We start from the raw sequence: 50,322 nt of genomic DNA on the forward strand, positions 1-50,322 counted from the left end.
GCTATGCCCGCATCACCGATCGCACGGGCGCGACGCTCACCACCGCCAAGGCCGCCAAGGCAGCCGGCGCGCTGACGCTCCGCTTTGCCGACGGCGCGGCGTACGCCGGGTGCTGACCTCCTGCGGCGGGGCGACGCAGCTTGCCAGCAGGACGAGGGCGGCCGGCGCAAGACGCCTCATTGCGGCGCCATCGCCTCCGTGGCGAGCGCGGCGCTGGCAAAGGCGCGCTGCGAGGCGACGTCCCAATAGCGCAGATCCTCGATCGCAATCCGCGCGCCGCTGACGCCGCAGACGACGTGATCGCCCGGCGTCAGCACGCGAAAGCCATTGGCCATATAGTGGATGCGCGCGGCGCGATCGGACTTGGACATCAACATTCTCTAACCTTCCTAGAGCAGCGTCGGCTGGTCTGGCTTTGCGGCCTTTGCCGGCTTTGCGGATTTGGCGGGGGGATAAGAGGCGGCGGCGCTGCCCTCAACCCCGGCGTCCACCGCGCCGTCGGCAAAGCGGAGCGTCAGCGCGCCGGCTGCCTTGGCGGCCTTGGCGGTGGTGAGCGTCGCGCCCGTGCGATCGGTGATGCGGGCATAGCCGCGCGCGAGCGGCGCATCGGGATCGACCGAGGCGAGCAGGCGGCCAAGATCGGCGAGCCGCTGACGTGCGCCATCCAGCCGGCGATCGAGCAAGGCGGGGCGCAGCACCGCGCCGGTGCGGTCGAGCTCGCCGCGCGCGCGCACCACGCGGCGTTCGAGGCCGCGATCGAGCCGGGCGCCGAGATCGTCGATGCGCTGGCGCTGCGGGCCGAGCAGCCGGTCGCGGGTGGGGAGCAGCCGCGCCATCGCGTCGAGTCGCTCGCGCCCGCGCTCGACATAGCGGCGCGCGCAGCGTTCGGTGCGCTGGCCGTGCGCGGCGACCGTCAGGCGCAGGTCGGCGAGGACCGGCACCGCCAGTTCCGCCGCAGCAGTCGGGGTCGGCGCGCGCAGGTCTGCGGCATGGTCGCAGAGCGTGGTATCGGTTTCGTGGCCGACCGCGGAGATGATCGGGATGGTGCAGGCGGCGACGGCGCGCACCACGGCTTCTTCGTTGAAGGCCCACAGATCCTCGATCGAGCCGCCGCCGCGCGCGACGATGACGAGATCGGGGCGCAGGTCCGCTGGCAGCGCGTCGAAGCCGCGCACCGCGGCGGCGACTTCGTTGGCAGCGCCATCGCCCTGCACCTTCACCGGCCAGACGAGGACGTGGCTGGGGCAGCGATCTTCCAGTCGGTGGAGGATGTCGCGGATCACCGCGCCGGTGGGCGAGGTGACAACACCGATGCGGCGCGGCAGGAAGGGGAGCGGCGCGCGCGCCTTGGACTTGGCGAACAGCCCTTCGGCGTCGAAGCGCGCCTTGTTGCGCTCGAGCAGCGCCATCAGCGCGCCCGCGCCGGCAAGCTCCATCCGCTCGATGATGACCTGGTATTTCGAGCGGCCGGGGTAAGTGGTGAGGCGGCCCGTCGCGATCACCTCAATGCCGTCCTCCGGGCGGAAGGCGAGCGCGGACGCCTGCCCCTTCCAGATGACGCCGTCGATCACCGCCGCGTCGTCCTTGAGGCAGAGATAGCAATGGCCCGAGGCGACGCGCTTGTAGCCCGAAATCTCGCCGCGCAGGCGGACGTGGCCGAACTCGCCCTCCACCACGCGCTTCAGCCGGGAGGAGAGTTCGCCCACCGACATGGCGGCGGCGTTGTCCCCGGGGGTCGGGTCCGCTACCAGCCGCGCGGGAACGTCGAAAAAGGGGTCGGGCATGAACGTCCTGCTGATCGGATCGGGCGGGCGCGAGCACGCTCTGGCATGGAAACTCGCGCAATCTCAGCGCATAGATACGCTCTATGCCGCGCCCGGCAACCCCGGCATCGCGCAGCATGCGACGATCCCTGATCTGAACGTGTCGGATCACCGTGCGGTGATCGACTTCATCCGCCGCAACCAGATCGGTCTGGTGGTGGTCGGGCCGGAGCAGCCGCTGGTCGAGGGGCTGGCCGACAATATTCGCGCGATCGGCGTGCCGGTGTTCGGGCCGGGGCGCGAGGCGGCGAAGCTGGAAGGCTCCAAGGGCTTCACCAAGGATCTGTGCGCGCGCGTCGGCATTCCGACAGCCCGCTATTTCCGCGTGACGTCAAAGGATGGCGCGCTGGCGTGCCTCGAAGATTTCGCGGATGGCGATCAACTGCGTTGCGTCATCAAGGCGGATGGGCTGGCGGCCGGCAAGGGTGTCGTCGTGGCGATGACGCGGGCGGAGGCGGAGGGTGCCGTAGCGGCATTGTTCACCGGCGGGCCGGCGGAAGCGGTGATCGAGGAGTTTCTGGAAGGCGAGGAGGCGAGCCTGTTCGTCCTGTCCGACGGGACCAGCATCGCGAGCTTCGGCAGCGCGCAGGATCACAAGCGCGTCGGCGATGGCGACACCGGGCCAAACACCGGCGGGATGGGTGCCTATTCGCCCGCGCATGTGCTGACGGCAGAGCTGGAGGAGCGCGCGCTGGGCGAGATCGTGCGCCCGACGATCGATGCGCTGGCGGCGGCGGGGACGCCCTATGTCGGCGTGCTCTATGCCGGGCTGATGCTGACCGCCGATGGCCCCAAGCTGATCGAATATAACGTCCGCTTCGGCGATCCCGAATGCCAGGTGCTGATGGCACGGTTCGACGGCGATCTGGTCGACACGCTGCTGGCGGTGGCGCAGGGGCGGCTGGCGGACCTGCCGGCGCCGGCGTTCTCCGACGATGTGGCGCTGACGGTGGTGATGGCGGCGAAGGGCTATCCGGGCACGCCGGAGACCGGCGGGCCGATCGGCGGGATCGACGCGGCGGAAGCGGACGGGGCGCTGGTGTTTCAGGCGGGTACGCGCATGGCGGGCGAGCAGCTCGTCGCATCGGGTGGCCGCGTGCTGGCGGTGACGGCGACCGGCGGCGATGTCGCGGCGGCGCAGCGCGCGGCCTATGCGGCGGTGGATGCAATCGATTTCCCGAGCGGGTTCTGCCGGCGCGATATCGGCTGGCGGGCGATCTAGGCGCTGACCTCGCCCGTTTGATCCGCTTCTTATATCGTCGCGCTGTCGGTCGGCCGGTGCGCTTTCTACGTCATGCCGGGCTCGTCCCGGCATCCACGGTTCGGCGTGCGCCACGGCCGTTGGGTTTCGCGGAAGACTGGATGCCGGCACAAGGCCGGCATGACGGCTTTGACGGGTTTGCAGCTGGTGCCCGTTATGCTGGCCTTGAGCTATGTTCCGACGGCGTTTCGGCCTCGATTGTCGCAGATCGCATAAGAAACGGCATCGTTGCGCGCCCGTTGCGGGAACCATGCAGGCCGCCTAAGGCTTGGCGCCTGGCGTAGCGGAGTGTTTCATGCAGCCCACCACGGTGGACAACACAATGACCGGCATCGTGCTGGCGATCATCGCGATCCTGGCGGTGGTGACGATCATCGGCATCATTGCGGGGGCGCGCCGGCGGAATGCACGGCGTGCGGCCGAGCGTGCGGAAGATGCGCGGCTGGCGGAGCGTTCGTCGACCAACCGTCCGTTGCGCGACAGCGACGCGACCGATGTGCCCTCACCGGTGGCCACGGCAGCGCCGACCCCAACACTGACGCCGGCACCGACGCCCGCGCGTGCGCCGGCCGGATCGGCGCCGGCTGCTCAGCCGGCGGTGCCGGTGACTCCCGTGCCCGTCGCGCCGCCACCGCCGCCGCTGACCGAGATGCCGGAGGTGGCGGAGCCAGCGCCGGCCGACGAGGCCGCCCCCCCGCTCGCCGACGAACCGATCGCTGCCGCCGCGCCGCAGGACGCCTCGCCAGCGGCCGAGGCGCAGCCGGCATCGGCGCCGGCGGAGGTCACGGCCGAGCCTGCGCCTGCGCCGGCGCCCGCCGTGGCGCCGGCGCCGAGCGCGCCGGCCGGTCCGCCGCCGGGCGAGGCGCCGGTGACGCAGATCAAGGGGCTTGGGCCCAAGGTGGCGGCGATGCTGGCCGAGCAGGGCATCATCACCGTTGGCGACCTGGCGGCGCTGGACCAGCGCGCGGCCGAGGATCTCGACGCGCGGCTCGGCGCCTTCACCGGCCGCATGGGGCGCGATCGCTGGCTGGAGCAGGCGCAATTGCTCGCCGCCGGCGACATCAAGGGTTTCGAGGCGAAGTTCGGCAAGCTGTGATCGCCGGCATTTAGCGCCGTCGTATCGCGCACGGTTTGTTCCGCGCGCCGCGATCCGCTAAGCGGCGGATCATGCCGCATCTCTACCTTGTCGATGGCTCGAGCTTCATCTTTCGCGCCTATCACGTGCTGCCCAAGCTCACCAACAAACACGGCGAGCCGGCGGGCGCGGTGTACGGCTACACCACCATGCTGTGGAAGCTCGCCAACGACCTGCACAAGGCGGATGGGCCGACGCATCTGGCGGTGATCCTCGACAAGTCCGAGCACACGTTCCGCAACGAATTGTACGACCAGTACAAGGCGCAGCGGCCGCCCGCGCCCGAGGACCTGAAGCCGCAGTTCCCCATGATCCGGGACGCGACGCGCGCTTTTTCGCTGCCGTGCATCGAGGAGCTGGGCTGGGAGGCGGACGACCTGATCGCGTCGTACAGCAAGGCGGCGCTGGCGCAGGGCTGGCAGGTGACGATCGTCTCCTCCGACAAGGACCTGATGCAGCTCTTGACCGAGCCGGGCATCGACATGCTCGACACGATGAAGGACAAGCGCTTCGGCCCGGCCGAGGTGGAGGAGAAGTTCGGCGTGCTGCCCGACAAGCTGGGCGAGGTGCTGGCGCTGATGGGCGACAGCGTCGACAATGTGCCGGGCGTGCCGGGGGTGGGGCCGAAGACCGCGGCGAAGCTGATCCTGGAACATGGCAGCGTGGAGGGCGTGCTGGCCGCCGCGCCCGACATGAAGAAGGGCAAGCTGCGCGAGAATCTGATCGAGCATGCCGAGCAGGCGCGTTTGAGTCGTAAGCTGGTGGAGCTGGCGTGCGACGTGCCCTTGCCGCAGCCGCTCGATGAAATGGCGCTCGACGGGATCCCCGAGGCGCCGCTGCGGGCGTTTCTGGAGCATCACGGGTTCAAGTCGCTGCTCGCCAAGCTGACCGCGGACCAGAACGAAGGCGTCGAGCCGACCCCGGCGGAGCCCACTGGCGTCCCGCAGGAGGAAGATCCGCCGTGCGACTACGACGGCTATGAGACGGTGGTGGACGAGGGCGCGCTCGACCGCTGGATCACGGTGGCGCGGCACCAGGGCTGGGTCGCGATCGATACCGAGACGACCGCCAAGGACCCGATGCTCGCCGAGCTGGTCGGCGTGTCGATGGCGCTGGCGCCCAACCTCGCGGCGTACGTGCCGCTGGGACATGAGGGCGAGGCGGGCGGGGGCGACATGTTCGCCGACCGGCCGGCGCAGCTCGACCGCGACGTGGCGCTCGCCAAGCTGAAGCCGCTGCTGGAGGACCCGGCGGTGCTGAAGATCGGGCACAATCTGAAATACGACATGATCGTGCTGGGGCGGCTGGGCGTGGGTGTCGCGCCGTATGACGACACGATCGTGATGAGTTTCGACCTTGATGCCGGCTTGCACGGGCATGGCATGGACGAGCTGGCGGCGACGCATCTGTCGCACAGCTGTATTGCGTACAAGGACGTGACGGGGACGGGCAAGAAGGCGATCGGCTTCCACCAGGTCGATCTGAAGGCCGCCACCCGCTACGCCGCCGAGGATGCCGACGTGACGCTCAGGCTGTGGCGGCGGTTTCGCGCGCGGCTGCCGGTGGAGCGCGCGACGCGGGTGTACGAGATGGTCGACCGGCCGCTCGTCGCCGTGATCGCGCGGATGGAACGCCACGGGATCAAGGTGGATCGCGCGCGGCTCGCCGGCCTGTCGAGCGAGTTCGCGACTCAAATGGCCGAGCTGGAGGGTGTGATTCACGGGATCGCCGGCGCGCCATTCACGATCGGCAGCCCCAAGCAGCTGGGCGACGTGCTGTTCGAGAAGATGGGGATCAAGGGCGGGCGCAAGGGCAAGAGCGGCGTCTATTCCACCGACGTCAACGAGCTGGAGCGAATTGCCGCCGACAAGGACTCGCCGGGCAAGGAGATTGCCGCGCGCGTGCTCGACTGGCGCCAGCTGTCGAAGCTGAAGTCGACTTACACCGACAGCTTGCAGGAGCAGATCAACCCGGCGACCGGTCGCGTCCACACCAGCTATTCGCTGACCGGCGCGCAGACCGGGCGTTTGTCCTCGACCGACCCGAACTTGCAGAACATCCCGATCCGCACTGAGACGGGGCGGCAGATCCGCGACGCCTTCGTGGCAGAGCCGGGCAATGTCATCCTGGCGGCAGACTATTCGCAGATCGAGCTGCGGCTGGCGGCGCACATGGCCGATGTGCCGGCGCTGAAGGAAGCGTTCGCGCGCGGCGACGACATCCACTCGCTGACGGCGCAGGAGCTGTTCGGCGCGGTCGATCGCGACACGCGCGGGCGGGCCAAGACGATCAACTTCGCGATCCTTTACGGCATCAGCCGCTGGGGACTGGCCGGGCGGCTCGACGTGACGGCGGACGAGGCGCAGGCGATGATCGATCGCTATTTCGAGCGGTTTCCGGGCATCAACCGCTATATCGCCGAGACATTGCAGGCGGTGCGCGAACAGGGCTTCACCGAGACGCTGTTCGGCCGCAAGACGCATTTCTCGCGGATAAAGAGCAAGGTGCAGCACGAGCGGCAGGGCGCCGAGCGCGCGGCGATCAACGCGCCGATCCAGGGGACCAGCGCGGACATCATCAAGCGCGCGATGGTGCGCATGGAGCCGGCGCTGGCCGAAGCCGGGCTGACCGGCACGCGCATGCTGCTGCAGGTGCACGACGAACTGGTGTTCGAGGTGCCCGAGGGCGAGGTCGAGGCGGCGAAGCCCGTGATCGAGCGCGTGATGGCGACCGCCGCGGAGCCGGCGGTGGTGCTGGACGTACCGCTCGCGGTGGAGATCGGCACGGGTGCGAGCTGGGGGGCGGCGCACTAGTGGGTGAGGTTTCGCCTTTCTTGGTACGTCCCCCCGGCCGTGCGCCGGGGGCCAAGGCTCCGCAGGCGCTGCGCTCTGATCCTGTACGCCGGCGTTCGCTGCACGTTGGACCCCGGTGCAAGGCCGGGGTGACGGTAGGTTTTGGGACGAACCGTCCTCGTCATGCCGGGCTTGTCCCGGCATCCACGGTGCCGCGTATTCAACGATTGTGGGGTTCGCGGAGGGCTGGATGCCGGCACAGGGCCGGCATGACGGTGGTGGCTTGGTGACGCTGCGTGGCTGAAACCTCCAAGGACATTGCGCAGCTGGCCAAGGGTGGGCGCACCAACGTCGCGGGATTCATCCTGCGGCTGGCGGCGCGCATCCCGTTCCTGTTCATCGCGGGGCGATTGTACGGGCCGGACCTCGTCGGGCGCTTTGCCATTGCGGTAGTGGTGGTGGAGCTGGCGGCGCTGGTCGCGACGCTGGGGCTGAAGCGCGGGCTGGCGCAGGCGCTGAGCCGTACCGATCGGCCGCATGTGCATGTGGTCGCCGATGCGCTGGTCGTCGCGGCGATCATGTCGCTCGCCGCGAGCGCGGTGCTGTGGTCGCTGCCCGAGATCATGTACCCCAATACGCCGATCGTCGGGCTGGATCGGTGGCTGGGGCTGATCGTGCTCGCCATCGCCTGGTCGGACGTGAGCCTCGCCGCGCTCGCCTATCGGCTGAACGTGAAGGCGGCGGTGACAGCGCGCGCGGTGGTGGAGCCGTGGACGATCTCGATCGCGGCGTGGGTGTTCTCCTTCTTCACCACCCGCGACGGGCTGGTGCTGAGCTATGTCGCATCGATGACGGCGGCGCTGATCGCCTCGATCGTGCCGCTGGTCCGCAGCTATGGCCTGCCGCGCGGCTGGACGCCGCATTTTGCCGACCTCTTCGCGATGATCCGCGACAACATTCCGCTGGCGGGCGCCGACGCGTTCGAATGGGGATCGCGCAACGTCGACCGGTTCATCCTGGGGGTGATGTTCGAACCCAAGATCGTCGGCATCTATTACATGGCGCAGCAGGTCGCGAGCCTGCCGCAGAAGCTGAAGACCTCGTTCGACCCGATCCTGGGGCCGGTGATCACGCAAAGCCTGGCGGCGAACGACCTGCCCGCGATTGCCAACCAGGTGCGGCAGGTGGCGTTCTGGATCATCGCGGCGCAGGGTTGCCTGACGCTGATGGGGTCGATCCCCGGCGAAGCGGTGATGGGAATCGTGGGGCCGCAATTCGTCGCCGGCACCGCGGCGCTCGTGTTCCTGCTGACCGCCGAGGTGCTCGCCTCGCCCGGCGCGGTGTGCGAGACGGCGCTGGTCTATACCGCGCGGCACCGCAACCTGCTGATCTCCGCGATCATGCTGACGTTCCAGATCGGGCTGAGCTTTGCGCTGATCTTCTGGATGCGCGGCCTTGGCCTGCCGGTCGCCTATCAGGCGGCGGGGCCGGCGATCGCGCTGATGGTGAGCCTAGCGCTGACTTCGGTGATCAAGGGCTGGCTGCTGTCGCGCATCCTGTCGGCGCCGGTATCGCCGCTGCGCTGGCCGCTCGTCTGGGCGACGCTCGCCGCGCTGATCGTGGGGGCGGCGTTCACGTCGCTCCCGCCACGATTCGAGTGGGTGGAGATCGTGATCGGCATCCCGGCGATTGCGGGCGTTTACCTGTTCATCCTGTGGCGCTGGGCGTTCGGGCCGGCGGACCGCGCGCTGTTCGGCAAGATGCCATCGGCGGAGGACGCGACGCTGCCCAACGTCGGCGCGCCCGCGCGCTGAGCGTGATGGCGCAAGCGGCAGGGTTGACCGCGCGCGCCGCTTCGCTCTTCTGCCGCCAATCATCAGGCCGGATCGAACCGGCGGCGGCAAGAGGAGGATCATCTGGACACCACCACAACGCCTGGCGTGGCATTGGCGCCGGTGACGGAAGGCGATTGGGAGGGCTGGCTGCGCTGGCCCGGCACCGATCCGTTCGAGGACCATACGGGGCCGTTCTACGCGCGCTATGATGCGAACGGCGCGATCGAGTGCGGCTTTCGCCCCGAGGCGAAGAACCGCAACGGCGGCGGCAACGTGCATGGCGGCGCGCTGCTGACCTTTGCCGATTTCTCGCTGTTCATGATCGCCTCGGCCGCGCTGCCGGAATTTCACGGCGTCACGGCGACGCTGAACGCCGAGTTCGTCGGCGCAGCGCGGCCGGGTCAGCTGCTCACCGCGCGTGGCGAGGTGGTGAAGGCGGGCCGCAGCCTGATCTTCGTGCGCGGCACCATCGACGATGCGGGAGAGGCGGTGATGAGCTTTTCGGGCGTGATCAAGAAGATCACGCGGCGCCCCGCGGGCGATCAGCCTGGCTGACGGCGGGGGAAAATGGTGCTGCCGGTGAGGATTGAACTCACGACCTCAGCCTTACCAAGGATGCGCTCTACCACTGAGCTACGGCAGCACTCGGCCCGCTTGTGGCGGGCGAGGGGGCGCTAGAGACGAGGCGCGGCGGATTGTCAAGCGCTATCGGGCCGGCGATAGGTGGTTTGATGGAGACCAAGGACGAACGCGACGCGCGGCTGGCGGCGGCGCTCAGGGAAAATCTGCGGCGGCGCAAGGCGCAGGCGCGCGAGGTGAAGGATGCGGCGGCAGAAGAGGGGGACGCCACCGACGTGACGTAGCCCGCCGGGCGGTCCGCCGATCCGAGATGTTCAATTCGGCGGCGCCGTGGACCCCGGCACCAGGCCGGGGTGACGAAGCAAGAGTCAGGCGATCGGGGCGCAGCGCTCGATCAGCCAGGCGCGATCCTCGCCCTCCATTTCGGCTGCCAGTGTGCCGGCGACCTGCGCGTGGTAGTTATTGAGCCAGTCGAGCTCGGCCGGGGTCAGCAGCGCGGGTTCGATCAGGTCGCGGTCGATCGGTACCAGCGTCAGCGTTTCAAAGGTGAGCATCACGTCCTCCCCGCCCTCGAAGCTGTGCTCGACGACGAGCAGCAGGTTCTCGATGCGGATGCCGTATTCGCCGGCCTTGTAATAGCCGGGCTCGTTGGAGAGGATCATGCCCGGCAGCAGCGGCTCGGACGGGCCGCTGCCGGGATAGCTCGGCTTGGCGATGCGCGCCGGGCCTTCATGGACCGACAGGTAGCTGCCGACGCCGTGACCGGTGCCGTGGGCGAAATCGAGGCCGGCCTGCCACAGCGGAAGCCGGGCGAGCGCATCGAGCTGCGCGCCGGTCGTGCCACGCGGGAAGGCGGCGGTGGCGAGCGCGATATGCCCCTTCAGCACGCGGGTGAAGCGATCGCGCATTTCGGCGGTGGGCTGGCCGATCGGCACGACGCGGGTCACGTCGGTGGTGCCGTCGTCATACTGGCCGCCCGAATCGATCAGGTAGAGCTGACCGGGCTCGATCGGCAGGCTCGATTCTTCGGTGACGTGGTAGTGCGGGATCGCGCCATGCGGGCCGGTGGCGCTGATCGCGTCGAAGGAGAGGTCCTTGAGGACGCCAGTCGCGCGGCGGAACTCCTCCAGCTTGGCTGCGGCGGACAGCTCGGTCTGGCCGCCTTTGGGCGCCTCGATCGATATCCAGCGCAGGAAGCGGGTGAGCGCGGCGCCGTCACGGATGCTGGCGGCGCGGTGACCGGCCTGCTCGACCGGGTTCTTGGTGGCGCGCGGGATTACGGTGGGATCGCGCAGCGACACCACCGCGCCGCCGCCGGCCTCGATCGCGAGTGGAATGGCGGCGACCGAGAGCGTCGGGTCGACCGCGACGCGCTTGCCGGCGAAGCGGCCGAGCGCCGGGGCGAAATCGCGGCGGTCGTGGATGCGCACGGCATTGCCGAGATGCTGCGCGACGGCGTCGGTCATCTTGTCGGGGGCGACATAGAGGTCGGCGGTGCCGTCTGCGTTCACCACCGCGTAGGAGAGTGCGACGGGGGTGCGCGAGACGTCGCCGCCGCGCACGTTGAGCAGCCAGGCGATCGATTCGAGCGCGGCGAGGACGACGGCATCGGCCTTCTGCTCGGTCAGCCAGTCGGCGACGGCGGCGCGCTTGTCGGCGCTGGAGCGACCGGCGTGCGCATCGTCATGGACGGCGAGCTTCGCATCGGAAGGTTGCGGCTGATCGGGCCAGACGGCGTCGACGGGGTTGGTATCGACCGGGATCAGCGTCGCGTCGATCGCGGCGAGCGCCTTGGCCGCCTCGTCCACCCAGGCGCGGGTGTGCAGCCAGGGATCGTAGCCGATCCGCGCGCCCTGCTTGGCATGGCCGGCGAGCCAGCCCGACACGCTCGTCTCGGGCACGCCGACGAATTGCCAGTCGTCGCCCGACACCTGCTCGCGCACCTGGAGCGTGTAGCGCCCGTCGGTGAAGATCGCGGCCTCCGCCGGCAGCACCGCCGCGGTGCCGGCCGAGCCCTGAAAGCCGGTGAGCCAGGCGAGCCGCTGCGCATAGGCGCCGACGTACTCGCTCATATGCTCGTCGGTGAGCGGCACGACGAAGCCATCGAGCTGTTGCGACGCGAGCTGATCGCGAAGCGCGGCGAGGCGGGCGGTGTGGGTGGACATGGGACTCCTATCGAAACCTGCATTCGTTCGTGCCGAGCCTGTCGCAGCGCGTGTGTCGCACAGCAGCGCGTGTGACACGCCCTTCGACAGGCTCAGGGTGAACGGGTCGCGGTGGGATATGGCAGATGCGCGCGCTTCGTGCCATGCAGCCGCGATGGTCCTTTTTCCCCAGAGCCGCGCATGACGAGCGCGGACGTTCTTATTGTCGGGTCCGGCGCCGCCGGGCTGACCGCGGCGCTGAACCTTGCTGATCGCTTCAAGGTGACGGTGCTCGCCAAGGGGGCGCTGAACGAGGGGTCGACCGCCTGGGCGCAGGGCGGGATCGCCGCGGTGCTGGAGCCGGGCGATACGTTCGACAACCATGTCGAGGACACGATGGTCGCGGGCGCGGGGCTCAACGATCGCGAGATCGTGGAGTTCGTGGTGGAGAATGCGCCCGCCGCAATCGAGCGATTGCAGAAGCTGGGCGTGCCGTTTGCGCAGGAAGGAAATGCGCTGCACCTGACGCGCGAGGGCGGGCATTCGCACCGGCGGATCGTGCATGTCGACGACGCGACCGGCTGGGCGGTGCAGGAGGCGCTGCAGCGCGCGGCGGAGGCGCACCCCAACATCACCTTGGTGCCCGATCAGGTCGCGATCGACCTTGCCACCAGCCGGCACGAGGAACGCTATTCGGGCGCGGGCAACGTGTGGGGCGTCTATGCCGTCGATCGCAAGAGCGAGAAGGTGCATCTCTACACCGCGCGCGCGACGATCCTCGCCACGGGGGGCGCGGGGCGAACGTACCTGTTCTCCACTGCGCCGCGCGGGGCGACGGGCGACGGCATCGCCATGGCGTGGCGCGCGGGGGCGCGCGTCTCCAACATGGAGATGATGCAGTTCCACCCGACCTGCCTCTACAATCTCGAGGTCAAGAATTTCCTGATCACCGAGGCGGTGCGCGGCGAGGGCGGGCGGCTGGTCAACCCGCAGACCGGCAAGCGTTTCATGACCTATTACGATTCGGAGCGGCTGGAGCTGGCGCCGCGCGACGTGGTGGCGCGCGCGATCGACGCGGAGATCAAGCGCTACGGCCTCGATTACGTGCATCTCGACATCAGCCACCAGCCGGCCGATTTCGTGCGCGGGCATTTTCCCAACATCTACGACAAGCTGATCGGGCTGGGCATCGACATGACGACCCAGCCGATCCCGGTGGTGCCGGCGCAGCATTACACCTGCGGCGGGATCATCGTCGATCGCGACGGGCGCACCGACCTGCCGGGGCTGTATGCGGCGGGTGAGTGCACCGAAAGCGGGCTGCACGGCGCCAATCGCCTCGCGTCGAACTCGCTGCTGGAATGTTTCGTGTTCGGCGAGGCGGCGGCGCAGCATATCGCGGCGCATTGGGAGGCACTGCCGCCAGTGCCGCCGATCCGGCCATGGGACGAAAGCCGAGTCACCGACTCCGACGAGGAGGTGGTGATCAAGCAGAACTGGACCGAGATCCGCCGCTTCATGTGGAATTACGTCGGCATCGTGCGCACGACCAAGCGGCTGGAGCGCGCGCAGCACCGCATCAAGATGCTGACCGCGGAGGTGGAGGATTATTACGGCCATTTTCGCGTGACGCCGGACCTGATCGAGCTGCGAAACCTGCTGCAGACCGCGGACCTGATCGTGCGATCGGCGCTGCATCGGCATGAAAGCCGCGGGCTGCATTATACGCTCGACTGGCCCGAGACGCTTGAAACACCGCTGGATACCGTACTGGTTCCTTGAGGCTGCTCCACTAGTCGCGCTTCAGGCGCAGTTCATCGCAGCGCTGGTAAGTCCCCGTTTTCAATGAGGGATTTTGGGATAGCCTGTTTCGCGACGAACGCTCGGGGGCACAGCGTAACGATGATCGGACGGTTCATTGCTGGCGCGGCGCTGCTTTCGCTGAGCGGATGCGGGATCGACGAGCGCCCCTCGCACGTGGCGACCCGGACGCCGCAGGCCGCCCCCGCCTATGTGGTGGCGATCCCGGTGCCCAAGCCCAAGCCGCTGCCGGTTAATCGCGCGCCGCGCGCGATGACGGCCTCGATCACCCAGTTGGTGCGCGAATTCCCGGGCATTGCCGGCGTGGCGGTGCGCGCGGTGGACGAGGGATGGACGGTGGAGGCCGGCGGGCGCCGCCCGTTGCCGCAGCAGAGCGTCAGTAAGCTTTGGGTCGCGATGACCGTGCTCGACCAGCGCGATTCGGGACGGTTGCGGCTGGACGATGCGGTGAGCCTGACGCCTGCGGACCTGACGCTGTTCCACCAGCCGAGCGCGGTGCTGGTGAAGAATGGCGTGTGGAACACGACGGTCAGCGATCTGCTGTTCCGCGCGCTGACGCAAAGCGACAATACCGCCAACGACCGGCTGCTGACCTTGGTGGGCGGGCCGCAGGCGGTGCGATCGTTCATCGAGCGCAAGCAGCTGGGCGACATCCGCTTCGGCCCAGGCGAGCGATTGTTGCAGGCCGGGACGGCCGGGCTGACGTGGGATCAGTCAATGAGCGTCGGCAACACCTTTGCGGTGATGCGCGCGCGGCTCGATCCGGGCGTGCGCGCGGCGGCGCTGCAGCGCTATATCGACAATCCGCCCGATGGCGCCGCACCGCTGGCGATTGCGGACGCGCTGTCGCGTCTGGCGCGCGGCGAGCTATTGTCCGAAACTTCGACGCGGCTGTTGATCTCCACGATGGAATCGAGCCGCACCGGGCGCGCGCGACTGAAGGCGGGGATCTCGCCGGGCTGGACGCTGGCGCACAAGACCGGGACGGGGCAGGAGCTGGGCCGGCGCAATGCGGGGTTCAACGACGTCGGCCTGCTGACCTCGCCCGACGGGCGCCGCTATGCCGTGGCGGTGATGATCGGCGATACCGAGCGGCCGATGCGCGAGCGCCAGCAGCTTATCCAAGCGGTGGCGGCGACCGTTACCGGCTATCGCGGGCCGACGATCGCCGCGGTCGAGGACGAGGCGCCCGAAAGCTGATCCCGATCGGTTGACGCGATGGCGCGCGGCTCGCAAGGCGCTGGCCATGCGCTTCTTTTCCGATAACGCCGCCCCCGTACACCCCGCCGTGCTGGCCGCGATGGCGGAGGCCGACGTGCTCGACACCGCTTACGATGGCGATCGCTGGTCGGGGATGCTCGACGCGCGGCTGTCGGCGCTGTTTGAGACGGAGGTGGAGGTGCTGTGGGTGCCCACCGGCACCGCCGCGAACTGCCTGGCGCTTGCCGCGCTGTGCCCGCCGCATGGCGCGGTGCTGTGCCACCACGATGCGCACATCCAGAATGACGAAGGCGGCGCGCCCGAATTCTATACCCATGGCGCGAAGCTGCTGCTGGCGGACGGCGAGGGCGCGAAGCTGACGCCCGACACGCTGCGCGCGTTGCTGTCGACCATCCGGGTCGCGGTGCATCAGGTGCAGCCGCACGCCATCTCGATCACCAATGCGACCGAATATGGGCTGACCTATCGGCCCGACGAAGTGGCGGCGATCGGGGCGCTGGCGGCCGAGCGCGGGCTGGCGCTGCACATGGATGGCGCGCGCTTCGCCAATGCGCTGGTCCATGCCGATTGTTCGCCCGCCGACATGACGTGGCGCGCGGGCGTGACGGCGCTGAGCTTCGGATTCGTCAAGAACGGCGGGATGGGCGCGGAGGCCCTGGTGTTCTTCAAGCGCGGGCTGGTGGAGGCGAGCCGTTATCGCAGGAAGCGCGCCGGGCTGCTGTTTTCCAAGGGGCGGTATCTGGCGGCGCAGATTTTGGCGCTGCTGGAGGAGGACCGCTGGCTGGCGAATGCGCGCAATGCCAATGCGGGTGCGGCGCTGATCGCGGCGGCGGCGGGCGAGCGGCTGGTGCATCCGGTCGAGGCGAACGAGGTGTTCCTGCGCGTGTCCGCGGAGGAAGCGGCGGCGCTCAGGGACAAGGGTTTCGATTTCTACGATTGGGGGCCGGGCGAGGCGCGGCTGGTAGTGTCGTGGAACCAGCGGGCCGAGGATATCGAGCCGCTGGCGGCGGCGATTGCGGCGTTAAGGTGATGCTTGCCTATCACCTGACGTCATGCGGAGCTCGTTCCGGCATTGAGGGTTGGGCTTGATCCGCAGCCAATGCGTATGCGGACGAGTGGATGCCGGGACGAGCCCGGCATGACGGCGCGTTTGTGGAAGGCGTTGGCGGCGCTGAACGAGCCGATCGGTTTGTCCTGAGCTTGTCGGAGGGCGTGTGCTTGGCGCCCGTGCGTTGACAGGCTCGGCCCGAACGGCGGAACGTTGAAGGTGTTGCAGTAGCAACCGCTCGAAATCCGCACTAGGCGCGCAGCATGACCGATGCGCCGCCGCCGCAATCCACCCGCGCCCATGTGCTGATCCCGTTCGCGATCGTCACGCTGATTTGGGGATCGACGTGGCTGGTGATCCGCGATCAGTTGGGCGTGGTGCCGCCATCGTGGTCGGTCAGCTATCGCTTCCTCGTCGCCGGGGTCGCGCTGTTTCTCTGGGCGGCGGTGCGGCGCGAGCCGGGGCGGATCGACGCGCGCGGGTTCGGCTTTGCAGCGGCGCTGGGGCTGGCGCAGTTCGTGATGAACTTCAACTTCGTTTATCGCGCGGAGCAATTCATCACATCGGGACTGGTGGCGGTGACCTTTGCGCTGCTGCTGATCCCCAATTCGCTGTTCGCGCGCATCTTTCTGGGGCAGCGGCTGGGGCGGCAGTTGGTGCTTGGCTCGGCAGTAGCGATGGCCGGCGTGGCGCTCTTGTTCCTGCATGAGGTGCGCAGCGACCCGCACGGGCCGGCAACCGCGCTGACCGGCATCGGCCTGACGCTCTGCGCGATCCTGTCGGCGTCGAGCGCGAACGTGATGCAGGGGACGCAGACGGCGCGGCGCTATCCGATGCTGCGCACCACCGCGATCGCCATGCTGATGGGGGCGGCCTTCGATGCCGCCTGGGCGTGGTTCACCGTGGGACCGCCGGTGATGGAGTGGCGGATCGGCTATGTCGCGGGGATCCTGTACCTCGGGCTGGCAGCGTCGGCGCTCGCCTTTCCGCTGTATTTCGGCGTCATCCGCATCATTGGGCCTGCGAAGTCGGCCTATTCCAGCGTCATCGTGCCGGTGATCGCGATGGCGCTGTCGACCGCGTTCGAGGGCTACCGCTGGTCGCCGCTCGCGGCGGGGGGCGCGGCGCTGGCGGCGGTGGGGCTGGTCATCGCGCTCACCGCGCGCAGGCCCAACCGATAGTCGGGATAATGCGGCTGCCAGCCGAGCACCCGCTTCGCCTTGCCGTTCGCGACGCGGCGGTTCTCGGCATAAAAGGCGCGCGCGGCGGGGGAGAGAGTATCGAGCGGCACGATCGGCGGTAGCGGCAGGCCGAGCATGGCGGCGGCGCGCTCGATCACCCGGTCCTGGCTGCACGGCAGGTCGTCGGACAGGTTGTACGCACCCGCCGGCGCGGTGAAGCCGGCGACGACGCCGCTGGCGATGTCGGCGACATGGACGCGGCTGAACACCTGATCGGCGAGCCCGGTGCGGTGCGCCTTGCCCGACGCGACGCGATCGAGCGGCGAGCGGCCGGGGCCGTAGATGCCCGGCAGGCGGAACACGCGCGCGCCCAGCGCCAGCCAGGCGGCGTCGGCGGCGTTGCGGTTCGCGCGGCGGCCGCGGATCGGCGCGCTCTCGTCGACCCAGGCGCCGCCAGCATCGCCATAGACGCCGGTGGAGGAGAGGTAGCCGAGCCACCGGCCGTCCAGCGCGTCGGCGTAGCGGGCAAGCACCGGATCGTCGTCGCCGTCGGGCGGGACGGAGGACAGGACGTGGGTCGACGCGGCAAGGCCGGCGCGCACCGCCGCATCGTCGTCGAAGCGGATCGTGCCGGCGCGGCCGTCACGCGTGGTGGCGAGAAGCGGCCAGCCGCTTTCGTCGGCGATTGCGCTGGCGGCATAGCCCAGGCCGAAGATGAACAGGCGGCTCATCGCGCGAGCGTCGGCCTGACCATCGTGGCGCCGGGCACGTTGTCTTTCTTCCACTGCATGGCCATCCGAACGCGCGTTCTGCCCGAAGGGTGATCGAAGAACAGCAATTCCTCGACGGGGCCGGGCTCTAGCTTGCGATATTCGGACAGGCGGATCGCGACGGAGGCGAAGCCGTCGGGCGCGCGGGCGGCGTCCAGGCCGAAGCGATCGGCCTGGCTTTCCTCCCAGCGCGTCACGCTGCTGATATAGGGGGTGGCGAGCGCCCCCAGCACGCTGGCGATCGCGAGCAGCAGCGGCGCGCCGGCGGGGTCGGCCACGTCCCGCACGCCCCAGCGCGGGTGGCGCGCGATCAAGCGCGGCGCGAGAGCGGCGATCACGGCAAAGACGATCAGCACGCCGAGGCCGAACCAGAACAGCAGCCACCAGATGTGGTTCAGGACGTAATGCCCCATTTCGTGCCCCATCACCGCGGCGACCTCGTCGGGCGAGGTGCGGTTCAGGAGATTGTCGTTGAGCGCGATGCGGATCGTCGGGCCGAGCCCGGCGACATTGGCGGAGATCCGCTTCGTCTGGCGCGAGGCGTCACTGACGTAGATGTGCTCGGCCGGGATGTCGTGCGCCGCGGCCATCGCCACGATCCGGTCGCGCAGCGGGCCGGCGGGCATTTCGGTGTAGCGGTTGAACATCGGCTCGATGAACACCGGGCCGAGCAGGAGCCCGAGTGTGAGAAAGCCGATCACCACCGCTGTTCCCACTGCCCACCAGCGGCAGGGAAAGCGGCGGATGACGGCGTAGATCGCGGTGAACAACAGCGCGTTCACCACCAGCGAGACGCCCAGCAGCTTGAGCTGGTCGACGAGCCAGGCGCCAAACGTCTGGCTCATCAGGTCGTATTGCGCTTCGCGCACAAAGCCGGTGTAGATGCTCCACGGCAGGAACAGCAGAAAGGTGACGAGGCTGAACAGCACGCCGTAGAGGCCGGGGACGAGCCAGGTACGCTTCACGCGTCGCGCGGCCAGATCGCGCAGCCGCGCCGACACGCCGCTGGCGAGCAGCGCGCCATAGACCAGCACGGCGACCACCGCATTCCACAGGATCAGCCAATAGCCGCCCTCGAAATAGGCGTCCGATTTGGCGCGCGCCGGCCCTTGCAGCAGATCGAGGTAGGCGCGGGTCGCAGCATTGATATCGAAGCCGGGGTTCAGCCCCTGCGCCGCCGCCATCGTCGGCACCAGCGCTGCCGCCAGCAGCGCTGCGCCCAAGACCTTCCTCATCCCTGTTCCCCCGGTTACGGGGCAGTCGGCCCCTTGAACAACGTGCCGAAATAATCGCCCTTGTTCCAGACCGGACGTGAGGGCGCATCGCCGATCTCGCGCGCGATGCGATAGTTCACGTCGACGAAGCGCACGCCCTGTTCCCACAGGATCGGCTGCGACAGATCGTCGGAGGGCTTGTGATAGTTGGTGGAGAGGAAATGCTCGACCGCGGCCTTGCCCGGCCCTTTCTGACCCGGCCACAGGAAGACCGAGGGCACGCCCTTTTGCACGAAGCGGAAATGGTCTGAGCGCACGAAAATGCCCTCGTCGGGGATCGGATCGGGCGACAGCGCGACGCCGGCGCCCTCCACCGCGCTGCGGATGATCGGGCCGAGGGTGGAGCGGTCGCCGCCGAATGCGACCATGTCCTCGAACGGATAGGTGAGGATCGGCATGTCGAGATTGACGTCGGCGACGATCGACTCCGCTGTTACCGTCGGGTGGTTGGCGAAATAATCGCTGCCGACGAGGCCCTTTTCCTCCGCCGTGACGGCGAGGAACATGATGGTGCGCTTGGCCGGCCCTTCCTTCCCGAACCGCTTCGCCTCCTCGATCAGGCTGGCGATGCCGATGGCGTTGTCGAGCGCGCCATTGTTGATCTTGTCCTCGCCCTTGCCGCTGATGCCGATGTGATCGAGGTGGGCCGAGAGGACGACCACCTCGCGTGCGAGCGCCGGATCGCTGCCCGGAAGCAGGCCGACGACGTTGGACGAGCGCGCCTTGTCGAATTTGGTCTTGGTGGCGACGGCCAGCGTGACGGGCAGCGCCTCCGGCTTGAAGGCCGCGTCTGCCTTGTCCGCCTCGCGCGAGACCTTGGCCCAGGGCGTGCGCGCGCCGGCGAACAGCTTTGCCGCGCCGGTGAGGCTGAGCGTTGCAAGCGTGGGGGCGCCGCCTTCGTCGACGTGGCCGGTGCCGTCCGCCTCGGCCCAGGCCATGCGGACATGGTCGTTGGCGTCGACCAGCCGCGCGAACGGGCGCAGCTTGTCCGATCGCGAAGTGACGAGCGCGATCGCGCCTACCGCGCCGTGGTCGGCCGCGACCTGCGCCTTGGTGGAGGCCGAGCCGAGCCAGGCGCGCTCCTCGCCGGTCATCTTCGATGGCGAGCCGCTGACAAAGGCGACGATCTTACCCTTCACGTCGACCCCGGCGTAATCGTCGCGGCCATATTGCGGGGCGACGATGCCGTAGCCGACGAAGACGACGGGTGCGGCGACACTGGTTTCCTTCGCGCGCGAATTGGCCGAGGGGATGTAATCGGTGCCAAAGGCGAGCGCGGTCTGGCCGGCGGCGGCGGTGAGGGTGAGCGTGCCCTCGCCATCGGGCTTGTACGCGACGAGCGGCACGTTCTGCAGATAGCCGACGTCCTCGCCCTGCTTGTCGCCGCCCGGCTTCAGCCCGGCGGCGTAGAATTGCGCGGCGACATATTGCGCGGCGATGTCATATTCCGGGCTGCCCGCCTCGCGCCCGCGCATCGCATCCGACGCGAGGAACATGACGTGCGATTTGATCGCGGTTGCTTCGCGCGAGAGCGGTGCGGCGTTTGCCGGCGCGGCTGCGGCGGTACCTTGTGGGGCAGCGGTTTGTGCAACGACGGGGAGGGCGGCGGACGACAGGCAGAGGGCGAGAAACAAACGACGCATAGACGCTTCCAGAAAGCCATGCGTTCGCTGGCCATGCGCAGGTGAATTGCGGCCGGAAAATGCGGCGCGGATCACCCAAAGAAGCGGCGCTTGCCAAGGGCTTGCACCGCCCCTCCACCGCACGCCACAGGAACGAAGGGGAGTGGACCTGCCGCCAGACCTAGCAGCCGTGGGCGTCTCCGCAAGCATTAGCGATGGAACCGTAAGCCGCCCTGTTTATATCTTCTTTTATGCTCGACGTTCTCACCGCCCCCGCCGCCCCTGCGATCAAGCACCGCCAGGATTACCGCCCGCCTGCGTGGCTGGTGCCCAACGTGGCGCTCGATTTCGCGCTGGACCCGGCGGCGACGCGGGTGCGCGCCCGGCTGGAGGTGACGCGCAACGGCGAAGGAGACGCGCCGCTGCGGCTTGATGGCGACGGGCTGACGCCGTTGTCGGTGAGCGTGGACGGCCTGGCGGTGAACGACTGGCGGATCGAGGACGGTCAGCTCGTCGTGCCGCTGACGGGCGACGCGCATGTGATCGAAACCGAGGTGGCAATCGCGCCTGACCAGAATACGCAGCTGATGGGGCTGTATTCCTCGGGCGGGAACCTGTGCACGCAATGCGAGGCGGAAGGCTTTCGCCGCATCACCTTCTTCCCCGACCGGCCCGATGTGCTGGCGACCTATCGCGTCCGCATGACGGCGGACAAGGCGCGCTATCCGGTGCTGCTGGCGAATGGCGATCCTGTGGCGCGCGGCGACAATGACGATGGCACGCACTGGGCCGAGTGGCATGACCCGTTTCCCAAGCCCTCCTATCTGTTCGCGCTGGTGGCGGGGGATCTGGCCTGCAACGCCGGCACGTTCACGACGCGATCGGGGCGCGAGGTGCAGCTTGGCATCTGGGTGCGCGAAGGCGATCTGCCCAAGACCGATCACGCGCTCCACGCGCTGAAAACATCGATGGCGTGGGACGAGCGCGTCTATGGCCGCGAGTACGATCTCGACGTATTCAACATCGTTGCGGTGGACGATTTCAACTTCGGCGCGATGGAGAACAAGGGGCTGAACATCTTCAACAGCCGCTACATCCTGGCCGATCCCGACACCGCGACCGATTACGATTACGATGCGATCGCTGCGGTGGTCGCGCACGAATATTTCCACAACTGGTCGGGCAATCGCATCACCTGCCGCGACTGGTTTCAACTGTCGCTGAAGGAGGGGTTCACCGTCTTTCGCGATCAGGGCTTCTCGGCCGATCAGGGTTCGGCGGCGGTGAAGCGGATCGAGGACGTGCGCGGGCTTCGCGCCAGTCAGTTTCCAGAGGATGCCGGGCCGCTGGCGCATCCGGTGCGCCCGGAAAGCTATCTCGAGATCTCGAATTTCTACACCTCGACGATCTACAACAAGGGCGCCGAGCTGATCCGCATGATGGCGACCATCCTGGGGCCGGAGCGGTTCCGTACCGCGTGCGACCTTTATTTCGATCGCTTCGACGGGACGGCGGCGACGTGCGAGAATTTCGTCGCCTGCATGGAAGAAGGCGGCGGCGTCGACCTTGCGCAATTCCGCCTGTGGTACAGCCAGGCGGGGACGCCGCGCGTGTCGGCGAGCCTCGACCATGACGGCGGGCGTGCGACACTGCGGCTGGCGCAGCAGGTGCCGCCGACGCCGGGGCAATCCGCCAAGGAGCCGATGGTGCTGCCGCTGCGCATCCGCCTGTTTGGGGCGGAAACCGGCCAGCCGCTGGGGCCGGAGCAGCTAGTGCTGCTGAACGAAACGATCGAGACGATCGTGTTCGACGGGATCGCCGAGCGCCCGGTGCTGTCGATCAACCGCGGTTTTTCCGCGCCGGTGACGATCGAGAGCGACCGGACGGCGGCGGACCTCGCGTTTCTCGCGCGGCACGACGACGATCCCTTCGCGCGCTACGAGGCGATGCAGCAGTTGATGCTCGACACGCTGATCGCCGGCGCGGTCGAGGGCGAGGCCGATCACCGCGCGGTAATCGATGCGGTGGCCGACACGCTTGACGATCCGGCGCTTGATCCGGCGTTCGTCGCGGAGGCGGTGCTGCTGCCGTCGGAGAGCTTCGTCGGCGATCAGCTAAGCATTGTCGATCCCGAGGCGATCTATCGCGCGCGCGAAGCACTGCGCGGCGATCTGGGGCGCACGCTCGCCGATCGCTGGCGCACGATCTACGAGGCGAACAGCAGCGATGCGCCATACGCCTATACGCCGGCGGCGAAGGGCGCGCGGCGGATCCGCAACGTGGCACTTGGCTATATCGCCGCATCGGGCGCGAGCGACGCGGCAGAGATGGCGTTCCGCCAGTTCGAGCGGGCCGATAACATGACCGACCGGCAGGGCGCGCTCAGCACGCTGGTGAACGGCGACAGCGATCTGCGCGAGGCGGCACTCGACATTTTCTACAACCGCTATTCGGGCAATGCGCTGGTGCTCGACAAATGGTTTCAGACGCAGGCGCTGTCGACACGCGACGATACGCTGGAAGCCGTAGCGGCGCTGGCCGAGCATCCGAGCTTCACGCTGGCCAACCCGAACCGCGCGCGCAGCCTGATCGGCGCCTTTGCGGTGAACCAGCGCGCGTTCAACCGGGCGGATGGCGCGGGCTATCGCTTCCTGGCGGACCAGCTGATCGCGCTCGACCGGCTCAATCCGCAGACCGCGGCGAAATTGCTGCCGCCGCTCGGCCGCTTCCGCCGTTTCGACCCCGCGCGCGCAGCGCTCATGCGCGCCGAGCTGGAGCGGATCGTGGCGACACCGGGGCTGTCCAAGGACCTGTTCGAACAGGCGTCAAAGAGCCTGGCGGGTTAGAACGCGCCGGGCGTCTCGCGCTGGAAGGTGGCGGGGCGCTCGGGCGTCAGCAAGGTGCGCTGCACGCCGACGTCGCGCACCCGCGCCGCGCTGGCGCTGGGGGCGGCGCCGCCGATCGGGGTGCAGCTGCGCCCGGCGAGGAAGCCCAGCGCCTGACGCACCGATGCCTCGCGCGGGTCGCCGAGCGGGTAGGTGAGGTCGTCGCTCGCCTGGCAGGTCACGGGCATGAAGCGCGCCAGCCCGTTGTAGTAATCGCCCTGGCGATCGGCATTCTGGCTGGCGAAGGCGACGACGCGCAGGCGATCGTCGCAGGCGGCGCGATCGCGCGCGATCTGGCCGACGGGCTTGCCATAAGTGTCCGTGCCGATCAGCGCGACATTGGCGCGGAGATAGGGGATCATCGCGTTGATCACCTTTTCGCTGGCAGACGCCGTGGCGCCGGTGCCGATAAAGGCGATCCGGGTGGGGGAGACCGATTGTGGCTGCGGGGTGAAATATTCGGTGCTGTTCTCTGACGATTTCTCGCGCCGGAAGGTGGTGTAGCTGAACACCTCGCTGCGCTGGCGATTGCCGCCGAGAAGGTCGCCGAGCACCTGCGCGGTGGAGACCAGCCCGCCGCCATTGTAGCGGAAGTCGACGATGAAATCGGTAATGCCAGCGGCGCGCAGCCGGGCGAAACCGTCGCGCAGCGGCTGTTCGGCGGTGGAGATAAAGGTGCGCAGGTTGACGTAGCCGACGCGGCGGCCCTCATCCTCGATGATCGTGACACCATAGCGCGGGGAGACGGCATCGAGCGTGTAGTCGCGCGGTGTGACGGTGACTTGCCGGCCGGCGCCATTGGGTGCGCGAAGGTCGAGCACGCGGGTGTCGCCGGCTCGCGAGCCGCCCAATGCATCGCTGACCGCCCGCGCGCCGCCGCTGGCATAAAGTGCGCTGACGGTGCGCAGCGGGCTGCCGGGCTGGCCGATGGCGACGATTTCGGTGCCGCGATCGATACCCGCCTCCAGCGCCGCCGTGCCCTCGAACGCTTCGGTGACGAACAGGCGCGCGGAGGCAGGGTCGATCGCGATGCGGAACCCGAAGCCGGCGCTCGACCCGGAGGCGAAATAGGCGTTCTCCTCCGCGATCGAGGTGACATAGGTGAAATAGCGATCCTTGTTCTGCTCGCGCGCGGTGGCGGTGAGCGCATCGACATAGCTTTGCACGTCGCCATAGCGGCTTGCGTCGAGGCTGGCGGGCAGCGTGTCGGGGAACAGATACCATTCGCGCAGCTCGGCGTCGGCCCATTGCTGGCGGCTTTGCAGCGAACAGGCGCTGGCGGTGGGTGACGGCGTGGGCGCGGGGGCGGTCGCAACCGGCGTCCCGCTGCTGCTGCCGCCGCCATCGCCGCCGCAGCCCGCCAACACACTCGCCATGCTGATCGCAGCGGCCAATCGACGCATGATACGCTCCCCACAACCTTTTCAGGACAGGTACTTAGCAGCTTGCGGCCATCTTGCCAGCGCCTGCCGCACGGAAGACTCAGCCGAGCAGCGCCAGCGTCGCGGCGTCGGGTTGCCCACCGTAGAAGCGTGCGAGCACCGCATCGAAGCGGTCACGCTCTTTCGTGGCGGCGGCGAACAGCGTCATGGACGAGCGCAGCTTCATGGCGTCGACCGGGCCGAGGATCGTTTCGGCCGATCCAGTGGCGGCGAGCAGGGCGTCGCACGCGTCGGCCAGCCGTGCGGCGAGCAGGGGGTGGCGCAGATAGGCCTCGGCCTCGGCCAGCGAGGCGATGCCGTAATGCTGGGCGGTGGCGCTGCGGCCGAGCGCGCGCAGTTGCGGAAAGACGAACCACATCCAGTGGCTGGTCTTTCGACCGCGGCGCAGCTCCGCCACCGCATCTGCGTGGCTGTTCTCCTGTGCGCTGACGAAGCGGGCGAGATCGAACGGGTCGGAGGCGGGGCTGGTCATGGCGCACAAAACGCGCGGGACGCATCGCGGATGCCGCTGGTGCGTTACGCCGGGGAGAGGAGTTGCGATGCTTGAACATATTCCTGCCTGGCTAGGGCGTACGCTGGGCAATGTGCGCGCCGGCGCCAGCAAATTGGCGATCGTTCAGCCGGAGCTTGGCGGGCGGTTCGATGCGATCGACCTGAGCAGCCCGGCATTCGCGCAGGACGCGCGATTGCCGCCGCGTTTCACCGCGGACGGCGAGGGCGTGTCGCCGCCGCTGGTGTGGGGGCCGCTGCCCGACGGCACGGCGTCGCTCGCGCTGCTGGTCGAGGATGCCGATGCGCCCGCGCCACAGCCGCTGGTCCATGCCATCGTGTGGGGCATGGCGGCAGACGCGGGCCGGCTGGCCGAAGGTGCGATCGTGGCGGACGGTGCCGGCGATGCCGAAACCGGCGATGTCGGCCGCAATTCGTATCTGAGCGAAGGGTGGCTGCCGCCCGATCCGCCGACCGGGCATGGCGAGCATCGCTATGTGTTTCAGCTGTTCGCGCTGGATGCGGGGGTCGAGGACCCTGGCGAGTCGCCCGGCCGAAGCGCGCTGATCCGGGCGATGGCGGGGCATGTGCTGGCAGCGGGGCTGCTGATCGGCACCTATTCGCGTGGCGAAGACGCGGCGGTGGGCGGCACTCAGACGACGCTTGCCGCGACATCCATATAGGCGAGCACGGCGCAGGTGCTCAGCATGGACACGAGCGCGATCGAGAATGAGCGGATCATGAGACGGTCCCTCCTTTGCTAAGCTGGCGTTCCGGTCAGGCGACCGGAACGACCGGAACAGCAGCGCTGATCATCAGGGCGGCGAAAACAAAGGCGCTGGCGAGGCTGGCGACCTGAAGGCGAAGCTGGTGACGATAGGTCATGATGGTAACTCCCTGATGGCGGCACCGAACCATTCGGTACCGATGCCAATGATATTGCAGGGGGCGTGCCAATTTGTTCAGCAGCGATAAATCAACCACTTAGCGACAGGAGATCCTGGCGTTGGCGCCTTTCGCCAGATCGGATTGGCGGATTACGCCATCAAGCGGCGGCTAGTGCGCGATTGCGACCTGACGCCTTGGCCCGATACATTGCAGCGTCCGCACGGGCGAAAACGGCCTCGCGCGGCTCGTCGCTGGTGCCGGCGGAGACGCCGGCGGAAATGGTGATGGCCCCGATCGGCGCATCAGTGGCCCGCGAGCGAAAGCGGCGCGCGGCCACGGCGCTGCGCGCGCGATCGACCATGGCCACGGCCGCGTCCAGGTCGACGCCGACGAACATCAGCGCGAACTCTTCGCCGCCGTAGCGTGCCACCATCGCATTGCCGCACTCGCCGGCGATCGACGAGCCAACGGCGCGCAGCACGCGATCGCCCACCGCATGGCCGAAATCGTCGTTCACGCGCTTGAAGTGATCGATATCGCACACCGCGAGGGCGACGGGGGTGCCAGGGGATAAGGCGGCATAGGCTTCGTCAAAAGCGCGGCGGTTTGCCAATTCGGTGAGCGGGTCAAGGCGGGCGGTGCCGTTCGCCTTGTCCAAGGCGCTGCGCAGCGCCTCCGCCTCCTGCTCCGCTGCCGCCATGCGGTGCTCGGCGACGTTGGCGCGATCGATCATCGCCGCGGTGAGGCGGAACACTTCGTCGAAATCGGTCGTGGCGCGCGAATCGCGCATGGCAGCGGCGCTGGCGGCAAGCTCTCGCCCGAAGCCGCTGGTTTCGGCATGGATCGAGCGAACCGCGCGCGAGAAATCGGCCACCTGCATCTCGGCACGGGCGACGATTGCTTCCGCCTCGTTTTTACCGTTTGACTGGGATGGCCGCGGCGCGGCGGTGGGCATGCCGTCGTGCAGCGACACCAGCGCGGCCGTGCCGGCTGTCGGGGTGCCGCCGAGCGCAGCGATATCCTGCGACGTGAGCCGCACCCCGCCGTCGGTGAGCGCCGCCACCGAGCGCGCCAGCGCGCCTGCAGGATCGCTTACGACCCGGAACGCGAAGGCGTAATTGGCCGGGTCGACGCTCAGCTTCTGCTCGCACAGAAAACGGCCGATCGCGCGATACAGCTCAGCCTCTTGTTGCGTGAGGAACTCCGCCATGTGCCCGCCCCATCTCGCCCTGGCCGCCGTGTGGGCATCGCGCCCCGTGATTCTCCTTATGCACCCGATAAACTAAAATAAAGTTGCAGAGGTTACGGCTCCGGTCAGGAGCGGGGAAGTCGCTTCACTGCTTCCAGCGTCAGCGCGACGTGGCGATCGGCCGAGAGATCGTCGTGCACATATGCGATACGGCCGGTGCGATCGATGACGTAGCTGGTGCGGCGGGTGGCATCGCGGCCCTTGATCTGGCGGCCAAGCGCCACGTCATAGCCGGCGACGACGCGCGGGCCGGCGCTTGCCACGGGGAACTTGCCGGCGCATTCAGCAGCGGAAAACTTGGTGAGATCCTCCACCGTGTCCGCCGACATGCCGATGACGGTGGCGCCGGCGGCGCGAAAGGCGGCGATGTTCTCGGCAAAGGCGCGTGCCTCGGCATTGCAGCCCGACGTGAAGGCGGCGGGGAAGAAGTACAGCACCACCGGGCCCTTCTTGAGCTGGCGCGCGAGATTGATGTTCACCACCTTGCCGGCGACCGCGCCGCGGGTGGTGAAATCGGGCGCCTTGGCACCGACCGGCAGAACGGCAGCAGCAGGTGCGGCGATGGCAAGCGAGATCGTGGCGGCAGCGGCGGCAAGATAGTGGCGCATGGGAGTCTCCCGAAAACTGCCGCTGTTCTAGCGCTGCGCGGCGCGGCGCGATAGGGCATGTCGCATGCCGATCCGCCAAGCCGACCTCGACCTCGCCCACCGCCTCGCCGATGCTGCGGGCGACGCGATCCGCCCCTATTTTCGCGGCGAGCTCGGCACCGAGATCAAGGCGGATCATTCGCCGGTCACGCTGGCCGATCGCGCGGCGGAGGCGGCGATGCGGCGGATCCTCGACGCCGAGGCACCCGGCGACGCGATCCATGGCGAGGAATATGGCATCAAGGAGGGTGTGACTGGGCGCACCTGGGTGCTCGATCCGATCGACGGCACGCGCAGCTTCACCGTTGGGCGCGCGATCTTCGGGACTTTGGTGGCGCTGGTCGAGGATGGCTGGCCGGTGATGGGGGTGATCGACCAGCCGGTGCAGCGCGAACGCTGGATCGGCGCGGCGGGGCGGCCGACCCTGTTCAACGGCGCGCCGGCGAAAACGCGCACCTGCCGCGAAGTGGAGGGGGCGATCCTGGCGACGACCAGCCCGCATGCCTTCAACGACGACGAGGTGCCGCATTTCCTGGCGCTGGTCGCGGCGGTGTCAGGCGGGCATGCGCGGCAGGGGCCGGTCTATGGCGGCGACTGCTACAATTACGGGCTGCTGGCGAGCGGGCACCTCGACATCGTGTGCGAGGGCGGGCTGGCGCTGTACGATTTCGCCGCGCTTGCACCGATCGTCGAAGGCGCGGGCGGGCGGATGTGCGACTGGAACGGCGACCCGCTGACCGCGGCGAGCACGGGGCAGGTGCTGGCGATCGGCGATCCGGCGCGGATGGACGAGGTGCTGGAGGCGCTGCACGCGGCCTCGGGTGGGCATGACCATGGGCACGGGCACCACGATCATTGAGCCGGATACGGAGAGGACGCGGGCGCGCCCTCCCCGTCGCTGGATGAGGGTCAGGCGACTGTCAGCGCCAGCTTCCCGTCGCCCTCGTCGACGTTGATCGTGCTGCCGTCCTTCACGTCGCCGCGCAGGATGAGATCGGCGAGCGGATCCTGAAGGTAGCGCTGCACGGCGCGTTTCAGCGGGCGGGCGCCGTACACGGGATCGTAGCCGACACGGCCGAGCCACGCGCGCGCCGCATCGGTGAGGTCGAGCGTGACCTTGCGATCGGCGAGCAGCTTGCCGACGCGCGCCACCTGGATGTCGACGATCGGCCCCATGTGCGCCTGACCCAGACGGTGGAAGAGGATGATCTCGTCGAGCCGGTTGAGGAATTCCGGGCGGAAGTGCGCGCGGACGATCTCCATCACCTGCGGCTCGACCGTCTCGACATCCTCGCCCTCGCCGAGATTGGCGAGATACTGGCTGCCGAGGTTCGACGTCAGGATGATCAGCGTGTTCGAGAAGTCGACCGTGCGGCCCTGGCCATCGGTGAGGCGGCCATCGTCGAGCACCTGGAGGAGGACGTTGAACACGTCGCCATGCGCCTTCTCCACCTCGTCGAACAGCACGACCTGGTACGGCCGGCGCCGCACCGCTTCGGTCAGCACGCCGCCTTCCTCATAGCCGACGTAGCCCGGCGGTGCGCCGATCAGCCGCGCGACGGCGTGCTTCTCCATGAACTCGCTCATGTCGATGCGGACCATCGCGTTGGGATCGTCGAACAGGAATTCGGCGAGCGCCTTGGTCAGCTCGGTCTTGCCGACGCCCGTCGGGCCGAGGAACAGGAACGAGCCCAAAGGCCGGTTCGGATCCTGCAGCCCGGCGCGCGCGCGGCGAACGGCGGTGGAGACGGCGCGCACCGCATCGGCCTGGCCGATCACGCGCTTGCCGATCACTTCCTCCATCTTGAGGAGCTTGTCGCGCTCGCCCTCCATCATCCGCTCGACCGGGATGCCGGTCCAGCGGGCGACCACGCCGGCGATGTCCTCGGCGGTCACTTCCTCGCGCAGCATGGCGTTGGCCGCGGCGCCTTCCGCCTCGGCAAGCTGCTTTTCGAGCGCGGGGATGCGGCCGTAGGAAAGCTCGCCCGCCTTGGCGAGGTCGCCCTGGCGCTGCGCCTGCTCAAGCTCCAACCGCGCGGCGTCGAGCTGTTCCTTGAGCTTCGCCTCACCCGCCAGCTTGTCCTTCTCGGACTGCCAGCGCTGCGTCAGCTCGGCGGACTGCTGCTCGAGGTTGGCGAGCTCGTCCTCGATCTTCTCCAGCCGGTCCTGCGAGGCCTCGTCAGTCTCGCGGCGCAGGCCCTCGCGCTCGATCTTCAAGCGCAGGATGCGGCGGTCGAGCGTCTCGATCTCCTCGGGCTTGGATTCCACCTCCATGCGGATGCGGCTCGCGGCCTCGTCCATCAGATCGATCGCCTTGTCGGGCAGAAATCGATCGGTGATGTAGCGGTTCGACAGCGTCGCGGCGGAGACGAGCGCGCCGTCGGTGATGCGCACGCCGTGGTGAAGCTCGTACTTCTCCTTCAGCCCGCGCAGGATCGAGATCGTGTCCTCCACCGTCGGCTCGCCGACGAAGACGGGCTGGAAGCGCCGCTGGAGCGCGGGATCCTTCTCGACGTACTTGCGATATTCGTCGAGCGTGGTCGCGCCGACGCAGTGCAGCTCACCGCGCGCGAGCGCCGGCTTCAGCAGATTGCCGGCGTCCATCGCGCCTTCGGATTTGCCGGCGCCGATCAGCTGGTGCATCTCGTCGATGAAAAGGATGATGTCGCCCTCGGCGGCCTTCACCTCGTCGATCACGCCCTTCAGCCGCTCCTCGAACTCGCCGCGATATTTCGCGCCCGCGATCAGCGCGCCCATGTCGAGCGCCATGAGCGTCTTGTTCTTGAGCGTATCGGGCACGTCGCCATTGGCGATGCGCAGCGCCAGGCCCTCAGCGATGGCGGTCTTGCCGACGCCGGGTTCGCCGATCAGCACGGGGTTGTTCTTGGTGCGGCGGGCGAGGACCTGGATGGTGCGGCGGATTTCCTCGTCGCGGCCGATCACCGGATCGAGCTTGCCGGCGCGCGCCGCCTCGGTGAGGTCGCGCGCGAACTTCTTGAGCGCATCATAGCGATCCTCGGCGGTCGCGGTGTCGGCGGTGCGGCCGCCGCGCAGGTCGTTGATCGCGCTGTTGAGCGCGTCGGCACGGACGCCGGCGGCCTGCAGCGCCTTGCCTGCCGGCGTGTTGAGCGACAGTGCGAGCGCGACCAGCAGGCGCTCGACGGTGACGTAGCTGTCGCCGGCCTTCTGCGCGATCTGCTCGGCCTGGTCGAGCACGCGCACGGCATCGTTGTTGAGCCCCGGCGTCGACTGCGCGCCCGAGCCGCTGACGGCGGGGATGCGGGCGAGCGCGGCGTCGGTTTCGGTCACGGCGCGGCGCGCGTCACCGCCCGCGGCCTGGATGAGGCCGGCGGCCATCCCCTGCTCGTCCTCAAGCAGCGCCTTCAATAGATGCTCGGGCGCGATCTGCTGATGGCTCATGCGGATCGCAACGGTTTGCGCCGATTGGAGGAAGCCCTTGGCGCGATCGGTGAATTTCTCGAGGTTCATGGGTGTCCCTGTTTCCTTCGAGCATCATGTGGTGTTGCTGATATGCAACACAAGGGTGGGTCTGTTAGAAAGATGGAGAGCCGGTGGGCGCGCGTCCAGTGGTTGACGCGGATCGGGCGATCGGCTCCGTTGACTGGAAAGAGGACGGGAGCGGATCATGAAGGCTTTGCGGTATTTCGGCGCGCGCGACATCCAGTACGGAACGACTGACGATGCCGTGTTGCAGGACGACCGCGACGTGCTGGTCCGCGTGAAGCATTGCGCGATCTGCGGCAGTGATCTGCACATCTACCACGGCCATGGCTTTTCCGAGGACAGGGGCTTTTGCGTCGGGCACGAGGCGGTCGGTGAGGTAGTCGAGACCGGGCGCGCGGTGCGCACGCTGAAGTCGGGCGACCGGGTGATGATCTCCGCCGCGGTCGGCTGTGGCGCCTGCCCCGGCTGCCTGATGGGGCGGGTGCATGAATGCGAGAACAACGGTTCGGGCTGCTACGGGCTGTCAGCCGCGCTGCAGGGCAGCCAGGCGGAAGCGGTGCGCGTGCCGGCGGGCGACGTGAACGCGCGGCGCATCCCGGAAGGGATCAGCGACGAACAGGCGCTGATGCTGACCGATGCGCTGCCGACGAGCTGGATGGCGGTGCGCAATGCCGACATCAAGCCGGGCGCGAGCGTCGCGGTGGTGGGGCTCGGCCCGATCGGGCTGATGGCGGTGGAGGGTTGCTTCGCGATGGGGGCGGGGCGGGTCTATGCGATCGATCTGGTGCCCGAGCGGCGCGCGATTGCTGAGGGGCTTGGCGCGGTCGGCGTCGATCCGGGCGAGGCGGTGGCGTTCATCCGCGAAGACACCAAGGGCCGGATGTGCAGCAGCGTCGTCGAGGCGGTGGGCGCTGACGCGACGATCGACCTGTCGCTTCGGCTGGTGGGGAAATGGGGCACCGTCTCCTGCCTTGGCGTCAACCAGACGCGGCGCTTCCCCTTTCCGATGGAGCGCGCCTTCGCCAGCGGGCTGACGTTCCGCACCGGCACCTGCTCCGTGCCGCATTGGTGGCAGGAACTGATCCCGATGGTGCAAAAGGGGCAGCTGAAGCCCGAACGCTACATCTCACACCGCCTGCCGCTGTCGCAGGGCGCGGAGGCATACGCGATCCTCGACCGACGCGAGGCGCTGAAGGTGGTGATGACGCCGGAATAGCGGTATAAGCGCCGTCAAAGCACGACAATGGAGAGAGAGTCATGGCCACGCTGGCATCGGTCGACAACAGCAACCAATATGCTCCCGGTGAGTGGGAGGCGCGGGTCGATCTCGCGGCGGCCTATCGGCTGGTGGCGCTATATGGCTGGGACGACCTGATCTTCACGCATTTGTCGGCGCGCGTGCCCGGGCCGGAGCATCATTTCCTCATCAATCCTTACGACATGATGTTCGAGGAGATCACCGCGTCGAGCCTCGTGAAGATCGATGTCGAGGGCAAGCCGGTCGGCCACAGCGATCATCCGGTAAATCCGGCGGGCTTCACCATCCACTCGGCGATCCACATGGCCCGCGAGGATGCCGCGGCGGTGATGCATCTCCATACGCCGCATGGGCAGGCGGTGAGCGCGATGGAATTCGGGCTGTTGCCGCACACCCAGACGGCGATGATCGCGCAGCACAATGTTGCCTATCACGATTATGAGGGCATCGCGACCGACCTCGATGAGCGCGAGCGGCTGGTGCAGGACATTGGCGACAAGCACGCGATGATCCTGCGTAATCACGGCACGCTGGCGGTGGGCGACAGCGTCGCGTCATGCTTCCTGCGGCTCTACTTCCTGGAGCGCGCATGCGAGGCGCAGGTGCTGATGCTGTCGGCGGGGCGCGAGAATTTGAACAACCCGCCGCAGGGCGTCGAGGACAAGGTCGCCGGGCAAAGCGCACCGGTGGGCATGGGCAAGTTGGCCGAGAAGCTCGCCTGGCCGGCGCTGCTGCGCAAGCTCGACCGGATTGATCCCAGCTTCCGCAACTGACGGATCAGCGGTCGTCCGACCCCTTCCCGATCGGCGGGGGGGCGGGATGGCCGCCGCTGGCCTGTGGCAGCACGAGACAGGCGCGCGTTTCGATGCCGCCGGTTACCGCGTAGCTGCCGCCGGTCTGGCGCGCGAGCATGGTGGCGATCGACAGCCCAAGGCTGTCCGTCGCCTCCACGGTGAAGTCGGGCGGTAGCGTGCCGCCGTTATCGACGACGCTGATCTGGATCTCGCGGCCATCCGCCAGCACCTCGATCGCGATGGCGGGGGCGCGGTGATCGGGTAGGCCGTGTTCGATGGCATTGGCGATCGATTCGGCGACGACGAGCGCGACGGGGAGCGCCTGTTCGGTCGAGAGCTTGAGGTCGGGGGGACAATCTACGCGCCGGGCGATGTCGCTGCGGCCGTTCGCCTCCACCACGTCGTCGAGCAGCGCGGTGAGGAAGGCGGCGAGATCGCGGCCATTCTCGTCACTGTCGTAGAGGCGGCGGCTGATCCGGCCGATCAGCGCGACGCGCTGCGATGCCTCGGCAAGCGTGGCGGCGGCCTGCGGATCGGTAACGCGCCGACGTTGCAGTGCGAGCAGGCCGGCGACCGCCTGAAGATTGTTCGAGACGCGGTGTTGCAGCTCGTCGAACAGCAAGGCGCGGGTATGGGCAAGGGCGGCGTTGCGTTCGCGCTCCGCCGCGAGATAGCCGTTGGCGCGCTGGAGCCAGTGGATGATCAGGACGTCGGTGACCACCACCAGGGCGTAGAAGCCCATCGCGGCGAGCGAGCCGGCATCCAGCTTGAACGTATAGGCGGGCGGGATGAAGTAATACCAGGAAAGCACGCCGCCGAGCGCCGCCGCGACGGCGCCGTAGCGGGCGCCCAGCAGCACCGACACCAGGATGACCGCGGGAAAGAAGGTGAGGAAGGGAAAGCCGGATGGCAGCGTTGCGTCGGCGGCATGCCGGAGCCACAACGCGAGGCCGACAGCCGCGATCGTGGCGATCCAGGCCATCAGCGGCCGAGCGGCAAACGGAAAGCGATCGAGCGGCAGAACAGACCCTTGCTGCGATAGTGGCCCCACCCACCGCTTGCGCCTCTAGAACGCAAAGTCCGCCCCGTCGAGCCGCTGCCTGCGCCGCTGGCGGTCGGCCGAGATCATTCCCACCAAGGGTAGCCGGGCGGCATGTCCTGCGGCACGCGGCCGGGAAAGGCGGGCGCGCGCTTCTCCAGGAATGCCGCGACGCCCTCGCGTACGTCCGGGCCGGCGCCGAGCGTCATGGCGAACCTGCCGTCGACCTGGAGTGCGCTGGCGGGCGACGCCTCGCTGGCGAAGCGCCATAACATCTGCCGGGTGAGCGCGATCGAGACGGGCGCGGTGTTTTCGGCGATCTCCAGCGCGATCTCACGCGCGCGCGCCATCAATTCCTCGGCGGGCACCACCTCGCTGACGAGGCCGCCCATCTGCGCCTCGGCCGCGTTGAAGACCTTACCCGACAGGCACCAGCGCAGTGCCTGCGGCAGGCCGACGATCTGCGGCAGGAACCAGGCGCTGCCCGCCTCCGGCACCAGGCCGCGGCGCGCGAAGACGAAGCCGAAGCGCGCGCCGTCCGCCGCGATGCGGATGTCGCACGGCAGGGTCAGCGTGGCGCCGACGCCGACCGCCGCGCCGTTGATCGCGGCGATCACCGGCTTGGGGCTGTCGAACAAGGCACCGACGAAGCCACCGCCGTCCTGCCGCGGCTTGCCCTCGGCGGCGAAATTCGGCCCGCCGCTGCCGAAGCTGTCGGCGCCGCCCGAAATGTCCGCCCCGGCGCAGAAGCCGCGGCCTTCGCCGGTGAGGATGATGACGCGCACCTGCTCCTCGGCGCCGGCCTTGCGAACAGCCTCCGCAAGCTCGGCGCCCATCACGGCGGTATAGGCGTTCAGCTTGTCGGGACGGGCGAGCATGATCGTCGCGATCGGCCCGTCGATCGTGTAGCGGATCTGTTCAAAGGTCATCACCCTCTCCTTTTTTGCGGATCATCTGTCCGCTTGGGCGAGGGCATAACCTGTTGCGCCGCCTTGCGCCATGCAGTGGCTGCGGATCGCCAAAGCGGCTTTCCCATGGGCGCCGCGCGGCCTAACGAAGGGGCATGTGGCAGCTCTATCAATTCCCCCTATGTCCGTTCACCCGCAAGGTGCGCATCCTGCTGGGCGAGAAGGACGTCGGCTATGAGCTGGTGCGCGAGATCCCCTGGGCGCGGCGCGACGAGTTCCTCGACATGAACCCCGCCGGCCAGACGCCGGTGATGGTGGATGGCGAGCGCGGGACCGTGTTGATCGATTCGGGTGCGATCTGCGAATATTTCGAGGAAACGGTGGATCGTGCCGCGATGATCAACGGATCGGCGGCGAACCGGGCGGAGATCCGCCGGCTCGTCACCTGGTTCGACGCGCAATTCTTTCGCGACGTCAGCCAGCCGCTGATCGAGGAGCGAATGGTGAAGCGGCTGGTACTGCGCCAGTCGCCCAATGCCGCGCGGCTGCGCGAGGCGATGAAATCCGCCATCGGGCACCTCGATTACATCGATTACCTGCTCGATCATCGCAAATGGATGGGGGGGGCGACGATCAGCCTCGCCGATCTGGCGGCGGCGGCGCATATCTCGGTCGCGGACTATCTGGGCGGGATCGACTGGTCGGGGCATACCCATGCCAAGGCGTGGTATTCGGCCTTCAAGAGCCGCCGCAGCTTTCGCCCGCTGCTCGCCGAGCGGATGAGCGGGATCGAGCCGCCCAGCTATTACGAGAATCCGGATTTCTGATGCACGCAAACCATGATGAGGCGGCGTCCGCCGCGGATACGATCGGCTTTGACGATTTCCTAAAGGTCGACATTCGGGTGGGCACGATCGTGTCGGCCGAATCCTTTCCCGAGGCGCGCAAGCCGGCGCTGAAGCTGGTGATCGATTTCGGGCCGGTGATCGGGCGCAAGAAGAGCTCGGCGCAGATCACCGAGAACCATGCGGCCGAGGAATTGATCGGACGGCAGGTGATGGCGGTGGTGAACTTTCCACCGCGGCAGATCGGGCCGGTGATGAGCGAGGTGCTGACGCTGGGGTTTCCGGACGCGCAGGGCAAGGTCGTGCTGGCAGCGCCGGTGCTGGGCGTGCCGGATGGGGGGCGGTTGTTTTAGGAGTGGATGGGGAGGCCGCAGCATCGAAGTCCCGATTGAGGCTTCTTGGCTTAGTTTTGTTGGGCCTGGTCACTTTTCTAGCAATTGCCATCGTTCTTGAAGACCGCGCAGGCGTGCCCTTCGACACAACGTACCGTATTGGGTGCGCTATAGTATGTCTGTGGTTCATACGTGATTTCGAGAGGCAGTTTCCCGGCCGTTTTGGGCTTAGTCTCTATCTCGCTCTAGTCCTGAACATCGGGCTTTTCTTCACGCCCCTCGTGGATCGGCCAGCATCCCGTGGCGAGCTAATGCTGTTCATGCTGCCGGACGCCATCGTCGTTCTTGGTGTGGAGATCGTGACCTGTGAAGTCCGGGACGATCGTCAGCGGGCGAACAGGCAAATGATGATCCTGGCGCTGGTGGTAGCGCTCATCCTCTGTGCCGTCCTGTTTGGCTTGGCCCTTACGGAAGCAAGGGGCGTGGCCAGAGCATAGCTTCGACGATGCCCTTCGCGCCACACGATTTGCCCCGCTGATTCAGGGCTAAAGCCCCAGCACCTGTTTCGCGATGATGTTGCGCTGGATCTCGTTGGAGCCGGCGTAGATCGGGCCGGCGCGCTCGTTCATGTAGCGCAAGGGGGCGAGCGCGTGCCATTCCTCGCCGGAGACATAGCCGTCTTCGGGCGGATGGTGGCGGGGCACCGGGCCGCCAGGCATGGTGGCGTGCGGTTGATAGACGAGGCCGCGGTCGCCGGCGGCTTCCATGGTCAGTTCGGTCAGCGTACCGGCGAGTTCGGTGCCCATGATCTTCATCATGGAGGATAAAGCGCCGACGCTGCCGTCGCCGTCGGCGGCGGAGAGCAGGCGAAGCTCCATGATCTCCAGCACGTCGGCGCGGATGCGGGCGCGGGCGAGCTTGGCGGCGAAGACGGGGTCGTCGATGAGCGGCGCGCCGTCGCTGCCGGTGGTTTCGGCGGCGTGGCGGGCGATCGCGTCGGCGCGCGCCTTCAGCGCGGGGGCATAGGCGTTGCCGCCGCGTTCGAACTCGAGAAGGTACTTCGCGACGCTCCAGCCGCGGTTGATCTCGCCCATGACGTTCGCCTTGGGCACGCGCACGTCGGTGAAGAAGACGGCGTTCTGGATCTGCTCGCCCGACGACATGGTGAAGGGCCGGACCTCGACGCCGGGCGTCGTCATATCGATGAGGAGGAAGGTGATGCCCTGCTGCGGGCGGCCTTCCTTGGACGTGCGCACCAGCGCGAAGATCCAATTCGCCTCGTTGGCGTGGGTGGTCCACACCTTTTGGCCGTTGATGATGAGATCGTCGCCATCCTCGACCGCGCTGGTCTGCAGACTGGCGAGATCGCTGCCCGAGCCGGGCTCGGAATAGCCCTGACAGAAGAAGATTTCGCCCGAAAGGATGCGCGGCAGGAAGAAGCGCTGCTGCTCGACCGTGCCGTATTTCATGATGACGTATGCCACCATCGAGATACCCATCGGCGAGAGGCCGGGGGCGCCGGCGGCGATGCGCTCGCGGTTCCAGATGTAATGCTGCGCCACCGTCCAGTCAGTGCCGCCATGCTCGGGCGCCCAATGCGGTGCGGCCCAGCCCTTCTTCACGAGGATCTCCTGCCATTTCATGCTGGCATGGTGATCGGCATAGACGCTGGTGGAGAGGCGGCCGGCGCGTTGCAGGTCGGGGGTCAGGCTGGTGGAGAGAAAATCGCGGACTTCGGCCTCAAACGCCTGTTCCTCCGGGCTCCAGTTCAGGTCCATTCCCGCTCTCCTCTTTGCGTCGCGGGGTTGCACCCCCGTCATCAAGGTCTATGTCGCAGCCGTTTGATAGATCCGCAAGGCGAGTGCACCTGATGGCTGACGAATTCGACTATGACGTTCTCGTGATCGGCGCCGGTCCGGGCGGCTATGTCGCGGCGATCCGGGCGGCGCAGCTGGGGCTGAAGGTGGCGTGCGCAGAAAGCCGCGAGACACTGGGCGGCACCTGCCTCAACGTCGGCTGCATCCCGTCCAAGGCGATGCTGCACGCCAGCGAATATTTCGACGCGGCGGCGAACGGCACCATGGCCAAGATGGGCATCAAGGTGACGCCGGAGCTCGACCTCGAGGCGATGCACGCGCAGCGGCGCGACTCGGTGAAGGGGCTTACCGGGGGCATCGAATTCCTGTTCAAGAAGAACAAGGTGACGTGGCTGAAGGGCCGCGCGTCGTTCGAGGACGCGCATACCCTGACGGTCGGCGACCAGAAGGTGACGGCAAAAAACGTCGTGATCGCAACGGGTTCGAGCGTGACGCCGCTGCCGGGCGTGGAAATCGACCAGAAGGTGGTGGTCGATTCGACCGGCGCGCTGGAGCTGCCCAAGGTGCCCGAGCACATGGTGGTGATCGGTGGCGGCGTGATCGGGCTGGAGCTTGGCTCGGTCTGGCGGCGGCTGGGGGCGAAGGTGACGTGCGTCGAGTTCCTCGACCAGATCCTGCCGGGCTTCGACGGGGATATCCGCAAGGAGTCTAACAAGATCTTCAAGAAGCAGGGGATCGAGTTCAAGCTGGGCACCAAGGTGACCAATGTTGCCGTGAACGGTGACAAGGCGACGCTGACGGTCGAGCCGGCCGCCGGTGGCGAGGCGTCGACGATCGAGGCGGATTGCGTGCTGGTGTCGATCGGCCGCAAGCCGAACACCGACGGCCTGGGTCTGGAGAAGATCGGCCTTTCCCCGAACAACCGCGGCCAGATCGAAACCGATCACGATTTCCGCACCTCGGTTTCGGGCGTCTGGGCGATCGGCGACGTCATTCCGGGCCCGATGCTGGCGCACAAGGCCGAGGACGAGGGCATTGCCGTCGCGGAGAATATCGCGGGCCAGCACGGCATCGTGAACCATGATGTGATCCCGTCGGTGGTCTACACTTGGCCGGAGGTCGCGGGCGTCGGGCTGACCGAGGAAGCCGCCAAGGAGAAGGGCGAGATCAAGGTCGGCAAGTTCCCGATGATGGCGAACAGCCGCGCCAAGACCAACCACGAGCCCGACGGCTTCGTGAAGGTGATCGCGGATGCCAAGACCGACCGCGTGTTGGGCGTGTGGTGCATCGCGAGCGTCGCGGGCACGATGATCGCGCAGGCGGCGCAGGCGATGGAGTTCGGCGCGACCAGCGAGGACATCGCCTACACCTGCCACGCGCACCCGACGCATTCGGAAGCGGTGAAGGAAGCCGCGATGGCGGTGCAGGGCAAGCCGATCCACATCTGATCGCGGGCGGCGAGGGGTGGTGGCCCCTCGCCAGCCTTGGGTGCGGGCGTTGCCTGCCGGTTGCCTGGCCGTCCGATTGTTGTCGGAGGGGGACGGCTATTTGGCTTGGTCAGCGGGAGCGGTTCATCGACCTGCGGCCGTCAACTGGCGCGGCGGTGCCAGCCCCGATCGCCGTCATCTCCGCGAAGGCGGGAATCCATAAAGGCCGCGTCCGCTTCTCTCGTGAGAAGCAGGATGTCTGGATCTCCGCCTGTCGGGGATGACGATGGATGCGCCCAATGGCGGACGGGCGCGCTGCGGGCTATGCGTGCGTGATGGAGCAGCAAGGCGCATCCGGAACCGGCGATCAGTCAACGACTAAGCCGATCGAGGTGTCAACGCTCGTTCGTGCGCTGGAAGCCTCTTGGGATCATCTTACCGCTTTTCGCGGCGACACCCGTGCGGGCAATCCCGCCTTTGGCCAATGCTATCCGACATCGCGTGTCGTCCAGTGGTTCTACCCTGAATATGAGATAGCCAAAGGAGAGATTTGGACCGGGGCCAGCCTTGAGGAGCATTACTGGAACGTCCGCCGGGTGCACGGGGAAGACGAGTTCCTCGACCTCAGTTGGCGCCAATTCCCGAGCGGTTCAACGATCCGAGGCTTCTCACTTCTCGATCGTCAGGCGCCAGGTGACAGCGTGAGGGCAAAGGACCGGTGCGCGCTGCTGCTTGGTCGCGTTTTATTCTACCTCTCGAGGCATTCGAAAGACTCGCCGTCGTAGAGGGGGGGGCAATAACGGTCATTGAAGGAAGGAGAACGAGCTGCCGAAACCGGCCGTTCGTTCAGCGCGAGCTTTCCCGCTTCTCCGTCTCCGAATGCCCGTTTTGGGGAAGAGCAATCGGGAACAGGTTTCGGGAAAGCTCAACCTGCTGTCCGGCCATCTGCGTTCATCGGCACCGATCGTCCCGCTACGGGTTCCCAACCGGGAAAGTCTGTAAACGGGAGCGGCCGGCTTCAGCCGTTGAGGTTGAATGATCTTCGTTTCGCGGAATCGCTCAGCGCGGAATGTAAGCACGCGCATCCACAAGGCTGTATCCGGGTGTTTCGCGCACGCACTGCTGCAACAACGTCAAGTGGCCCGCTCCGATGAACACGACCATGCGGTCTCCCGGCTTGGTGGCTTGCAACAGCTTTGCACAAATGCCCAGATTGCGGCGATACCAGGTTGCCGTCACCTCCAAACCCGGCTGCTCGTCGCCGGAGCCTAGTTTCAACAGCTCGCGATAGAGACCGTGCGTGCCATCTGCTGAAACCGGATCGTTCAGTAGTTGCAGGGTCGCAGCAATTCCCTCGGTCCTCAGCGCGCGTTCCTGAGCCGCGACATTCTGGTCACTGACGGTTGTGATACGATCGATAATGGGTTGCTTTCCGTGCGACTGTGCAAAGGCAACTGCCGGTTCGAACGGGAGGCTTGCCGGTATGTCGAGGCCGTGCACCGCGTCCAACTTTGCGGATTTTGCAAGCGCGAAGCCGAGTTGCACCGTTTCGTCGCGGCTCGCGGGCAGTGCTCCTTCCTTGTATTTCGCATAAGCAGTCGATGCCGCGTCCTCGCGCCATTCCACCCCGACAGCGGTCGGCGAGAAGCGCGACAGCGCTCGAACAATCGCGGTGATTTCGCGCTGGCGCTTCGGTGCGAGAACATCGTCCACGGCGAGATTCCGATAGTCCAGCCCTGGATTGGCGAAGTGCATCGTGCCGACGATCATGACCTGCGTGGGGGGCGGCGCTTCACTTCGCTGCTTCGCCGGCAACGGGGACGTCAGCGTCAGTGCCGCGATACCTACGATCGAGTGAAAAACCTTCATCGCGGTGTTCCAACCTGTATTACCTATGTAATACAGCTAGCAACCGATCGGCGGGGGCACAAGCTGGATCGCTGATCGTGAGTGCGAGGAACGTCCCATCTTCCCTAAGTACCATGGTTTTTGGGAAGCGCAGCTAGGTTCAGGGGCGGCTATGCAGGTCGGGGTTCCCGAAGGCCGCCGTCGCGCTTTCCTCCCAATAACAGCCATTCACGATCGCTCTAGCAGCGGGCGAACGCGGGCGCGTAACCTCGGGCGGTTCGATGGAAGGAGCGCATCGTTGAGGGTCGAGGAATTGAGCGACGCAGAGCTTGCGATGCGGCCGCATCGGGTGCGGGGGCCGGTTGCGCGGGCGCTGCTTGATTGCGGGGCGATCGTTCCGGCGCGGGCCGTTGCTTACGCGCCGGACGGCGCCGATGCGCAGCGGGACTTGGAACGCGCGCGGCGGTTGGGGTTGGTCAAATGGACGACCGATGGGCGCTGCTGGTATGATCTTCGCGCCTTTTATGCGGTGCAGGCGCGGACGGAGCGCACGCGGGTGATGATCGCGATCCCGCTTGCGCTCATCGTGGCGGCGGTGGCGGTGTCCTTTTACCCCGCTTAGGCAGTGGCCGGGTGATACCCCGCGCTCAGGCGGCGAGTTCCTTTAGCGGGGTCGCGGCGTCCGCCAGCCGCGCCGGGTCGGGGGTGGCGGCGGTTTCGACGAGCTTTCGGCCCTGGACGTAATCCTTGACGGCGTTGACGCAGTCGAGCGCGATCACGCGGCCGGCCTTGAGGTAGATGATCGAAAAGCTGCGCGTGGCGGGGTCGCCGCGCAGCACGGTGGCGTCGTGGCCGATCGAGAGGCCGACGGTCTGGAGCTTCAGGTCGTACTGGTTGGACCAGAACCACGGGACGGCGTGATAGGCGGCGTCCTGGCCGGCGATCGTTTTTGCCACGACATTGGCCTGATCGTTGGCGTTCTGCACCGATTCGAGCCGGATCTCGGCACCGTCGGCGAACCCATTGGCGTGGAGCGCGCAGTCGCCGATCGCGAAGACGTCCGCGAGGCTGGTGCGGCATTGCGCGTCGACGGCGACGCCGTTGCCGCCGGTCGCGCCGGCGGCGAGCAGCGGCTCTACCGCGGGGACGATGCCGATGCCGACGATGACGAGTTGGGCAGGAATGACGCTGCCGTCGGCGAGGCGCACGCCGCTGGCCTTGCCGTCTTCGCCGACGATGCAGTCGACCGCCGCGCTGAGGCGCACGTCGACGCCGTGCGCGCGATGCTCCGCCTCGTAGAAGCGCGACAGGTCAGGGCCGGCGACGCGCGCGAGGACGCGGTCGAGCGCCTCGAGCAGCACGACGTGCTTGCCGAACTTGGCGAGGACGGCGGCGGCCTCCAGCCCGATATAGCCGCCGCCGATGACCACCGCCTGGGTGACGCCGGGCAGCTCGGCCATCATGCGATCGGCGTCGGCGCGGGTACGCACGGTGTGGACGCCGGCGAGATCGTTGCCGGCGCACGAGAGGCGGCGCGGGCTGCCGCCGGTGGCCCAGATCAGGTGGCGGTAGCCGATCGTTTGGCCGTCAGCGGTAGTGACGGTGTGCGCGGCGGGGTCGACGGCGGTGACTTCGCGGCCGAGGAGCATGGCGACGCCCCGTTCCTGCCAGAAGCTTTCGGGGCGGATCAGGAGGCGATCGAACGTCTTGTCGCCGGCGAGATATTCCTTGGACAGGGGCGGACGCTCGTAGGGGAGCTCGGGCTCGGCGCCGATCACTGCGATCGTCCCGTCGACCTTCGCCTGGCGCAGCGCGATGGCGGCCTGTGCGCCGCCGTGGCCCGCGCCGACGATCACCACATCGTAGCTGCTCATTCGTCCTCCCCGCGATATGTTCGTGCCGGTTCCTGCGTCGGCGGGCGCGCAAGGGCAAGCGAAACGCGCTTGACAGCGCGACGCTGCTTGTGTACAAAACAGGAACATCGAGAAAGTGCAGGCGCGGTTGGGCAGCGCCGCCAGCCTCGATGAGCCGACGGGCCGGTGAGCGCGGGGGGACGGACCCCTGCCGCTCCCGGCCCGTCGGCGTTTGGGGGCCTGGCGGATGGCGGGTCCTTCACGAGAAAGCGGGCGGAGAGGCGCGATGGCTATTGGCATGGCGGAGGGGATCGTGCGCCTGGGCGGGACGGGCGCGCGGGGCAGCGTGACGGGTGCAGCGGCGCAGCGCCGGGCTTGCGGCGGCGACGGGGTCGGCAAAGGAGCCAGGCGGGGGGATGCGGGCGGATCGGGAGAGACGGTGACGGCGGCGCCGCGGGGGCGGTCAGCGGCTGGCCGCCCTCGCGCGGCCCGCGATCCTGCGGTGGGGGACGCGTGCGCGTCTGGCGCGATGGAGGATGCAAGGGCGCGGCGTGAGGACGGTGCGCCGCGCGGCCGCCGCATCGCTGGCGGGGCGAAGCGGCCGCGTCAGACGCGCGTCGCGTTCGGATCGATCGACGGGGCCGGCGCGGCGGCGCTGGGGGATGAGGCCGGCGCGGCGCTGGGCGGTGTGGTGGGGCGCGACGAGCCACTGCGCGGCACCGAGCGGATCGCGGGGCATACCACCCGGCTGCGGCAGCTGCGCTTTGCCAAGGTGCTGGCGGAAACGTGCAACGTGGCGGCGGCAGCCGCGGCGGCGGGGCGGACGCTGGCGACGGTGCATCGCTGGCGCAGCGTCGATGCGGCCTTTGCCGCGGCGTGGGACGAGGCGCTGGCGATCGGATACGACCGGCTGGAAAATGCGCTGCTGGTCTATGCGATCGGCAAGGTCGATGGCGTCGCCGCTGGGGCGGCGGGGGCGAGCATCAGCAACGGCGACCTGCAACTGGCGGTCGGCATGTTGCAGCGGCATCGCGCTGCGACAAGCGGGCGGCGCGGCCAGACGCTGCCAGTGAGGATGCCGACCGAGGCGGAGAGCGACGCCGCGCTGAAGCGCGCGCTGGACGGGCTGGCGCGGCGGGGGGCGCCGTCATGAGCGACGATCCGCTGATGCGGCTCGCGCTGCTGCCGCCGGACGAGCGCGACCGGGTGATCGCCACGCTGTCGATGCCGATGAAGGTGGAGCTGGCGGGGCGCTGGCACACCTTCGCGCATGGGGGACAATATGAGCCGGAGCATGCGTGGCGCGTGTGGCTGGTCCGCGCGGGGCGCGGGTTTGGCAAGACGCGTGCGGGGGCGGAATGGGTCAATGGTGTGGCGCGCACCCGTCCCGAGGCGCGGATCGCGCTGGTCGGGGCGACGGCGGAGGAGGCGCGGCGCGTGATGGTGGAGGGGCCGAGCGGTGTGCTCGCCACCGCGCGGCTCGACATGCGGCCGGCCTGGGCGGCGAGCAAGGGCGAGGTGCGCTGGCCGGGCGGGGCGATCGCCACCGTCTATTCGGCGGATTCGCCCGAGGGGCTGCGCGGGCCGGAACATCATGCCGCCTGGTGCGACGAACTGGGCAAGTGGCGGCGCGGCGAGGCGGCGTGGGACAATCTGATGATGACGATGCGGCTCGGGAAGCAGCCGCAGGTGATGGTGACGACGACGCCGCGATCGACCGTGCTGATGCGGCGCGTGATGGCGTTGCCGGGACTGTACCAGACGACTGGGCAGACGGGGGATAACGTCCATCTGCCAGCGGCGTTCGTCGAGGCAATGACGGAGACGTATGGCGGGACGGCGCTGGGCCGGCAGGAGCTGGACGGCGAGATGATCGAGACGGTCGCGGGCGCGCTGTGGACGCGCGCGACAATCGAGGCGTGCCGGATCGCGGCGGCGCCGGTGCTGGTGCGCGTGGTGGTGGGGGTCGATCCGCCGGCGGGCGTGGGCGGCGACGCTTGCGGGATCGTCGCGGCGGGGCTGGACGCGGCGGGGAGCGGGCATGTGATCGAGGATGCGAGCGTGACCGGCGCGACGCCCGAGGGCTGGGCGCGCGCCGTCGCGGGCTGTGCCGCGCGGCATGGCGCCGACCGGGTGGTGGCGGAGGCCAATCAGGGCGGCGAGATGGTGCGATCGGTGCTCCATGCCGCCGACACCGGGCTGCCGGTGGCGCTGGTCCATGCCAGCCGCGGGAAGGTGGCGCGCGCGGAGCCGGTGGCGGCGCTCTACGAAGCGGGGCGGGTGCGGCATGCGGGCGTGTTCCCGATGCTGGAGGACGAGCTGTGCGGGCTGGTGGTCGGCGGCGGTTATGAGGGGCCGGGGCGGTCGCCGGATCGCGCGGATGCGCTGGTTTGGGCGCTGAGCGAGCTGATGCTGGGGCGGCGTGGGGCGGCGGCGGTGCGGGCGTTGTGATGGGCGGGCGACGGGCGTTGCGAGCGATCGGCTGACGGCGGTGCGCGGGAGCGTTGGATCCCGGCGCGGGCCGGGGTGACGGTGAGTTGGGGCTGCGCTGCGCTGAGGTGCGCTGCGTCTGATTGGCGAGCGGCGGTGTTCGCGGAGGGTTGGATCCCGGCTCAAGGCCGGGATGACGGGAGTGGTGTGGCTGGTTCGTGCCTTTCGTCATGCCGGGCTGGTCCCGGCATCCACGGGGCCGCGTGTTCGCTGGCTTGAGCGTGTGAGGCACGGTGGACCCCGGCACGGGGCCGGGGTGACGATGCGGGTGGGGCGGCTGGCGTGCTGCCTTGGTCATGCCGGGCTTGTCCCGGCTTCCACGGTGCCGCGCGCTCGCTGGCTTGAGCGTTTGCGGCGCGGTGGACCCCGGCACGAGGCCGGGGTGACGATGGTGGGTGGGGCGGCCGGCGTGCCTCCTCATTGGGCCGGGCTCGTTCGGGGTTTCAGGGGCGCCGCGTGCTTGCCGGCGTCGGTGGGGGGTTGGCGGGTCCGCTCGGGACGCCGGAAAATTCGGGAGAGGTGATCATGAGATGGTTCGGCTTGAAGGCCGGGCGCGAGGGGGCGCGTCCGGCGCTTTCGCGTGGCGGGATGGCGACGGTGGCGCAGGGGGAATGGCCGTCTGGTTACGATGCGCAGGTGCGCGCGGGGTATCTCGGCAATGCGGTGGCGCAGCGGGCGGTGCGGCTGGTGGCGGAGGCGGTGGGATCGGCGCCGCTCGACGCGAGCGATCCGGCGCTGCTGGCGCTGGTGACGGCGCGCGCCGGCGGCGGGCGGCTGGCGGAGGTGGTGGCGGCGCAGGTGCTGCTGCACGGCAACGCCTTTATCCAGCTGCTGCGCGACGAGACGGGCAAGGTGGCGGAGCTGTATCCGCTCCGGCCCGAGCGGGTCGGCGTGGTGCTGGACGCCAGCGGCTGGGCGGCGGGCTATCGCTACACGGTGGGCGGGCGGGTGAGCGAGATCGCGCCCGATGCGGTGATCCATGTGCGCGGCTTTCATCCGCTCGACGATCATTACGGGCTGGGGTGCCTGGGCGCGGCGTCGGGGGCGATCGCGGTGCACAATGCCGCGGGACGGTGGAACAAGGCGCTGCTGGACAATGCGGCGCGGCCGTCGGGGGCGTTGGTCTATGATCCGGGCGACGGATCGGCGCTGTCGGCCGAGCAGTTCGGGCGGCTGCGCGAGGAGATGGAGGCGGGGTTCGCCGGCGCGGGCAATGCCGGGCGGCCGATGCTGCTGGAGGGGGGCCTCAAGTGGCAGGCGCTGAGCCTGTCGCCGGCCGACATGGATTTCGTGGGGCTGAAATCGGCGGCGGCGCGCGAGATCGCGCTGGCGTTCGGCGTGCCGCCGATGCTGCTCGGACTGCCGGGCGACGCGACCTACGCCAATTATCGCGAGGCGAACCGGGCGCTGTGGCGGCTGACCGTGCTGCCGCTGGCGGATGCGGTGTTCGGGGCGCTGGCGGCGGGGCTGCGCGAGTGGTTCCCAGAGGGGCGGATCGAGATCGATCCCGATCGCGTGCCGGCGCTGGTGGAGGATCGCGAGCGGCTGTGGGCGATGGTGTCCGCAGCCGATTTCATTTCCGCCGACGAGAAGCGGCAGATGGTGGGGTGGGCGCAATGACAGGGTCAGTTTTAGCGCAGCTGCTCGCGCAGGGGAGCGCGGGCGGGGCGGACATGGCGACGCTGCGCGCGATCGCCGAGGAGGCGGGCGAGCTGGGTGCGACGCGGGCGATGACGCGGCTGGGGCTGGCGGACGATGCGGCCTCGCGTGACCTCGCCGAATTGCGCGAGCTGCTGACCGCGTGGCGCGATGCCAAGCGCAGCGCGTGGAAGGCGTTCGCCGGCTGGGTGGCGGCGCTGCTGCTTGCCGTCTTGGCGGTGAAGCTGGGGTTTGGGGAGTGGGTGAAATGAGCCTGCGTATTCAGGGCTATGCCGCGGTGTTCGACCGGGTCGACCGGGCGGGCGATGTGTTTCGCAGCGGTGTGTTCGCCGATGCGATGCCGGTGCCGCTGCTCATGCAGCACGGCGGGGCGCCGGTGGGGGAGATCTGGGCGATCGGGGAGGATGCGCGCGGGCTGTGGATCGAGGCGTGCGTGCATGATGACGAGGTGGCGCGGATGGTGCGCGCCGGGGGGCTGCGCGGGCTGTCGGTCGGCTATCGCGCGACGATTTTGCGGCAGGGGGTTTGGCGCGAGGTGCTGCGCGCCAGCCTTGCCGAAGTGAGCCTGGTGGCCGTGCCGATGCAGGCGGCGGCGCGGGTGGAGACGATCATCGAAATCTGAAGGGTGCGCGCCCGTGGTGGGTGCAGCTCTCCGGCCCGAGCGGCCGGGGAGGGTTTTCGCGTGGGAGAAGAACATGGGTGAGATGATGGTGGCACGGCCGGTGCTGGATGGCGCGTCGGCGATGCCCGGCGCGGGCCGGGATGCGGCGTTCGGGGCGTTCGTGCGCAGCGGCGCCGTGCTGGAGATGAAGGCGTTTTCCGGCCTGACGGGCGACAGCGGCGGCTATGCCGTGCCAAAGGAACTGGACGCGGTGATCGACGCGACGCTGAAGGCGGCCTCGCCGATCCGCGCCATCGCCAATGTCGTGCAGGTCGGCAGCGCGGGCTATCGCAAGCTGGTGACGACGGGCGGCACGCCGTCGGGTTGGGCGGCCGAGACGGGCGACCGGAGCGAAACGGCGACGCCCAGCTTCGTCGAGATCGCGCCGCCGATGGGCGAGTTGTTCGCCAACCCGTCGGCGACGCAGGCGATGCTGGATGACGCGCATTTCGACGTCGAGGATTGGCTGGCGAGCGAGATCGCGGCGGAGTTCGCCAAGGCGGAAGGCGCGGCGTTCGTGAACGGCAACGGGATCAACCGGCCCAAGGGCTTCGTTCAGCAGCCGACCGCCGCGTCGGGCGATGCGGTGCGGCCGTTCGGCACGCTGCAGCATATCCTGTCGGGCGCAGCGGGCGATTTCGGCAGCAATCCGCAGGAGCGGCTGATCGACCTGGTCCAGTCGCTGCGCGCGCCGTATCGGCAGGGCGCGGTGTTCGTGATGAACGCGGCGACGCTGGCACGCATCCGCAAGTTCAAGACGAGCGACGGCGCGTTCGTGTGGCAGCCGAGCCTGGCGGCGGGGCAGCCGGCGACGCTGCTCGGCTATCCGGTGGTTGAGGCGGAGGACATGCCCGACATGGCGGCGAACACGCTGTCGATCGCGTTCGGCAACTTCAAGGCAGGCTATCTGATCGCCGAGCGCGCCGAGACCGCGATCCTGCGCGATCCCTACACCAGGAAGCCGTTCGTCAGCTTCTACGCCACGAAGCGCGTCGGTGGCTGCGTGTCGAACAGCGAGGCGATCAAGGTGATGAAGTTCGCCGCGTCGTGATCCTTGCCCCCCTCCCGTGCGCGCGGGAGGGGCGTGTCGATGTTGAGGGGAGAGGATCATGACGGTTTCGGGGGTGTCGCCCGCCGCGATCGCCGCGGCGGTGGCGGAGGCGCGCGGCTTTCTGCGGCTGGAGGGGGCGGCGGAAGAGGCGTTGCTGGCGCGGCTGGCGGCGAGCGCGATCGCGCTGGCGGAGGCGTTCACCGGCACGCTGCTGGTGACGCGGACGGTGGAGGATGTGCTGCCGGCCGGGACCAGCGCGTGGCAATTGCTGGCGGCGATGCCGGTGGCGGCGATCAACGGGGTGACCGGCCTCCCGGCGGAGGGGGCGCCGTTCGTGCTGCCGCCGGACGCTTATGCGGTCGACGTCGACGGTGATGCGCGCGGCTGGGTGCGGGTGATCGCGCCGGGTGCGGCGGGGCGCGTGGCGGTGAGCTACACCGCCGGACTGGCGGCGGACTGGGCGGCGCTGCCGCCGCCGCTGGCGCAGGGCGTCGCGATGCTTGTCGCGCATTTGTTCAACGATCGCGATGGGGGCCGCGCGCCGCCGGCGGCGGTGGCGGCGCTGTGGCGGCCGTATCGGCGCATGCGGCTGATGGCGGAGGCGCGACGGTGAGTGGCGTGGATCCGGGCACGGCGTTGCAGGCGGCGCTGGTCGCGGCGGTCGGCGCTGTCGTGACGGCGTTCGATGCGCCGCCGGTGCGCGCGGCGCTGCCGCATGCGGTGGTGGAGGATGCGGTGCTGGCGCGCTGGGGCGGGGCGGGGATCGACG

At 68.4% G+C, this 50,322-nt stretch carries 44 protein-coding genes and 1 tRNA gene; 28 read left to right on the forward strand and 17 right to left on the reverse strand.

Annotated features, from left to right (window positions below):
- Positions 1-176: 176 nt before the first annotated feature.
- Positions 177-377: a DUF2093 domain-containing protein gene (locus SPDO_RS15350; RefSeq protein ID WP_088368408.1), complete on the reverse strand. Its 201-nt coding sequence runs from the start codon at positions 375-377 to the stop codon at positions 177-179.
- A 12-nt stretch (positions 378-389) separates the two neighbouring features.
- On the reverse strand, positions 390-1,784 hold the full coding sequence (gene xseA / locus SPDO_RS15355) for an exodeoxyribonuclease VII large subunit (RefSeq protein WP_088368409.1): 1,395 nt from the start codon (positions 1,782-1,784) through the stop codon (positions 390-392).
- On the opposite strand from xseA, the gene purD reads away from it, so the two are divergent.
- The 5 genes from purD to SPDO_RS15380 all read left to right on the forward strand — a co-directional run bounded on the left by purD (position 1,783) and on the right by SPDO_RS15380 (position 9,401).
- Entirely contained in the window at positions 1,783-3,045 is a 1,263-nt protein-coding gene (gene purD / locus SPDO_RS15360) for a phosphoribosylamine--glycine ligase (protein WP_088368410.1), read from the forward strand. The genes xseA and purD overlap by 2 nt on opposite strands.
- A gap of 334 nt (positions 3,046-3,379) precedes the next feature.
- Entirely contained in the window at positions 3,380-4,180 is an 801-nt protein-coding gene (locus tag SPDO_RS15365; RefSeq protein ID WP_088368411.1) for a hypothetical protein, read from the forward strand.
- Between the two features lie 71 nt (positions 4,181-4,251).
- Positions 4,252-7,032, forward strand: a complete 2,781-nt coding sequence (polA, locus tag SPDO_RS15370) for a DNA polymerase I (protein WP_088368412.1) — start codon at positions 4,252-4,254, stop codon at positions 7,030-7,032.
- Between the two features lie 275 nt (positions 7,033-7,307).
- A complete protein-coding gene (locus SPDO_RS15375) occupies positions 7,308-8,825 on the forward strand; it encodes a lipopolysaccharide biosynthesis protein (RefSeq protein ID WP_088368413.1) in 1,518 nt (505 codons plus the stop codon).
- A gap of 126 nt (positions 8,826-8,951) precedes the next feature.
- Entirely contained in the window at positions 8,952-9,401 is a 450-nt protein-coding gene (locus tag SPDO_RS15380) for a PaaI family thioesterase (RefSeq protein ID WP_211280107.1), read from the forward strand.
- A 13-nt stretch (positions 9,402-9,414) separates the two neighbouring features.
- On the opposite strand, the gene SPDO_RS15385 is transcribed toward SPDO_RS15380, so the two are convergent.
- Positions 9,415-9,489 (reverse strand) — tRNA-Thr (locus SPDO_RS15385).
- An 88-nt stretch (positions 9,490-9,577) separates the two neighbouring features.
- On the opposite strand from SPDO_RS15385, the gene SPDO_RS17285 reads away from it, so the two are divergent.
- The gene (locus SPDO_RS17285) at positions 9,578-9,709 is read left to right on the forward strand and encodes a hypothetical protein (RefSeq protein WP_281252608.1); all 132 of its coding nucleotides are present in this window, start codon (positions 9,578-9,580) and stop codon (positions 9,707-9,709) included.
- 84 nt (positions 9,710-9,793) lie between these two features.
- Here the strand turns inward: SPDO_RS17285 and SPDO_RS15390 are convergent, their stop codons facing one another.
- Entirely contained in the window at positions 9,794-11,590 is a 1,797-nt protein-coding gene (locus tag SPDO_RS15390; protein ID WP_088368415.1) for an aminopeptidase P family protein, read from the reverse strand.
- 180 nt (positions 11,591-11,770) lie between these two features.
- Here SPDO_RS15390 and nadB point away from each other — a divergent pair, with 180 nt between their 5' ends.
- The 4 genes from nadB (at position 11,771) to SPDO_RS15410 (ending at position 16,840) form a co-directional block, all read left to right on the forward strand.
- Entirely contained in the window at positions 11,771-13,351 is a 1,581-nt protein-coding gene (gene nadB, locus SPDO_RS15395; protein ID WP_088368416.1) for an L-aspartate oxidase, read from the forward strand.
- A gap of 120 nt (positions 13,352-13,471) precedes the next feature.
- Positions 13,472-14,590, forward strand: a complete 1,119-nt coding sequence (locus SPDO_RS15400) for a serine hydrolase (protein WP_088368417.1) — start codon at positions 13,472-13,474, stop codon at positions 14,588-14,590.
- A gap of 46 nt (positions 14,591-14,636) precedes the next feature.
- Positions 14,637-15,641 (forward strand): threonine aldolase family protein, encoded by a 1,005-nt coding sequence (locus SPDO_RS15405; RefSeq protein ID WP_088368446.1) that lies wholly within the window; start codon positions 14,637-14,639, stop codon positions 15,639-15,641.
- Between the two features lie 281 nt (positions 15,642-15,922).
- Positions 15,923-16,840, forward strand: a complete 918-nt coding sequence (locus SPDO_RS15410) for a DMT family transporter (RefSeq protein WP_088368418.1) — start codon at positions 15,923-15,925, stop codon at positions 16,838-16,840.
- Here SPDO_RS15410 and SPDO_RS15415 read toward each other — a convergent pair.
- From SPDO_RS15415 to SPDO_RS15425, 3 genes are read right to left on the reverse strand one after another with little or no spacing between them, the layout of a single operon-like run.
- Positions 16,750-17,571, reverse strand: coding sequence for a Rossmann-fold NAD(P)-binding domain-containing protein (locus SPDO_RS15415; protein WP_088368419.1), 822 nt, complete (start codon positions 17,569-17,571; stop codon positions 16,750-16,752). The two genes, SPDO_RS15410 and SPDO_RS15415, sit on opposite strands and share 91 nt — an antisense overlap.
- Entirely contained in the window at positions 17,568-18,845 is a 1,278-nt protein-coding gene (locus SPDO_RS15420; RefSeq protein ID WP_088368420.1) for a M48 family metallopeptidase, read from the reverse strand. Before SPDO_RS15420 ends, SPDO_RS15415 begins: the two co-directional genes overlap by 4 nt.
- Before the next feature lie 14 nt (positions 18,846-18,859).
- A complete protein-coding gene (locus tag SPDO_RS15425; RefSeq protein WP_088368421.1) occupies positions 18,860-20,527 on the reverse strand; it encodes a M28 family metallopeptidase in 1,668 nt (555 codons plus the stop codon).
- Between the two features lie 230 nt (positions 20,528-20,757).
- Here SPDO_RS15425 and pepN point away from each other — a divergent pair, with 230 nt between their 5' ends.
- On the forward strand, positions 20,758-23,352 hold the full coding sequence (gene pepN, locus SPDO_RS15430) for an aminopeptidase N (protein ID WP_088368422.1): 2,595 nt from the start codon (positions 20,758-20,760) through the stop codon (positions 23,350-23,352).
- Here pepN and SPDO_RS15435 read toward each other — a convergent pair.
- Together SPDO_RS15435 and SPDO_RS15440 are read right to left on the reverse strand one after the other, a co-directional pair.
- On the reverse strand, positions 23,349-24,794 hold the full coding sequence (locus tag SPDO_RS15435; protein WP_245829572.1) for a S41 family peptidase: 1,446 nt from the start codon (positions 24,792-24,794) through the stop codon (positions 23,349-23,351). The two genes, pepN and SPDO_RS15435, sit on opposite strands and share 4 nt — an antisense overlap.
- Positions 24,795-24,873: 79 nt before the next feature.
- A complete protein-coding gene (locus SPDO_RS15440; protein ID WP_088368424.1) occupies positions 24,874-25,305 on the reverse strand; it encodes a DUF1810 domain-containing protein in 432 nt (143 codons plus the stop codon).
- 67 nt (positions 25,306-25,372) lie between these two features.
- On the opposite strand from SPDO_RS15440, the gene SPDO_RS15445 reads away from it, so the two are divergent.
- Entirely contained in the window at positions 25,373-26,005 is a 633-nt protein-coding gene (locus SPDO_RS15445) for a YbhB/YbcL family Raf kinase inhibitor-like protein (protein WP_088368425.1), read from the forward strand.
- A gap of 362 nt (positions 26,006-26,367) precedes the next feature.
- On the opposite strand, the gene SPDO_RS15450 is transcribed toward SPDO_RS15445, so the two are convergent.
- Positions 26,368-27,420, reverse strand: a complete 1,053-nt coding sequence (locus SPDO_RS15450) for a GGDEF domain-containing protein (RefSeq protein WP_088368426.1) — start codon at positions 27,418-27,420, stop codon at positions 26,368-26,370.
- 104 nt (positions 27,421-27,524) lie between these two features.
- Positions 27,525-28,067 carry a peroxiredoxin gene (locus SPDO_RS15455; protein ID WP_088368427.1) on the reverse strand — a complete coding sequence of 181 codons (543 nt, stop codon included), beginning with the start codon at positions 28,065-28,067 and terminating at the stop codon, positions 27,525-27,527.
- 64 nt (positions 28,068-28,131) lie between these two features.
- Here SPDO_RS15455 and SPDO_RS15460 point away from each other — a divergent pair, with 64 nt between their 5' ends.
- Positions 28,132-28,965 (forward strand): inositol monophosphatase family protein, encoded by an 834-nt coding sequence (locus SPDO_RS15460; RefSeq protein ID WP_088368428.1) that lies wholly within the window; start codon positions 28,132-28,134, stop codon positions 28,963-28,965.
- Positions 28,966-29,015: 50 nt separating this feature from the next.
- Here the strand turns inward: SPDO_RS15460 and clpB are convergent, their stop codons facing one another.
- A complete protein-coding gene (gene clpB / locus SPDO_RS15465; RefSeq protein ID WP_088368429.1) occupies positions 29,016-31,595 on the reverse strand; it encodes an ATP-dependent chaperone ClpB in 2,580 nt (859 codons plus the stop codon).
- Positions 31,596-31,752: 157 nt separating this feature from the next.
- Here clpB and SPDO_RS15470 point away from each other — a divergent pair, with 157 nt between their 5' ends.
- Both SPDO_RS15470 and SPDO_RS15475 read left to right on the forward strand, forming a co-directional pair.
- Positions 31,753-32,787 carry an alcohol dehydrogenase family protein gene (locus SPDO_RS15470; RefSeq protein WP_088368430.1) on the forward strand — a complete coding sequence of 345 codons (1,035 nt, stop codon included), beginning with the start codon at positions 31,753-31,755 and terminating at the stop codon, positions 32,785-32,787.
- A gap of 41 nt (positions 32,788-32,828) precedes the next feature.
- Positions 32,829-33,602: a class II aldolase/adducin family protein gene (locus SPDO_RS15475; RefSeq protein ID WP_088368431.1), complete on the forward strand. Its 774-nt coding sequence runs from the start codon at positions 32,829-32,831 to the stop codon at positions 33,600-33,602.
- Between the two features lie 4 nt (positions 33,603-33,606).
- On the opposite strand, the gene SPDO_RS15480 is transcribed toward SPDO_RS15475, so the two are convergent.
- Positions 33,607-34,674: a sensor histidine kinase gene (locus SPDO_RS15480; RefSeq protein ID WP_245829574.1), complete on the reverse strand. Its 1,068-nt coding sequence runs from the start codon at positions 34,672-34,674 to the stop codon at positions 33,607-33,609.
- A gap of 74 nt (positions 34,675-34,748) precedes the next feature.
- Positions 34,749-35,591 carry an enoyl-CoA hydratase-related protein gene (locus SPDO_RS15485; RefSeq protein WP_088368433.1) on the reverse strand — a complete coding sequence of 281 codons (843 nt, stop codon included), beginning with the start codon at positions 35,589-35,591 and terminating at the stop codon, positions 34,749-34,751.
- A 134-nt stretch (positions 35,592-35,725) separates the two neighbouring features.
- On the opposite strand from SPDO_RS15485, the gene SPDO_RS15490 reads away from it, so the two are divergent.
- The 3 genes from SPDO_RS15490 (at position 35,726) to SPDO_RS16750 (ending at position 37,244) form a co-directional block, all read left to right on the forward strand.
- Positions 35,726-36,397 carry a glutathione S-transferase family protein gene (locus SPDO_RS15490; RefSeq protein WP_088368434.1) on the forward strand — a complete coding sequence of 224 codons (672 nt, stop codon included), beginning with the start codon at positions 35,726-35,728 and terminating at the stop codon, positions 36,395-36,397.
- A complete protein-coding gene (locus tag SPDO_RS15495; protein WP_088368435.1) occupies positions 36,397-36,768 on the forward strand; it encodes a tRNA-binding protein in 372 nt (123 codons plus the stop codon). The genes SPDO_RS15490 and SPDO_RS15495 overlap by 1 nt, the downstream gene beginning before the upstream one ends.
- A gap of 290 nt (positions 36,769-37,058) precedes the next feature.
- Positions 37,059-37,244 carry a hypothetical protein gene (locus tag SPDO_RS16750; RefSeq protein ID WP_143559677.1) on the forward strand — a complete coding sequence of 62 codons (186 nt, stop codon included), beginning with the start codon at positions 37,059-37,061 and terminating at the stop codon, positions 37,242-37,244.
- 48 nt (positions 37,245-37,292) lie between these two features.
- On the opposite strand, the gene SPDO_RS15505 is transcribed toward SPDO_RS16750, so the two are convergent.
- Positions 37,293-38,525, reverse strand: a complete 1,233-nt coding sequence (locus SPDO_RS15505; RefSeq protein WP_088368437.1) for an acyl-CoA dehydrogenase family protein — start codon at positions 38,523-38,525, stop codon at positions 37,293-37,295.
- Positions 38,526-38,617: 92 nt separating this feature from the next.
- Here SPDO_RS15505 and lpdA point away from each other — a divergent pair, with 92 nt between their 5' ends.
- Both lpdA and SPDO_RS15515 read left to right on the forward strand, forming a co-directional pair.
- The gene (lpdA, locus tag SPDO_RS15510) at positions 38,618-40,012 is read left to right on the forward strand and encodes a dihydrolipoyl dehydrogenase (RefSeq protein WP_088368438.1); all 1,395 of its coding nucleotides are present in this window, start codon (positions 38,618-38,620) and stop codon (positions 40,010-40,012) included.
- A gap of 278 nt (positions 40,013-40,290) precedes the next feature.
- A complete protein-coding gene (locus SPDO_RS15515; protein ID WP_088368439.1) occupies positions 40,291-40,776 on the forward strand; it encodes a YunG family protein in 486 nt (161 codons plus the stop codon).
- 274 nt (positions 40,777-41,050) lie between these two features.
- Here the strand turns inward: SPDO_RS15515 and SPDO_RS15520 are convergent, their stop codons facing one another.
- Entirely contained in the window at positions 41,051-41,860 is an 810-nt protein-coding gene (locus tag SPDO_RS15520; protein ID WP_088368440.1) for a DUF5694 domain-containing protein, read from the reverse strand.
- 277 nt (positions 41,861-42,137) lie between these two features.
- On the opposite strand from SPDO_RS15520, the gene SPDO_RS15525 reads away from it, so the two are divergent.
- Positions 42,138-42,461 (forward strand): hypothetical protein, encoded by a 324-nt coding sequence (locus SPDO_RS15525; RefSeq protein WP_143559678.1) that lies wholly within the window; start codon positions 42,138-42,140, stop codon positions 42,459-42,461.
- A 25-nt stretch (positions 42,462-42,486) separates the two neighbouring features.
- On the opposite strand, the gene SPDO_RS15530 is transcribed toward SPDO_RS15525, so the two are convergent.
- A complete protein-coding gene (locus SPDO_RS15530; RefSeq protein WP_088368442.1) occupies positions 42,487-43,713 on the reverse strand; it encodes an NAD(P)/FAD-dependent oxidoreductase in 1,227 nt (408 codons plus the stop codon).
- Positions 43,714-43,978: 265 nt separating this feature from the next.
- Between SPDO_RS15530 and SPDO_RS15535 the strand changes: the two genes are divergently transcribed.
- The 7 genes from SPDO_RS15535 (at position 43,979) to SPDO_RS15565 (ending at position 50,166) form a co-directional block, all read left to right on the forward strand.
- Positions 43,979-44,845 carry a hypothetical protein gene (locus tag SPDO_RS15535; protein ID WP_143559679.1) on the forward strand — a complete coding sequence of 289 codons (867 nt, stop codon included), beginning with the start codon at positions 43,979-43,981 and terminating at the stop codon, positions 44,843-44,845.
- On the forward strand, positions 44,842-46,143 hold the full coding sequence (locus SPDO_RS15540) for a DNA-packaging protein (protein ID WP_088368444.1): 1,302 nt from the start codon (positions 44,842-44,844) through the stop codon (positions 46,141-46,143). The genes SPDO_RS15535 and SPDO_RS15540 overlap by 4 nt, the downstream gene beginning before the upstream one ends.
- A 564-nt stretch (positions 46,144-46,707) precedes the next feature.
- A complete protein-coding gene (locus SPDO_RS15545) occupies positions 46,708-47,802 on the forward strand; it encodes a phage portal protein (RefSeq protein ID WP_088368447.1) in 1,095 nt (364 codons plus the stop codon).
- Complete coding sequence (locus tag SPDO_RS15550; RefSeq protein ID WP_088368449.1) at positions 47,799-48,092, forward strand: DUF6127 family protein; 294 nt, start codon at positions 47,799-47,801, stop codon at positions 48,090-48,092. Before SPDO_RS15545 ends, SPDO_RS15550 begins: the two co-directional genes overlap by 4 nt.
- The gene (locus SPDO_RS15555) at positions 48,089-48,463 is read left to right on the forward strand and encodes an HK97 family phage prohead protease (protein ID WP_211280108.1); all 375 of its coding nucleotides are present in this window, start codon (positions 48,089-48,091) and stop codon (positions 48,461-48,463) included. Before SPDO_RS15550 ends, SPDO_RS15555 begins: the two co-directional genes overlap by 4 nt.
- Before the next feature lie 73 nt (positions 48,464-48,536).
- Entirely contained in the window at positions 48,537-49,553 is a 1,017-nt protein-coding gene (locus tag SPDO_RS15560; protein WP_425441965.1) for a phage major capsid protein, read from the forward strand.
- Between the two features lie 58 nt (positions 49,554-49,611).
- Positions 49,612-50,166 (forward strand): head-tail connector protein, encoded by a 555-nt coding sequence (locus SPDO_RS15565; RefSeq protein WP_088368445.1) that lies wholly within the window; start codon positions 49,612-49,614, stop codon positions 50,164-50,166.
- Positions 50,167-50,322 lie beyond the last annotated feature (156 nt).

Source organism: Sphingomonas dokdonensis, from assembly GCF_002197685.1.
Lineage (GTDB): Bacteria > Pseudomonadota > Alphaproteobacteria > Sphingomonadales > Sphingomonadaceae > Sphingomonas > Sphingomonas dokdonensis.

What these genes read in the sequence shown, in the direction of transcription:
- SPDO_RS15365 (WP_088368411.1), top strand. Translation starts at nt 3,380, where the DNA reads ATGCAGCCCACCACGGTGGACAACACAATGACCGGCATCGTGCTGGCG.
- xseA (WP_088368409.1), bottom strand. Translation starts at nt 1,784, where the DNA reads ATGCCCGACCCCTTTTTCGACGTTCCCGCGCGGCTGGTAGCGGACCCG.
- SPDO_RS15445 (WP_088368425.1), top strand. Translation starts at nt 25,373, where the DNA reads ATGCTTGAACATATTCCTGCCTGGCTAGGGCGTACGCTGGGCAATGTG.
- SPDO_RS15390 (WP_088368415.1), bottom strand. Translation starts at nt 11,590, where the DNA reads ATGTCCACCCACACCGCCCGCCTCGCCGCGCTTCGCGATCAGCTCGCG.
- clpB (WP_088368429.1), bottom strand. Translation starts at nt 31,595, where the DNA reads ATGAACCTCGAGAAATTCACCGATCGCGCCAAGGGCTTCCTCCAATCG.
- SPDO_RS15460 (WP_088368428.1), top strand. Translation starts at nt 28,132, where the DNA reads ATGCCGATCCGCCAAGCCGACCTCGACCTCGCCCACCGCCTCGCCGAT.
- SPDO_RS16750 (WP_143559677.1), top strand. Translation starts at nt 37,059, where the DNA reads ATGCTGTTCATGCTGCCGGACGCCATCGTCGTTCTTGGTGTGGAGATC.
- SPDO_RS15505 (WP_088368437.1), bottom strand. Translation starts at nt 38,525, where the DNA reads ATGGACCTGAACTGGAGCCCGGAGGAACAGGCGTTTGAGGCCGAAGTC.
- polA (WP_088368412.1), top strand. Translation starts at nt 4,252, where the DNA reads ATGCCGCATCTCTACCTTGTCGATGGCTCGAGCTTCATCTTTCGCGCC.
- pepN (WP_088368422.1), top strand. Translation starts at nt 20,758, where the DNA reads ATGCTCGACGTTCTCACCGCCCCCGCCGCCCCTGCGATCAAGCACCGC.
- SPDO_RS15475 (WP_088368431.1), top strand. Translation starts at nt 32,829, where the DNA reads ATGGCCACGCTGGCATCGGTCGACAACAGCAACCAATATGCTCCCGGT.
- nadB (WP_088368416.1), top strand. Translation starts at nt 11,771, where the DNA reads ATGACGAGCGCGGACGTTCTTATTGTCGGGTCCGGCGCCGCCGGGCTG.
- SPDO_RS15440 (WP_088368424.1), bottom strand. Translation starts at nt 25,305, where the DNA reads ATGACCAGCCCCGCCTCCGACCCGTTCGATCTCGCCCGCTTCGTCAGC.
- SPDO_RS15485 (WP_088368433.1), bottom strand. Translation starts at nt 35,591, where the DNA reads ATGACCTTTGAACAGATCCGCTACACGATCGACGGGCCGATCGCGACG.
- SPDO_RS15420 (WP_088368420.1), bottom strand. Translation starts at nt 18,845, where the DNA reads ATGAGGAAGGTCTTGGGCGCAGCGCTGCTGGCGGCAGCGCTGGTGCCG.
- lpdA (WP_088368438.1), top strand. Translation starts at nt 38,618, where the DNA reads ATGGCTGACGAATTCGACTATGACGTTCTCGTGATCGGCGCCGGTCCG.
- SPDO_RS15530 (WP_088368442.1), bottom strand. Translation starts at nt 43,713, where the DNA reads ATGAGCAGCTACGATGTGGTGATCGTCGGCGCGGGCCACGGCGGCGCA.
- SPDO_RS15435 (WP_245829572.1), bottom strand. Translation starts at nt 24,794, where the DNA reads ATGCGTCGATTGGCCGCTGCGATCAGCATGGCGAGTGTGTTGGCGGGC.
- SPDO_RS15405 (WP_088368446.1), top strand. Translation starts at nt 14,637, where the DNA reads ATGCGCTTCTTTTCCGATAACGCCGCCCCCGTACACCCCGCCGTGCTG.
- SPDO_RS15350 (WP_088368408.1), bottom strand. Translation starts at nt 377, where the DNA reads ATGTTGATGTCCAAGTCCGATCGCGCCGCGCGCATCCACTATATGGCC.
- SPDO_RS15490 (WP_088368434.1), top strand. Translation starts at nt 35,726, where the DNA reads ATGTGGCAGCTCTATCAATTCCCCCTATGTCCGTTCACCCGCAAGGTG.
- SPDO_RS15515 (WP_088368439.1), top strand. Translation starts at nt 40,291, where the DNA reads ATGGCGGACGGGCGCGCTGCGGGCTATGCGTGCGTGATGGAGCAGCAA.
- SPDO_RS15495 (WP_088368435.1), top strand. Translation starts at nt 36,397, where the DNA reads ATGCACGCAAACCATGATGAGGCGGCGTCCGCCGCGGATACGATCGGC.
- purD (WP_088368410.1), top strand. Translation starts at nt 1,783, where the DNA reads ATGAACGTCCTGCTGATCGGATCGGGCGGGCGCGAGCACGCTCTGGCA.
- SPDO_RS15415 (WP_088368419.1), bottom strand. Translation starts at nt 17,571, where the DNA reads ATGAGCCGCCTGTTCATCTTCGGCCTGGGCTATGCCGCCAGCGCAATC.
- SPDO_RS15410 (WP_088368418.1), top strand. Translation starts at nt 15,923, where the DNA reads ATGACCGATGCGCCGCCGCCGCAATCCACCCGCGCCCATGTGCTGATC.
- SPDO_RS15555 (WP_211280108.1), top strand. Translation starts at nt 48,089, where the DNA reads ATGAGCCTGCGTATTCAGGGCTATGCCGCGGTGTTCGACCGGGTCGAC.
- SPDO_RS15425 (WP_088368421.1), bottom strand. Translation starts at nt 20,527, where the DNA reads ATGCGTCGTTTGTTTCTCGCCCTCTGCCTGTCGTCCGCCGCCCTCCCC.
- SPDO_RS15535 (WP_143559679.1), top strand. Translation starts at nt 43,979, where the DNA reads ATGGCTATTGGCATGGCGGAGGGGATCGTGCGCCTGGGCGGGACGGGC.
- SPDO_RS15550 (WP_088368449.1), top strand. Translation starts at nt 47,799, where the DNA reads ATGACAGGGTCAGTTTTAGCGCAGCTGCTCGCGCAGGGGAGCGCGGGC.
- SPDO_RS15560 (WP_425441965.1), top strand. Translation starts at nt 48,537, where the DNA reads ATGGGTGAGATGATGGTGGCACGGCCGGTGCTGGATGGCGCGTCGGCG.
- SPDO_RS15520 (WP_088368440.1), bottom strand. Translation starts at nt 41,860, where the DNA reads ATGAAGGTTTTTCACTCGATCGTAGGTATCGCGGCACTGACGCTGACG.
- SPDO_RS15400 (WP_088368417.1), top strand. Translation starts at nt 13,472, where the DNA reads ATGATCGGACGGTTCATTGCTGGCGCGGCGCTGCTTTCGCTGAGCGGA.
- SPDO_RS15545 (WP_088368447.1), top strand. Translation starts at nt 46,708, where the DNA reads ATGAGATGGTTCGGCTTGAAGGCCGGGCGCGAGGGGGCGCGTCCGGCG.
- SPDO_RS15470 (WP_088368430.1), top strand. Translation starts at nt 31,753, where the DNA reads ATGAAGGCTTTGCGGTATTTCGGCGCGCGCGACATCCAGTACGGAACG.
- SPDO_RS15450 (WP_088368426.1), bottom strand. Translation starts at nt 27,420, where the DNA reads ATGGCGGAGTTCCTCACGCAACAAGAGGCTGAGCTGTATCGCGCGATC.
- SPDO_RS15455 (WP_088368427.1), bottom strand. Translation starts at nt 28,067, where the DNA reads ATGCGCCACTATCTTGCCGCCGCTGCCGCCACGATCTCGCTTGCCATC.
- SPDO_RS15565 (WP_088368445.1), top strand. Translation starts at nt 49,612, where the DNA reads ATGACGGTTTCGGGGGTGTCGCCCGCCGCGATCGCCGCGGCGGTGGCG.
- SPDO_RS15540 (WP_088368444.1), top strand. Translation starts at nt 44,842, where the DNA reads ATGAGCGACGATCCGCTGATGCGGCTCGCGCTGCTGCCGCCGGACGAG.
- SPDO_RS17285 (WP_281252608.1), top strand. Translation starts at nt 9,578, where the DNA reads ATGGAGACCAAGGACGAACGCGACGCGCGGCTGGCGGCGGCGCTCAGG.